The following is a 56,252-nucleotide window of genomic DNA, read 5'->3' as shown; positions in this document are numbered from 1 at the left end:
AACACGAGGGTAAATCACAATGATAGCTGCTGTTCTTCTGATCGTGCTCGTCGGCGCGCTGGCTTACCACCGCGCGCCGGTGCTGGCATGGACTGTCGTTCTGGCTGCATGGCTTGCCGGCCTGCAGTTTGGTCTGGGTTGCGTCGTTCCCGTGGCGGTATGGGCGGTGTTCGCGGCGCTGGCGCTGGTGTTGAATGTGCCTGTTCTGCGCCGCGGGGTTTTCACCGGTCCGGTCTTCACCATTTTCAAACGCATTACGCCCGCCATGTCGCAAACAGAGCAGGAAGCCATCAATGCCGGCACTGTCTGGTGGGATCGCGATCTGTTTTCCGGCAAGCCTGACTGGAATCGCCTGCTGTCCTTCCCCGACCCCAAGCTGTCGGCTGAAGAGCAGGCTTTCCTGGATGGTCCCACCGAGCAGCTTTGCTCGATGATCGACGACTGGAAGATCACGCACGAACTGAAAGACCTGCCGCCGGAAGTGTGGCAGTTCATCAAGGACAACGGCTTCCTTGGCATGATCGTCAAAAAGAAGTACGGCGGTCTGGAGTTCTCCAACTACGCGCACGCCAAGGTGGTCACCAAGATCGCCACCCGCGGCGGCTCCGCTGCGGTCTCCGTGATGGTGCCGAACTCGCTCGGTCCGGGCGAGTTGCTGCAGCACTACGGCACGGAAGCGCAAAAAGACTACTATCTGCCGCGCCTGGCCAAAGGCTTGGAAGTGCCGTGTTTTGCGTTGACCAGCCCGTACGCCGGCTCAGACGCTGGCAGCATCCCTGACTTCGGCGTGGTGTGCCGCGGTTCCTATACCGACCCGCGCACCGGCCAACACCATGAAAACGTGCTGGGTGTGCGCGTAAGCTGGGAAAAGCGCTGGATCACGCTGGCGCCTGTAGCCACCATTCTCGGTCTGGCCTTCAAGATGTACGACCCGGATCGCCTGCTGGGCGACAAGGAAGACATCGGGATCACTTGTGCGCTGGTACCGACCGAGCACGAAGGCGTCGCCATTGGTCGTCGCCACTTCCCGGGCGGCTCCGCTTTCATGAACGGCCCGACCTGGGGCTCGGAAGTCTTCATTCCGCTCGAATGGATCATCGGTGGTCGCGAGTATGCCGGCCAGGGCTGGCGCATGCTCGTAGAATGCTTGTCTGTGGGGCGTTGTATTTCGCTGCCGGCCATGTCCGTGGCCTGCGGCAAGGTGACCACCTGGACTACTGGCGCTTATGCGCGCATTCGCGACCAGTTCGGTCTGCCTATCGGCAAGTTCGAGGGTGTGGACGAGGCCATGGCGCGCATCGGTGGTTACACCTACCAGATGGAAGCCTCGCAGGATCTGGCATTGACCGGTTTGGACATGGGCGAAAAACCGTCGGTGCTGTCTGCCGTGCTGAAGTATCACAACACCGAGCGCATGCGTAAAACCATCAATGACGCCATGGACATTCACGGCGGCAAGGCCGTGGTGCTTGGCCCGCGCAATTATCTGGCGCGCGCTTATCAGTCCATCCCGATCGGTATTACGGTTGAAGGCGCCAATATCCTGACGCGCTCCATGATCATCTATGGTCAGGGCGCCATCCGTTGTCATCCTTTCGTGCTGCGCGAAATGAAGGCCGCCATGGCCAATGATGGTGCTGAGTTCGATCAGGCCATCACCGGTCACATCAACTTCGTCGTCAGCAATGTATTCCGCGCCCTGTGGCTGGGTTTGACCGGTGCAGCCTTTGCCGGCGCCCCGCGTGGTGGCGAGACCGCTCGCTATTACAAGCAGCTGACCCGTTTCTCCAGTGCTTTCGCCTTGCTGTCCGATATGGCGATGTTCAGCCTGGGGGGCTCGTTGAAGTTCCGCGAAAAACTGTCTGCCCGTCTGGGCGACATGTTGTCCAACCTTTACATCGCCTCGGCCAGCCTCAAGCGTTTCGAGCGTGACGGCGCACCCAAGGAGGATGTGGCTGTGATGCGCTGGGCGGTGGAAGATGCCCTCTATCACCTGCAGCACGCCATGGATGGTTTCTTGGCCAACCTGCCCAGCCGCGGCCTGGCTTGGGTGCTGCGCAAAGTGATCTTCCCGTGGGGTTTGACGCTGAAGCCGGCGTCCGACCGCATCGGCACTAAGGTAGCGCGCGCCATGATGGAGCCGGGCGGCATGCGTGACCGCTTGACGCGCGGCATGTATGTGCCGCAAGACGAGCGCGATGCGGTTGGCGTGCTGGGGCACGCGCTGGATGCGATTTTGGCCACCGAAGGCGTGGAGCAGAAGCTGCGCAAACTGGCGCGAGATGGTCAGTTCGCTGCCATCACCGCGCGCGACAGGTTGGCCGAAGCGCTGTCCAAGGGCTTGATTACCCAGGCGGAATTTGACGCAGTCACCCGCGCCCGCAAGCTGAAGCGCGATGTGATCATGGTGGACGACTTCGACATGAAGCTGGAAAAGCATGATGAGGGTCTGCTGGAACGCTTGATCTTCTAAGATCAATGCGATGAATGTCCGGGTGCCGTTCAGGCATCCGGCGTTCAGACAAGCGGCTTGTGATGAGGCTTTTTGTCTGAACGCATGTTCGAGAGGAGTGCGCACATGAATGCTGGTGAACACAGAATGCCCACCTTGCGAGTGCGGGCCTTGCCTACGGCGACCAATGCTTATGGTCGCGTGCAGGCCGGCTGGTTGATGGGGCAGATCGATCTGGCTGGAAGCCTGGATGCGGAGCGATTGTCGCGCGGACAGGTAACCACCGTGGCGGTCAATGCGTTTCAGTTTGCCGCACCGATCCTGCTGGGCGACGTGGTCAATTTGTATGTGGAAAGACTGCGAGTGGGCCAGAAATCCGTGACGCTGAAGATCGTTGTCGAGGCGGAAAGACTGGCGGGAGAGGTGGTTTTCATCACGGAAGTCATTGCCACTTTTGTGGCTATTGATGATGATGGAAGATCGCGTATTTTAGGCGAAAATTGAAGAATTTCAGATGGTTGTTGCGAAAATGAAGTGTGAAACAACCGTTTGGAACAAGTGCTCGGATTTTAGTGGACAAGCTCTAATTCTCTGGTAGTATCCAAAATGAACCGTATCCGATACGGGTCATATAAAAGCGACTAGGACTACATACAGATATACGCAGAGAGGGATAACATGAAACTCAAGCACCTGAGCTTGTCCGTGATGATCATGGGGAGCGCCGCCGGCCTGTACGCTACCGGCGCGATGGCTTCCGGCTACCACTTCGGTTCCCAGAGCGTTTCCGCGCAGGGCACCGCCTTCGCCAATGGCGCTGAAGCCAATGACGCCAGCACCATCTTCTATAACCCGGCCGGTATGAGCCGCCTGCAAGGCAACAACTTCTCCGGCGGCCTGACCGTGGTGATTCCGGATTCGGAGTACACCGACAAGGGTTCCAAGCATGTCACCGGCGCTGCCACTGGCGGCAATAATGGCGGCAGTTTCGCGCCCTCCAGCGTGGTGGCACCCTCTCTGTATGCTACTCATCAGGTAAACGATAAGGTTACCGTGGGCTTGGGTATTTTCGTACCGTTCGGTGCCAAACTGGACTACGACTCCACCTGGGCCGGCCGCTACGCGCTGCAAAGCATCTCCTTGGAAACGCTGAACTTCAATCCTTCCGTCGCCTTCAAGCTGGATGAGCGGAACTCGGTTGGCGTGGGTGTTTCTGCTCAGTACATGAAAGCCAAACTGTCCAAAGCCGTTGATACGGCGGGTGGTCTGGGCCTGCTGCAGTCCGCAGCTGCTCATGGCAGCGTTGCTGCACAGCAGCAGTTGGCCGCCATGCAGCGTCAATTGCTCGCGCTGGGCATGACGCCGACCCAGATCCAGAACGCCCTGGCTGCGGTGCAAGATGGCAAGGCTTCGCTGGAGGCTGATGGTTGGGGTTACGGTTTCAACTTGGGCTATATGTTCCAGCTGGATGAAAACACCCGCTTCGGCTTGGCGTATCGCTCGAATATCCATCACAAGCTGACCGGCAGTGCTACCTGGGACTTCTCCGGTTCCAGCTATGATCCGCGCGTCGCTGCTCTGGTCGGCGCCGCTTCCGGTCATAAAAATTCTGATGGTTCCGTCACTGTGGATACGCCGGAATCCATTTCGGCCAACGCTTTCCACAAGCTCAACGACAAGATCGACCTGATGGCGGACCTGACCTGGACCCGTCACTCCCGCATGGACAGTATCGACATCAAGTTCGATGGTACGACCGAGGGCGATCTGGTTATCAAGCAGAAATGGCGCGATACCTACAAGCTGTCCCTGGGCATGAACTACCACTACAACGATGCCTTGACACTGCGTACCGGTGTGGCTTACGACCAGTCTCCGGTGGATAACGATAATCTGCGTCATCCGGCTCTGCCTGATAGCGACCGCTACTGGCTGTCCTTTGGCGCCAACTACAAGCTGAACAAGCAGTCCTCCATCGATTTTGCGTACTCCTACGTGTTCTTCAAGAACGCCGATATCAAGTACACCGATGGTTGCAACCCGCTGGCCACCACTTGCACCGGCAATGGTGAAACTACGGTGGGCAGCTACAAGACCAACCTGCAGTTTGTTGGTCTGCAGTACAACTACAGCTTCTAATCCGGTCTGACTGGGCAAGAGGCGTGGTGAAGCCAGCGGCGGCCTAGAGCCGCCGCTGGACTGAAGCAAGACGGGCGAGAGGGGTCCGTCTCATGATTGGTGAGTTTCAACATAACGAGGAAACCATGTCTCAAACCAAGTTCATCGTACGCAAGGTGGCCGTGCTCGGCGCCGGCGTGATGGGTGCCCAGATCGCTGCGCATCTGGTCAACGCCAAGGTGCCGACCGTGCTGTTCGACCTGCCGGCCAAAGAAGGCGACAAGAACGGCATCGTACTGAAAGCCGTTGAAGGCCTGAAAAAACTCAAGCCGTCCCCGTTGTCCAACAAGGACGCCGTCAATTACATCCAGCCCGCCAACTATGAAGATCACCTGCATCTGCTGAAAGATTGCGATCTGGTGATCGAGGCCATTGCCGAGCGCATGGACTGGAAGGCAGACTTGTACCACAAAGTGGCGCCCCATCTGGGCGAACACACCATTTTCGCCACCAACACCTCCGGCCTGTCGATCAACAAGTTGGCCGAAAGCTGCCCGGATAGCGTCCGTCCGCGTTTCTGCGGTGTGCACTTCTTCAATCCGCCGCGCTACATGCATCTGGTGGAAATCATCCCGTGTCTGACTTCCGATGCCGGCATTCTGGATAATCTGGAACGTTTCTTGGTAACCACGCTTGGCAAGGGTGTAGTGCGGGCCAAGGACACCCCCAACTTTGTGGCGAACCGCATTGGCGTTTTCTCCATGCTGGCTACCATCGCCAATGCCGAGAAGTTTGGCATTCGCTTTGATATCGTTGATGACCTGACCGGCCCCCGTCTGGGGCGTCCGAAATCCGCCACCTTCCGCACCGCCGACGTGGTAGGCCTCGACACCTTCGCCCATGTGGTCAAAACCATGGACGACACGCTGCCTGCGGACCCGTGGCACGGCTTGTTCAAGTCGCCGGAGTGGCTGCAGAAGCTGATCGCAGCCGGCGCACTGGGCGCCAAGACCAAGGTGGGTATTTACAAAAAAGAAGGCAAGCAGATGTTTGTCTTCGACCCGGCCAAGGGCGAATACGTAGGGGGCGGTCAGAAGGGCGACGACGGCGTCAAGGAAATCCTCAAGATCGCCAATCCAGCTGAAAAATTCAAAAAACTGCGCGAGAGCGAGCATCCGCAGGCACAGTTCCTCTGGGCTTGCTTCCGCGATGTTTTCCATTACATCGGCTATCACCTTGCCGATATCGCCAACTGCGCTCGTGACGTCGATTTCGCCATTCGCTGGGGCTTCGGCTGGTCGGTAGGACCTTTTGAAACCTGGCAGGCTGCCGGCTGGCAGCAAGTCGCCAAGTGGATCGAGGAAGACATCGAGTCTGGCAAGTCCTTGTCCTCCGCCGAATTGCCGGCGTGGGCGCTGGCTGCTGATCGCGCAGGCGTGCATTTCGCCGAAGGCTCTTACAGCGCCGCCGAGCAGACGCTGATAGGCCGTTCCACTCTGGATGTGTACCAGCGTCAGCTGGCGCCGGCGCGCGTGCTGGGTGAAGCCGCCCAACAGTTGGGTGAAACCGTATTCGAAAATGAAGGCGTACGCGCCTTTACCACCGGCGACGACGTACTGGTGGTGTCCTTCAAGTCCAAGGCGCATGCCATTGGTCCTGATGTGCTGGATGGCGTGAACAAGGCGATTGATATCGCTGAAGATCGCTTCAAGGGCCTGGTGATCTGGCAGACGGAAGAGCCGTTCTCGGTGGGGGCTGATCTGCAGTCTATGCTGCCGGCTTTCATGGCGGGTGACATGGCCTCCATCGATGCCATGGTTCGCCGTTTCCAGGATACCTCCATGCGCCTGCGCTACAGCCAGGTGCCTACCGTTGCCGCTACGCAAGGCTACGTGTTCGGCGGTGGTTGCGAATTTGCCATGCATTGCGACAAGACGGTTGCCGCGCTGGAATCTTACGTTGGCTTGGTGGAAGTGGGCGTGGGCCTGCTGCCGGGCGGCGGTGGCTGCAAGGAGTTTGCGCTGCGCGCCGCTCAGGAGGCTCGCGGCGATGTGCTGGCCGCGCTGAAGGATTACTTCATGGCTATTGCTACCGCCAAGGTGGCCACCAGCGGTCATGAGGCGCAGGAAATCGGCTTCTTCCGCAAGGGTGATCCGGTCGTGTTCAATGCTTACGAACTACTGTACGTCGCCAAGCAGCAAGCTCTGGCGCTGGCCGAGTCGGGCTATCGTCCGCCGCTGCGCATTAAGGGCTTCCCGGTGGCGGGTCGCGCTGGCGCGGCCTCCATCAAGGGCCAGTTGGTGAATATGCTGGAAGGCAATTTCATCTCCAAGCATGACTTCTTCATCGCTTCGCAAATCGCAGACGTGATGACCGGCGGCGATATCGAAGCCGGGACGCTGGTGAATGAGCAGTGGATTCTCGATCTGGAACGCAAGGCCTTCATGACCTTGTTGCAAAACTCCAAGACTCAGGATCGCATCGTCAATATGCTGACGACCGGCAAGCCGCTGCGCAACTAACCCGACAGAATGCAAGACGGGGCGGCGAGGGCTGTGCCCCCGCCCTGGCAAGGAGATTGAAAAATGGTCAAGCAAGTACAAGAAGCCTACATCGTTGCGGTTACCCGCACGCCGGTTGGCAAAGCGCCGCGCGGCATGATGCGCAATGTGCGTCCGGACGACATGCTGGCGCATGTGATCACTGGCGCACTGGCGCAGGTGCCCACTCTCGATCCCAATCTGATTTCCGATTGCGTGGTCGGTTGTGCATTTCCTGAGGCTGAGCAGGGCCTGAACATGGCGCGTATCGGTGTGTTGCTGGCGGGTTTGCCGAACACCGTTGGCGGCATCACCATCAACCGTTACTGCTCTTCGGGCATCAATGCCGTGCAGATGGCCGCCGACCGCATTCGCCTCGGCGAGGCTGATGTCGTCATCGCCGCCGGCGCCGAGTCCATGTCCATGGTGCCGATGATGGGCAATAAGGTTTCCCTCAATCCGGAAATCTTCGCCAAGGATGAGAACTATGCCATCGCTTACGGCATGGGTCTGACGGCTGAAAAAGTGGCCCAGCAGTGGGGCGTTTCCCGCGAAGATCAGGATGCTTTCGCCGTTGAGTCGCATCGCCGCGCTTTTGCCGCTATCGAGTCCGGCGCTTTCAAGAGCGAAATCTCGCCGCTGGAAGTGACCTACCGTACGCCGAATCTGGAAACCGGTGAAGTGATCAGCAAGGTGCGCGTACTGGACACGGATGAAGGTCCGCGTCGCGACACGACGCTGGAAGGTCTGGCCAAACTGAAGACGGTGTTTGACGCCAAGGGTTCGGTAACCGCCGGCAACTCTTCGCAAATGTCCGATGGCGCTGGCGCTGTGATTCTGGTGTCCGAGAAGATCCTGAAGCAGTTCAATCTGGTGCCGCTGGCGCGTTACGTTACCTTCTCCGTGAAGGGTGTGCCGCCGGAAATCATGGGTATTGGTCCGAAAGAAGCCATTCCCGCAGCTTGCCAGCAAGCCGGTATCGCTCAGGGCGACCTCAAGTGGATCGAGTTGAATGAAGCTTTTGCCGCGCAGGCGCTGGCGGTGATTCGCGATCTGGATCTGGATACCAGCAAGATCAACCCGCATGGCGGCGCAATTGCCTTGGGCCACCCGCTGGGCGCAACCGGTGCTATCCGTACTGCAACCCTGGTGCATGGCATGCGCAACAAGGGTGAAAAAGGCTACGGCATGGTGACCATGTGTATCGGTACAGGCATGGGTGCCGCCGGCATTCTGGAAGTGCTGTAATCCGGATTGCCCGTCAGGCATGAAGAAACGCCCGCGAAAGCGGGCGTTTTATTTTCAGTTTGCTGCGCGTCGGCCGAGGGGCTGCTTGGATTGCCTCTGGTCCGGGTCAGTCGATTTTGGATAGCGTTTCGAAATCGCTGTGGCTGCAATCTTCAAACTCTTGCTGCGGGTTTTTCAGACGGATCATGTAGGACTTGCCCTGTGCGGTGAGGATCAGTTCACGTTCCGGGGCGACCAGATCTTTGGCCATCAGGAACCAGCGTTGCGCCTTGCGCGAATTGGGCTGGGTGATGTAAATGGCGGTCTTCGGGCTGTCGTTGCCGTCGCCGGGTTGCGTCAACGACACGCCAACCGGGCTTTGTCCGAGAATTTCGATGCCGACCTTGGTGCCGTTTTGCTGCCGCACCAGGCGACGAACTACGCCGAGCAACAATGGATGGTTTTCGGTTTTGATCAGGATGAGCCGACCAATGGCCAGTTGTTCAACATTCTTGCCGAAATAGGTCATGCCCATGCCGGAGCTGCTGATGTCGTTGACCTTCCACTCTTCGGCGTTTTCGTCGGTAGGTGTGACCTCTTGCACCTTGATGGCAAAAGCGGCGCGTTCAAAGCCGACATGCACGCCGGCAGTGGAGCTGTGCAGCGATCGCTCGGATTTGCGCAAGGACTTGCCGCCGTCGTCAGACCAGCGGATGGCCAGCTTCTCGCAAAGCGCCAACCACTCAGTGCGCTCAAGCTGCGCATCAAGGGCGCGCAGCGAAGCGGGGATGTTGCGATCCAGATCAAACATCAGGTCAGCCAGCCGGCTGGTGATTTCGCTGGTGGACCAGTAACGCATGGTGCGGCCGGCCATGCCGCGCAGCATTGGTTGCGGATGCTCCGGCATGGCCAGGTTGAGCACAAAAACCGGCTCGATGGCAGGCGGCATCTTTTCAAGGCGCACACCCTGACAGAGCAACATCAGCAGCTGGTCCACGGCTACGATTTCACGGTGCAGCATATTGTCCGTCTGTGCCAGGAAAAGCATGCAGCCTTGCAGCAGCAATTGTTCACAGCTTACTTCCACCGTGGAATCCGGATAAAGCATCAGCGGCGTACGGGCAACGCCTGAGTCTTCGGCAAACGTATAAAAGCGATAGCCCTGCTGCCAGACGGATTCTTCTGGTTTGAGGTAACGGAGAGAGTTCCAGGCGATCAGGCGCATCTGGTGATGCAGGCCGCGCGTGGTTATCAGGCGGAGTTCGGTCTCAATGCCGCTGACAGGGGCGCTTTGGTGTAGACGCAGGCAGATCTGGTAGGCGTTGGCCAGCTCATGCCAGAACGCGAGAATGGTCGGCAAATAGCTTTTGCTTCCCGGCGCGGTGCGCAGGAAATCCTGGCACAGTTGCGCATGGATGTTGTGAGCCTTGTCATCGACATAAATCAATGTCTTGACGCGCTCTTTCAACGGAATATCCGTGTCTGCGTTGATCTTGGATACTGCCTTGATGATTTCAACCAGGGCGGTGAAATATTCCGACTGCGGCAGATCCCTCACAAGCATGGTTGCCGACTGGGCAATACCCGATGCTACGGAGTTTTTCGTCAGCAGAGAGCTAACCAGCGATTTGAAATCAAACATTGTGCCGTGCTTTGGGCTTTATCATTGTTGGATGTATGTCACTATATCTTACGTTACCAGCGTGGGTAACGTGAATAGAAAGTTACCGAATTTTACTGAAAATGCATGCCTCGTCGAAAAGATTGTTGAAATTCATTATAAACGCCCTGTTTTCAGCTTGTCTGGCTTCTCCGGTACATGCGGCCGCCATGCAAGCTGCCGCTGGTCTTGCCGATGACGAAGGGGTTGGCGTCGTGCTTGGCGGCGGCGGCGCGCGGGGGTTTGCGCATCTTGGCGTACTCAAGGAACTGGAGCGCCTGCATGTACCCATCCGCTGCATTGCGGGCACCAGCGCGGGGGCCCTGATTGGCGGAATGTATGCTAACGGCTTGCCGCTGGATGAAATGCAAAAAGACTTCCGCGAGGCTGATTGGGGCCAGCTATTGTCGGGTAGGTTGCCGCGCGAGGAGTTGCCTTACGACAAGAAACGGAACGATTACAAAAACTATCTCGACGTGACTTTCGGCCTGCAGGGCGGGCAGCTGCGAGTGCCGCGCAGCGCCATCAATTCGCAGGAAATCGAGATGTTCATTCGCAGGCTGACTCGGGACAGACAGCTGGACTCCTACGATCAGCTGCCGATTCCGTTTCGCGCGCTGGCAACGGATCTGGCCAGCGGCGACGCGGTGGTGTTCGACAAGGGCCCGCTGGCGGTGGCCTTGCGCGCCAGTATGGCCGTGCCTGGCCTGTTTGATCTGGTGGAAACCGATAATCGCCTGCTGGTGGATGGCGGCCTGGCGCGCAACCTCCCGATCCAGGATGTGAGATCCTGCGCCAAGAACCTGATTGTAGTGGACGTGGGATCGCCGCCTTTGAAGAAAGAGGAGATCAATAGTCTGTTCGATGTCGTGGCTCAAACCAGCAACCTGATGGTAAGCCGCAATGTGGCCGAACAGATGCGTCTGATGCACAAGGGCGATGTGCTGATCAAGCCGGATCTGAACGGTTACACCGCTGCCGATTTTGCCGACAATCAGGCCATTATCGCGCGTGGCGAGGCGGCGGCCGTGGCGCAGTCCAGGGAACTGGCCCGTTTTTCCGTATCGCTGGAGCGTTACGCCTCCTGGCAGGCCAGGCTGGTGCCGCCCTCGAGCCCGGTGGTGGATGAGGTGAAGGTGGCGGACGGCGTTGGCGCGGCGGCTTCGGCCAACGTGCAGGGGGCTGTCAAGGATCTGGATGGTCCGGTGTCCATCGGCAAGGTGCGACAACGTTTGCGCGACATCTTTGCCAGCGGCGATTACGACCGCATTGCCTACGAGGTGGATGAGAAAAGCGGGCGCAACGTGATGACGGTAATGCCGGTGGAGCGCAGCATTGGGTCTTCCACCCTACATATGGGGTTGACCCTGCAGAGCACCACACCGGGTGATTCCAGTTTCGGTTTCCTACTGTCCCACGAGCAGAGTCAGCTGAACCGTGCCGGCGCCTCATGGCGCAATGAGGCGCTGATCGGCAACAACAAACTCTACAAAACCGAACTCTATCAGCCGTTTTCCTTTGGCAGCCCTTTCTTTGCGGCCGCATCGCTGAGCTATCAGGAAAACCCGTTTCCGCTCTACAGCAATCACATCAAGTTTGCCGAAGTCACTAATGAAATCACCATGACCAATGTGGACTTGGGAACCATTCTCGGGCGGTATGGCGAATTCCGGCTGGGCTTGTACGATGCGCGAGTGCACAGTTATCTCAGCATGGGCGATGCTTCGTTGTTGCCGGGTGGCGAGACGGTTAACTATCGCGGTTTGCGCGCGAGACTGGTGATTGACCAGTTCGACAATCCGCGCTGGCCGCGTTCCGGTTATTTCCTTAATACGGAATTCACTGGCAGTCTGCCCTGGATGGGCAGCCACACCGGCAGCACGGATTACAGTGCGGTACTGGAAGGGGCACATACGTTCGGTGATATCACCGTGCGGGCTACCGGTAAGTTGAGCGGCAATCTGGGTCGGGATGTGCAGGATTTCAGACTGGAATCGTTGGGTGGCTTCCTTAATCTCACGGGCTATCAACACGGCGAGTTGCTGGGATCGCGCGCTGCGTTGGGACGCGTGATGGTGTACTGGAGAGCGGCCTCTCTGCCCTCCATTCTCGGTAGTGGCCTGTATGCTGGCGGCTCGGTCGAAATGGGCAAGGTGTGGAGCAATCCTTTCACCGGCGCCAATAGCGCCTGGATACCGGCGGGGTCCTTGTTTGTGGCGGCCGATACGATATTGGGGCCGTTCTTCATTGGCGTTGGCGATGGCAAAAACGGCAAGCTGAGCGGCTATCTGTACTTGGGAACGGACTACTGACAGTCTGCGTCTTGCCTCTGTGCGCGGGCAAAGACAGCGACCAGTCGGGGCGGGTGGCGGGTTGAACCCGCCTTGCGCGGAGGGGGAGCATGAAAAACAAAGACAAATTCTCTGTGCTGATGGTGTGCATGGGCAATATTTGCCGTTCGCCCACGGCCGAGGCGGTCATGCGAAGCCAGTTGCAGGCGGCTGGTCTGTGTGATCGGGTAGAGGTGGATTCTGCCGGCACGCATGCCTACCACGTGGGCGAGGCGCCTGATCCGCGCAGCTGCGCAGCAGCCCGGGCGCGAGGGTACGACCTGTCGGCCTTGCGCGCGCGACAGGTGGTGGCGGCGGACTTTTCCCGGTTTGATCTGTTGTTGGCGGCGGATCGCGACAATATGGCGCAATTGAGAGGCATCTGTCCGGAAAACCAGTCGCACAAGCTGGATTACATCCTGTCTCCGCTCAAGGATCCTTCCAGGCTGGAGGTGCCCGATCCTTACTACGGCGGGGTGGCGGGTTTCGATCGTGTGCTGGACCTGATCGAGCTGGCTTGCGACGGTTGGATTGCCAGCATCAAAGACCGCTTGGCCTGAATTCCGGCAGAGAGGTTGGCCGAAGGCGGTCGCGACCTGTTAAGCTTGCCGGAAATCGCCCGGAACCCATGCAAGGAAGAAAATGGGACAGACACCCCGCCCGCCGTTGCCGCCCATGAATGTGCTGCCCAGTCTCAGTGCGGACGTCATTTTGCCAAAGCAGCAAGGGCGCACGCCGCTTATTCGTCAGACCGTGATTGTGGTGGGCTCTTCCACCGGGGGCACGGAGGCGCTGCGCACCTTGCTAACGGCGCTGCCTCGCACCATGCCGCCTATTCTGGTGGCGCAGCATATGCCGGAGCTGTTCACCAAATCATTTGCGGCCCGGCTGGATTCGCTGTGCCAACTGACTGTGAAAGAGGCGGAGGACAATGAGAAATTGCTGCCCGGGACAGTGTACATCGCGCCTGGGCATTCCCATCTGCTGCTCAAGGGCCTGCCGTCGACAGGCTATGCCGTCAGCCTGAACGGCGGTCAGCCGGTCAATCGCCACAAACCTTCCGTCGATGTGCTGTTCCGGTCAGCGGCTAATCTTGCCGGGCGCAACTGTATCGGCGTCATCCTCACCGGCATGGGGCGGGACGGCGCTTACGGCATGCTGGAATTGAAAGAGGCCGGCGCTTACAACATCGCCCAGGATGAAGCCAGTTGCGTGGTGTTCGGGATGCCCAAGGAAGCCATTGCCTTGGGTGCCGCGCATGAGGTTTTGCCCTTGACCGGCATTGCCCCTCGTTTGATCACCTTGGCGCAGCAGCGCCAGCCCACAGTATGACATCCGCCATGAAGTTACCTGTTCTGGTTGTTGAAGACGACGCCGATTTGCGAGAGGCCATTGTCGACACGCTGTCGCTGGCCGGTTACCCCACCGTTGAAGCCGGCGATGGCTCTGCCGCGCTGCAGCAGCTGAAAAAAGCCCCGGTAGGGCTGATCATCTCGGATGCGCAAATGGCGCCGATGGATGGCTATACGCTATTCGAGGAAGTCAAAATCCGCTATCCGGGTGTGCCTTTCATCCTGATGACCGCCTACGGCATCATCGAGCGCGCCATCGAGTTGTTGCGCGCCGGCGCCACTCACTATCTACTGAAGCCTTTCGAGCCAGGCAGTCTGATTGCCGAAGTGGAGAAGCACATCCTGCGCGTGCCGGAGAGCGACAAAGGCGAAGTGGTGGCGGAGTCCGCCGCAATGCGTCACTTGCTTGCGCTGGCGGGCAGGGTGGCGCAAAGCGATGCCAGCGTGCTGGTGATCGGACCCAGCGGGGCGGGCAAGGAAGTGCTGGCGCGATATATCCACCAGCACTCGCGGCGCGCCGACGGGCCATTTGTTGCCGTCAACTGTGCGGCGATTCCGGATAATCTGCTGGAGTCCACCTTGTTCGGCCATGAAAAAGGCGCTTTCACCGGCGCCGCGCAGGCCTTGCCGGGCAAGTTCGAGCAGGCGCAGGGCGGCACCATCTTGCTGGATGAAGTCACTGAAATGCCCATGCCCTTGCAGGCAAAGTTGTTGCGTGTGTTGCAGGAACGCGAGGTGGAGCGCGTGGGTGGTACGCGTACGATCAAGCTGGATATCCGCGTGCTGGCGACTTCCAATCGGGATGTCCAGACCGAAGTGGAAGCAGGCAGGTTTCGTGAGGACCTGTACTTCCGCTTGAATGTTTTCCCCTTGCGGTTGCCATCGCTGGCTGAGCGCAGGGAAGATATTCTCCCCTTGGCACGGCATGTGCTTAAGAAGTACGCTGAGGCCGCTGCAAGACCTGCGCTTTCCTTGTCGGAAGAGGCGGAGCGTCAATTGACGGCCTATAGTTGGGAAGGTAACATCCGCGAATTGGAAAACGTCATGCAGCGAGCGGTGATTCTTGCCGCCGGGCCGGCAATTCTTGCCGCCGATTTGATGCTGGACGGCGTTTCCAGTCTGGCACAGGTTACCCGAACAGAAACCATGACCCAGACATTCATGCCGGCGGAATCCGACATGAAAACCCTGGAAAAACGTCATATTCTGGAAACACTGGCGGCGGTGGGCAATGTCAAAAAGCTCGCGGCCGAGAAGCTGGGCATCAGCGAACGCACCTTGCGCTACAAATTGCAGCGCTACCGCGAAGAAGATGGCCTGGAAGGGGATCCGGATGGACTTTGACGTACGCAGTACGGAGTAGCCATGTCAGTAAACAATGTTGATCAGATTCTTGGCGAGCTGCGCGCCGCCTCCGCCCTTGCGGCGGGGAAGACGTCCGCGCAGGCTCAGGAAACGCCTCAGGTTGACTTTGCCGATGTTCTCAAGTCCACTATCGAGCAAGTCAATTCTGCGCAGCAGACATCGCGGGAGATGCAGCAGCAGTTCGAGCTGGGCGACGAAGGCGTTAATCTGCAGGACGTGATGGTGTCCTTGCAGAAAGCCAGTTTGTCGTTCCAGACCATGGTCCAGGCGCGAAACAAGCTGGTGACCGCCTATCAGGAAATCATGAATACCCAGGTGTAGACGTGTCGTGAGCAATTGCGCCGACAGCGGTTTTCGCCTGAAACCAAAACCACTGTATGGCAGATCTGGCAGAACAAAACGCTACACCCGCATGGCGAGACCGTCTCAACGAAGCCACTGATCGCTTCAAGACCCTCCCAAACAACCGCAAGATCATCTTCTTGGTCGCGCTGGCCGCCCTTTTCGCCGTTCTTGTCGGCACCGTGGTGCTCAATCGCCAGCCCAATTACAAAATCCTCTTCGCCAATGTGGCCGATCGCGACGGCGGTCAGATCACGGCTTCCCTCCAGCAAATGAACGTGCCCTATCAACTGGGCGACGGCGGTACCATTTCGGTCCCCGCCGACAAGGTGTATGACGTGCGTTTGCGTCTGGCCGCGCAAGGTTTGCCGAAGGCGGGCGGGGTGGGTTTCGAACTGATGGACAACCAGAAGTTCGGCATCAGTCAGTTTGCAGAACAGGTGAATTACCAGCGGGCGATCGAGGGCGAGCTGGCTCGCACCATTGAGGCCATCAGTTCGGTGGAGTCCGCCCGTCTGCATGTGGCCATTCCCAAGCAAAGCGTCTTTGTGCGAGATCAGCAACAGCCAACCGCATCGGTGATGCTGAACCTCATGCGCGGCCGCAACCTGGATCAGGCTCAGGTGGCCGGTATCGTGCACCTTGTATCCAGCGCCATTCCCAATTTGCCCGCGAAGAACGTCACCGTGGTGGATCAGGACGGCAACATGCTGTCCAAAATGTCCGATCAGAACGCCGGGCTGGATCAAACCCAGTTGGGTTATGTGCGCCAGGTGGAAGATGGCTATGTCAAACGCATCGAGGCGATTCTAGAGCCCATCTTCGGGCAGGGAAACATTCGCGCGCAGGTGACTGCGAATCTGGACTTCTCCGAGACCGAGCAGACCTCGGAAAGCTACAAGCCCAACTCCAGCCCGAATCCTTCCGCCACGCGCAGCCAGCAAATTGTCGAGAAGCTGGGCGGCGGGGCGAATCAGGCTACCGGCGTGCCCGGCGCGCTGTCCAACCAACCGCCTTCGGCGGCATCGGCCCCCATCACTTTGCCGCCCGGCGCGGCGCCGGGCACTGCGACGCTGTCTGGGCAGTCGCTTGGCCCCAATGGCGCCACCGAGCGCGACATTACTACCAATTACGAGGTAGACAAGACCATTCAGCACACCAAGTTGCCGCAGGGTGTGGTCAAGCGCCTCTCCGCAGCCGTGGTGGTGAACTATCGTCGCTTGCCGGACAAGAACGGCGAGATGAAGCCCACGCCGCTCACGCCGCAGGAAATTCAGCAGATCAACAGTCTGGTGAAGGAGGCGATGGGCTATAACACGCAGCGAGGAGACTCGCTCAATGTGGTCAATGCCGCCTTTGCCGACAATGCCGTGCCGGTCACCATGCAGGAGCGCGTCACCGATTACGTTACCAGCAACGCATCCAGTCTGATCAAGTATGTGCTGCTGACCATTGCCGTGCTGTATCTGCTGTTTGGCGTGGTGCGCCCGATCGTGCGCGATCTGGTCAAGCCGCAAGAAGGCGGCAGGGGGGCGGACGGCAAGCCCGTTACCGATGCCAGCGGGCGTTTGCTGGCTGTCGCTGGCGACGAGGAGGGCGAGACTATCGGTCCGGACGGCAAGCCGGTGCCTGGCAAACGCACTGCCGCCAGCAATGAGCCTGAGGATCCGAAGGAAGCCCAGATGCGTCAGTACAACCAGAATCTGGAAATCGCTCGCGAGCTTGTGAAGTCCGATCCGCGCATGGCGGCCCAGATCATCAAGGAATGGATCAGTTCCGATGAGTGACAACGGCGTCCGCCGCAGCGCGGTGCTTCTGTTCAGTCTTGGTCAGGCCGAGGCGGTGGAAGTGTTCAAATACCTTGGCCCCAAGGAAGTGCAGAAGATTTCCCTGGAAATGGCTGCCATCAACAATCTGAGCTATGGCGAGATCGACGACATCGTCGGCAAGTTCCGCGAAGAGTGTGCGGCGCGCGCCAGCATCGGCGCTTCCGACGAATACCTGCGCAATGTGTTGATCGAGGCATTGGGCCCGGACAAAGCCGCCAACCTGCTGGACAAGATCATGCAGGGCAACGACCACAGCGGCATCGAGAGCCTCAAGTGGATGGACCCATCTTCGGCGGCCGATCTGATCCGTCACGAGCATCCGCAGATCATCGCCACCATTCTGGTGCATCTGGAACCCGATCTTTCCAGTTCCATCCTGTCTTTCTTCCCCGAGCGTTTGCGCAACGAAGTGCTGATTCGTACCGCCACGCTGGAAGGGGTGCAGCCGCAGGCGCTGCGCGAACTCAATGATGTGCTCACGCAGCTGTTGTCGGGCTCCGATCGCATCAAGAAGAGCGCGTCCGGCGGTGTGGGCATGACGGCGGAAATCCTCAACTTCATGGGCTCCAACGTCGAGGCGTCCGCGCTCAACTACATCCGCGAATACGATCCGGAACTGGCGCAACGCATCCAGGACAAGATGTTTGTCTTCGAGAACATACTGGATATCGACGACCGTTCTATTCAGACCATTCTGCGCGAAGTGCAGTCCGATTCGCTGGTGGTGGCCCTCAAGGGCACCAGCGCGGAGCTCAAGGACAAGATCTTCCGCAATATGTCCCAGCGCGCCGCGGAAATGCTGCGCGACGATCTGGAATCCAAGGGGCCGGTCAAGCTGTCCGAAGTGGAGGCCGAGCAGAAGGAAATCCTCAAGGTCGTGCGCAAACTGGCCGACGACGGTCAGATCGTGCTAGGCAGCAAGGGTGGTGACGAAGGCCTTGTCGACTAATCCCATTATTCCCGGCGAGGAGCTGCAGGGCTGGAGCAGTTGGCAGCCCGGCGAGCTGGGCGGTGACAGCGAAGGCGAAGGGTTCACCGCCACGCAGATTGCCGGCCTGGAAGCCTTGCGCCAGCACTTGGAGAAGGGCGCGCAGCCTGCTGCCACCATGCCGGTCGGCGAGGCTGACCCTGCGGGCGAGCAGCACACAGCCGTCGACGAAACGGCGGTTGGCGAGTCTGTCGGTTACCCCACCGCTGCCGAGCTGGAAGCCATCCACCAAGAGGCCTGGCAAACCGGTTACGACGAAGGCTATCAGGCTGGGTTGGCCGAAGGGGCGTCGACAGGCGCGCAGCAGGCGCGAGACGAAGCACTGGCGCGCTTCACCGAGATCTGGGCACCCTTGCAGGCCTTGTCGGGCGGTTTTGCTCAAGAGCTGGCTCATCTGGAAGAGCAACTATCGGGCGCGGTCCTCAAGCTGGCGCTCAATCTGGCGGAAAAGCTCACGCTTTCGCATATCGACGCCAGTGAACAGGCGTTGACGGCTGTGTTGCAGAAAGTGCTGGGGGATTTGCCTTCGCATCTGTCGCAGGCTCGCCTGCGGGTCAACCCGGCGGATCTGGCGGCCGCGCGCGAGTTTCTCGCGCAGGAAACGCCCGAGACGCAATGGCAGTGGATCGAAGACCCTGCCATTCAGCGCGGCGGCTGCATCATCGATACCGCCTCCCTCAAGCTGGACCTCACGCTGCAGTCCCGCCTGAACGCGCTTTACGAGGCCCTGGGCGCCGCCGACAAGCATGAACCGGATCATTGAGCGGCAACTGGCCTACTTGGCTGCATGCGAGCGTACCGCAGCGGAAACCGCACTCTGGCAGCCGTCCGGGCGCTTGGTGCGGGTAACGGGCATGGTGATGGAAGCTACTGGCATCAAACTGCCCGTGGGCAGCGCCTGCCAGGTGGAACTGCCCGACCAGCATGTGGTGGAGGCGGAAGTCGTGGGCTTTTCCGGCGATCGCGTCTATCTGATGCCGCTGGCCAATGTGCACGGCCTGGTGCCGGGCACACCGGTGCGCCCGCTGGCGGCCATTCATCCGCCCGCCTACGGCAAGACGGGCGTGGTGCCCAAGGTCAACGGCCCTGCGGGCCGGCAGGTGCCGGTGGGCGAAAGCCTGCTGGGCCGCATTCTCGATTCGCTGGGCCGGCCGCTGGACGGCAAGGGCCCGATTCACCCCGAAGCGTATTTCCCGCTTTACAGTCAGCCGATGAACCCGCTGGATCGCTCTCCGGTCAAGGATGTGCTGGATGTGGGCGTGCGCGCAATCAATGGCCTGCTTACCGTGGGGCGGGGGCAGCGCCTGGGCCTGTTTGCCGGCTCTGGCGTCGGCAAATCGGTGCTGCTGGGCATGATGGCGCGTTTTACGCGGGCTGATGTGGTGGTGGTGGGACTGATCGGCGAGCGGGGGCGCGAGGTCAAGGACTTCATCGAAAACATTCTGGGCGATGAGGGCATTGCCCGGTCCGTGGTGGTGGCGGCGCCTGCCGATGTGCCGCCGCTGATGCGTTTGCACGGCGCAGCCTATGCCACGGCGCTGGCTGAATACTTCCGGGCCCAGGGCAAGGATGTGTTGCTGCTGATGGATTCGGTCACCCGCTACGCGATGGCGCAGCGTGAAATCGCCTTGGCCATTGGCGAGCCTCCGGTCACCAAGGGTTACCCGCCTTCCGTGTTTGCGCGCCTGCCGCAACTGATCGAGCGGGCCGGCAATGCGGCGCAGGGTGGCGGTTCCATTACGGGTTTCTACACCGTGCTGTCCGAGGGCGATGACCAGCAGGATCCTATTGCCGATTCGGCGCGGGCCATTCTGGATGGCCACTTTGTGCTGTCGCGCGATTTGGCCGAAGCCGGGCACTACCCCGCCATCGATATCGAGCAGTCCATCAGCCGGGTGATGGTGGATGTGGTGACGCCCGCGCAAATGGACAGGGCGCGCTACTTCAAGCAGTTGTACTCCCGCTACCAGCGCAACCGCGATCTGATCAGCGTTGGCGCTTATGTGCCGGGTTCGGACCCGATCCTGGACGAAGCCATTCGTCGTCAGCTGCCCATGACCAGCTTTCTGACCCAGCCCATGCACGAGTCGCACGACTTTGCCTCCTGCCTGCAACAGCTGGATAGCGTACTGGCCTAAAGGATTAAGCGATGGCGCAAAGCAAGTACGCGCTTCTGATCAGGTTGGCCGAAGAGAAGGAAGAGGCCGCCGCCGAGCGCATGCGACAGGCTCAGGGTGCGCTGGTCAAAGCCATGGGTCGGCAGGAGCAGCTCGACAACTTTCGCGGCGAGTACCGGCAGCGGCTGACCAGCGGCGGCATGCGCGGTATGAGCATCGCTCAGTGGCAGGATTTTCAGAAATTTCTCGCCCGTCTGGACGAGGCGGTAAAAACGCAGGACGGCGAGGTGGAGTTCGCCAAGCAAAGCTTCATTATGGCGCGGCAAGCCTGGCGCGAGGAGCACAAAAAACTCAAGGCCTACCAGAAGCTGATGGAGCGGGAAAACGAGCGGCTGCAGCTGCAGGAATCCCGCCGCCAGCAAAAAATGACCGATGAGTTTGCCACCCGGCGTTTTTGGGACAAAAGCCACGGCGAGGACTAGGCGTTCAGGCAGCACCGGCATGGCGGCATGAAGCAGACAAGGCCCGCGCGATATCGCATCGCGCGGGCCTTGTCTTTGCTATCCGCAGGTGAATGGCGTTCAGCCGGCCAGGGCGTGGGCCGAGCCGCAGACCTCCACCGCCACGCGGCTGCCTACGCGCGGAGCGGTCAGGCTGGGGCTGCGTACCTGCAGGGTGACGCCGGGGTGCTGTCCGGCCGGGCTGTCCGGCAACTGGATGGTGATCAGACAGTCCTGGCCGCCAAAATCGCTGTCCAGCACCAGCCCGCTGGCGGGATGCCCGTCGCCGGCTGCGCTCAGGCGCAACTGGTCGGGGCGCAGCATGATGCTGGTCGGCCCATCTTCGCGGCGCTGATGCAAGGAGAGCTCGCCGAGGCGACAGCTGGCCTTGCCCTGGCGCACGGTGGCTGGCAGCAATACCGCTTCGCCCAGAAACAGCGCGGTATCGGCATCCACCGGATGGCGGTAAAGCTGTTCCGGACTGCCGGCCTGCACCAGACGACCTTGTCGCATCACGGCCAGCTGGGTGGCGAATGACAGCGCTTCGGCCTGATCGTGCGTTACCAGAATGCTGGCGATGCCCGCCTCGCGCAGCACCTCGGCTACGGCCTTGCGCAAGGAGGCTCGCAGGCCGGTATCCAGCGCGGAGAAAGGTTCGTCCAGCAGCATCAGGCGCGGCTGTTGCGCCATGGCGCGCGCCAGCGCAACGCGTTGTTGCTGTCCGCCGGATAGTTCATGCGGCCAGCGCTTCAGCATGGCTGGCTCCAGCGACACCATCGCCAGCAGTTCGTCGATGCGGCGTTGGCGTTCGCGGCGTTCACCGCTGAGGCCAAAACCGATGTTGTCAGCCACGCTCAGGTGCGGAAACAGTGCGCCGTCTTGCGGTACGTAACCGATGCGGCGCAAATGGGCGGGCACGGCTTTGCCGCCTTCTGCTAACGTGGTGCCGTCCAGGCGGATGCTGCCGCTGTCCGGCGTTTCAAAGCCGGCGATCATGCGCAGCAGCGTGGTTTTGCCGGAGCCGGAGGGGCCGACGATCGCGGCGCGGCCACCGGCGGCCAACTCCAGGTCGACAGCGTCAACGGCGCGCACAGCGCCCCAGGATTTGCTCAGGGATTGGATGTGCAAACAAGTCATCTTCCAGCGCTCCGGCGGGATTGTGCGTGCAGCAGCGCGGTCAGCGGCAGCGACAGCAGGATCATGATCAGGGCAAAGGGGGCGGCGGCGGCATAGTCGATCTCGCTGGTCAGCGCCCAGAAGCCGGTGGCCAGCGTGCGGGTGCCGGTGGGCGCCAGCAGCAGGGTGGCGGTCAGCTCGTTGCCGATGGCGAGAAACACCATGGCGTAGCCGGCGGCGGCGGCCGGGGCGCTTAAGCGCAGCGTGGTGCGCCACAGAGCGCGGGCAGGTGGGCAGCCCAGGCTCTGCGCGGCGTTTTCCAGCTCCACCGGCGCTTGCGCGATGCCGGCGCGCAGGCTTACCAGTGCGCGCGGCAGGAACATCATCAAATAGGCCAGCAGAATAGTAGCCAGCGTCTGATACAAAGGCCTTGCCCACTGAATGGCGATGCTGACCAGCGCCAAGGCCACCACGATGCCGGGCAGCGCGCTGGCAACGTAGTTGCCGCTTTCCAGCAGGCGTTGCCATTTGCCCGGGCGGCGCACCGACAGCCAGGCGGCGGGCAGTGCGGCCGCCACGGTAATTAGCGCGCCGGCCCCGGCCAGCAGCAAGGTTTGCCGAAGCGCCGGCCACAGCCACTCATTGCGCCACACCTCAACGCCGCCAGCCAGCAGCCACTTGCCCAGTGTCCACAAGGGAACGCCCAGGCTAAGCGCGGCGGCGACGAGGCATACGCTCAGTCCGCAGAGTGCGCCCACCGGCCCCAGTTGGGTTCGGCTTTGCGCGCGCGCGCTGCCCGCGCCCAGTCGGGCATAGCGCGCCTTGCCGCGCAGGGCGGATTCGCCCAGCAACAGCAACAGGCAGCACAATACCAGCACGCCAGCCAGCATATTGGCCGCAGCGCCGCTGAAACTGGACTGGAACTGATCGAAAATCGCCGTGGTGAAGGTGTCGAAACGGATCATGGCAAACAGCCCGTATTCCGCCAGTAAATGCAGCCCCACCAGCAGCGAGCCGCCGAGAATGGCCAGCTTTAGCTGGGGCAGCACCACCTTGACGAAAACCGCCAGCGGGCGATGGCCCAGCGAAGCGGCTACATCTTCCAGTGCCGGGTCCATGCGGCGCAGCGCGGCGGCTGTCGGCAAGTAAAGGAAGGGCGAGTAGGCGATGACGGACAGCAGCACCGCAGCCCAAAGCCCGTGCAATGATGGTGCGGCGGAAATCCAGGCGTAACTGTGTACGAAGGCTGGAATCGCCAGCGGGGCGACGGCCAGCATGGCCCACCAGCGCCGGCCCGGCAGGTTGCTGCGCTCGGTCAGCCAGGCCGTGCCTACGCCCAGCAGGATGCATAGCGGAAGAGAAATGACCATCAGCTGCATGGTGTTGACCAGCAGCTCCGCCACACGCGGGCGGAAAACCAGCTCCACGATGCTGTCCTTGCCGGCGGCCAGTGTCTCGGCGGCGATGAAGCCCAGCGGCATCAGCGACAGCAGGGAAACGACGGCGGCGAGCAGGCCGGCCCAGAAAACAAGCCCGCGGCTTCGGCCAACCCTGACCAGGGGCAGGGCGGCGGCGGGCTGGCCGGCCAGGCGGCCGGCGGTGCGGGTGGCGGAATCGCTCATCGGTTTACAGCAGGCCCGCCTTGATCATCAGCTCGGTCACCTTGCGGCTGTTCAGGCGTGACGGATCCACCTTGGGAGCATCCAGCTTTGCGATCGGCACCAGCTTGGGGTTCGAGGCGGCGCCTTTGCCAACGGCGTACTCGTACGAGGCACCGGTGCGCAATACGGTCTGGCCGCCCTTGCCGGTAATCCATTTGAGGAATGCCTGGCCTTCTTGCTGATGCTTGCTGGAAGCCAGCACGCCGCCGGCGGAAACGCTGAGGAAGGCGCCCGGGTCTTGTTTGCCGAAGTAATGCAGATTGGTGTTCTTGCTGTTTTCGCCGGTCTTGGCCTGATCTCCGAAGTAGTAATAGTGATAGATCACGCCGCCATCAATCTGGCCGGCGTTGACCGCTTTCATGACGGTGCTGTTGCCCTTGTAGGCCACCGAGTTGGTTTTCATGGCCTTCAGCCATTCCAGTGTCGCGGCTTCGCCCTTCAGCTCCAGCAAGGCGCTGACAATGGCTTGGAAGTCAGCGCCGCTCGGCGAAGCGCCCCAGCGGCCCTTCCATTCCGGCTTGGCCAGGTCGAGCAGGCTGGTCGGCAGTTCCTTGGGAGACAGGCGGCTCTTGCTGTAGACGAAAACGGTAGAGCGGGCGGCGATGCCTACCCATTTGCCGCTGCCCGGACGGAAGGGGCCTTCCACTTGATTCAGCGTGTCGGCCGCCACGGGGGCCAACAGGCCGGCGTTTTCCACCAGCGCCATGGCCGGAGAGTTTTCAGTCAGAAACACATCGGCCGGGGAGTTCTTGCCCTCTTGTACGATCTGGTTGCCCATCTCGCTGTCGCTGCCGTTGCGCAGCGTTACCTTGATGCCGGTTTCCTTGGTGAAGCCGTCTACCCATTCTTTGGCAAGGCTTTCATGCTGGGCGTTGTAGACGACGATATCGGCAAGGGCGGCGCCGCTGGCGGAGAGCAAGGCGGCGACAAGGGTGGCGTGGGCGAGGGAGGACAGTCGGAACGTCATGTTTCTTATTCTCCTGAAACGGAAAGAAATGAGGCGAGGAAAGCGCTGGCGCTTTCTGCTCTGTGCAGGAGGCTCATCTTAACGCAAAGGAGAATGATTCGCATTAATTTTATATGCATGAGTCGTCGATTTTCACTGGCACGGCTATTGCTTTTAAGGTCGGGACTTTCCACGCAGGAACGTGATCATGACAATCACAGTGACACCGGCAGCCGTCGTTAAAACGGCTGCGACGACACAGACCGACGCTACGCAAAACGGCGGCGGCGATCTGTTCGCCAGCTTGCTGGGCATGCAGATCGGCAATCTGGTCAATCTGACGCAGGGCAATGGCGGCAATGCCGGTCAGAACGCTTCGCAAGGCCAGCAGGACAAGGCTGCCAGCAAAGACGATACGACTCCCGCCGCGCCGGTGGATGCCATGGCCGCGCTCTTGCTGCAGTCCTTGCCGGCCACGCCGGTGGCGCCAGTTGCCGTCAAGCCGGCCGGACTTGATACGGCTCAGCAAGTCCAGGCTTCCGTCGATACAGTGAAAAATACCGAATTGGACAGCCTGCTTGCTGCTCAGGTTGATACCAAGAAGCTGGCACACGCCGGGCAAAATTTGCCGCAGGCCGGCGATGCCGCGCAATTCTTGCCGGTGCTGGATCAGGCTGCGGCAGCCAGCGCGCAGGCGGGCCAGACCCAGCAGGCCGCGCAAACCCAGACTGTGCCCACGCTGACCATTCAGCAGCCCGTCACGGATCCGGCCTGGTCCAAGTCGTTGGGCGACCAGATGATGTCCATGGTCAATCTCAAGATGGACAAGGCCACCATCCAGGTGAATCCGCCGCAATTGGGGCCGGTGGAAGTGACTCTGAAAATGAACGGCAATGACCAGGCGCAAGTGATTTTCACCGCCGCGGTGCCGGCAACGCGTGAAATTCTCGAAAACAATATGCCTAAATTGGCCAGCATGATGGCCGCAAACGGCATAGCCCTTGCCGATGCACAGGTTTCCAGCGGACAATCCGGTAATCGGCAACAACAGTTTGCCCAGAGCCAGAACGGCCGCCGCGCATCCGACTCTTCCTCGGAAGAAGATGATACGCTGGCGTCCATCAAGGCCGCGCGAGGGATACTCAGCATCTTTGCCTGATCAGGGTCAACGGGGGATCTATCCAGTTCGTGCGGAAATCTGGAAAATATAATAAAGAAATCGCTTAAGATTTCGGTATAACCCTAACGTACGGATTTTGACCCATGGCGGATGATAAGAAAGCGGACAAGGCAGAAAAGGGCGAAAAAAAGGCGGGCGGCGGCAACAAGCTGATGCTCGTCGTCATTATTCTGCTGGTCCTGGTGTTGGCGGCGGTAGGGGGGCTGGCGGCTTACATGTTCACCAATATGAACAAGCCGCACGGCGACGCCGCGCAAACCGAGCAAGCCAAAGAAAAGCCCAAGAAGAAAAAAGAGGGCCCGCCCATCTTCGAAAAGCTGGAAACCTTTGTAGTGAATCTGGCGGGCGGCGACGGCAGCCTGTTGCAGGTTGACATGCAGGCAGAGCTTTCTGATGAAGAAGCTAAGAAGAAATTCACTGACTACATGCCCAAGATCCGCAGCGCGCTGATCCTGTTGCTGTCGTCCAAGACTTCGGCCGAACTGGCCACGCCGGACGGCAAAGTCAAGCTCAAGGCTCAGGTCAAGCAGATCATCAACGAATCCATGGACGCTGGCGAAGAAGAGCCGGTTGAGAGCGTTCTCTTCACTTCCTTCATCATCCAGAAGTCGTAAGCGGCCATGGGCGACGATATCCTGTCCCAGGAAGAGGTTGACGCCCTACTCAGGGGCGTCACCGGCGAGGACGAAGACGACGACAGCGCGCAGGATGCGCAGGGCATACGCGGCTACGACATCGGCCGTCAGGAGCGCATCGTGCGCGGGCGCATGCCCACGCTCGAAATCATCAATGAGCGCTTCGCCCGCAACCTGCGCATCGGCCTGTTCAACTTCATTCGCCGCAACGCCGAGATTTCCGTCGGCCCGGTCAGGGTTCAGAAGTACAGCGAATTCATTCGCAATCTGGTGGTGCCCACCAACCTCAATCTGGTTCATGTCAAACCGCTGCGCGGCACGGGTCTGCTGATTTTCGATCCCGATCTCGTGTTCCTCATTGTCGACAATCTGTTCGGCAGCGACGGTCGCTACCATGTGCGGGTGGAGGGACGGGACTTCACTCCAACCGAGCAGCGAATCATCCATCGTCTGCTGGAGGTGGTGTTTTCCGAGTGCCAGAAGGCTTGGGAGCCGGTGCACCCGATCGAGTTTGTCTATCTGCGCTCGGAAATGAACACCCAGTTCGCCAATATCGCCACCCCCACCGAAGTGGTGGTGGCGGTGACTTTCCATATCGAACTGGGCGCGGGCGGCGGCGATTTTCACATGTGTTTGCCATACTCGATGGTGGAGCCTATCCGCGACGTGCTGTCCAGCACCATGCAGGCCGACCGCACCGAGGTGGACAACCGCTGGGTCAGCCTGATGACGCATCAGGTGCAGGCGGCGGAAGTGGAGCTGGTGGCCACCTTGGCCGAGACCAAGGTGACGCTGGGCCAGATTCTCAATTTGAAAAGCGGCGACGTGGTGATGCTGGAAATCCCCGAAGCCGTGGTGGCCGACGTGTCTGGCATTCCGGTGTTCGAATGCCATTACGGCACCGTGCAAGGGCGCTATGCGCTCAAAGTGGATAAAGTGCTGGCCGGCGCCAATGAGTTCGCCGAGCTACCCGCGGCAGGAGAGAAAAAACAATGAGCGATCAGCTGGAAGAAGGCCAAGCGGCAGGAGCTGCGGATGAGGAAGTGTCCATGGACGACTGGGCCGCAGCAATGGCGGAGCAAGAGGTCATGGAGGGCGCTCAGGGCGCTGAAGCGGACAGCGTTGCGGCGCAGCCGGCCTCCCATCTCTTTCAGGAGTTGGGCGGCTCCGCCGAGGCAGGCCTGGCGGTGCCCAGCAATCTGGACATGATTCTGGACATCCCGGTGCAGCTGACCGTGGAATTGGGTCGAACCAAGATCGCCATCCGCAACCTGCTGCAGTTGGCGCAAGGTTCGGTGGTGGAGCTTGATGGACTGGCGGGCGAGCCAATGGATGTGCTGGTCAATGGTTGCCTGATCGCCCAGGGCGAGGTGGTGGTGGTGAACGACAAATTTGGTATTCGTCTAACCGACATCATCACGCCGGCCGAGCGTATTCGCCGATTGCAGAAATGAGCGCGCGTTTCCTTCCGGGCAGCCGGGGGCCGACATCGCAGTCGGCGCTGGCTGCCTTGTCGTTTGTCGCATCGCCGCTGGCTATGGCCGCAGGCGCTGTTGATGCGCCCACGCCCTTCAGCAGTCTCTTGCAAGTGATTTTTGGCCTGGGCCTGGTGCTGGCCGCCATTGTCGGCGTGGCCTGGCTGTTTCGTCGTGTTCAGGGCGGCATGCTGGGCGTGGGCAGCCGCATCCGGGTGGTGAGCGGCGCCATGGTGGGGCAGCGCGAAAAGGTGGTGATTATTGAGGTGGAGGGGGAATGGCTGGTGCTGGGCGTGACCAACCATAACGTCAACCTGCTCAGTCGCATGCCGCGCCCCGCCGATGCCGATGCTCGGCCTACCCCGCCGCAGGAGCCGTTTTCCCACTGGCTCAAGCTGGCCATGGACAAGACCCGGCAAAAGAAAAACACCGAGTAGCGCCATCTCATGACATTTTTCCGCAGACAGATACTGCCTTTCATCCTGTTGCTGGGGCCAACGTTGGCCGAAGCGGCAGGCTTGCCCTTGATGACCAGCACGCCGGGCGCGGGCGGCGGCCAGAATTACTCGCTGTCGCTGCAGATGTTGCTATTCATGACGGCGCTCGGCTTCATCCCGGCCATGTTGCTGATGATGACCTCGTTCACCCGCATCGTGATCGTGCTGTCGCTGCTGCGACAGGCGCTGGGCGTTGCGCAGGCACCGCCCAACCAGGTGATTGTCGGTCTGTCGCTGTTTCTCACCCTGTTTGTGATGGGGCCCACCTTCGATCAGGTGTACAGCAAGGCCTGGGTGCCGTTTTCCGACGACAAGATTTCCATATCGCAGGCGATGGATGAGGGCAGTAAGCCGATGAAGGCTTTCATGCTGACGCAGACGCGCGAGAAGGATCTGGCCTTTTTCATCGAGATTTCGCGCTCGGAGAAGCCGGCCACCAAGGCCGACGTCAGCATGAAGACGCTCATCCCTGCCTATATCATCAGCGAGCTGAAAACGGCTTTCCAGATTGGTTTCATGGTCTTCATTCCCTTCATGATCATTGACCTGGTGGTGGCCAGTATCCTGATGGCGATGGGCATGATGATGGTGTCGCCCGTCACCATTTCCTTGCCGTTCAAACTGATGCTGTTTGTGCTGGTGGACGGCTGGACCTTGCTGATGGGGTCGCTGGTGCAAAGTTTTTACACAGGCTGAGTATGGAGTATCGCGAGCTTGAGCCGGGCATGCTGCCGGCTTGTCATGCGCTGTTGGCCGATAGCGTGGCCGCGCTGCCGGATGAATGTTACCCCCTGTCGGCGCGACTGGCCTGGGCTGGTGTGTGGGACGACGAGTCTCAACGCGCGTGGGAGGCTCGTCTGGCGCAGAGCTGGAGCAGGGCGGCGATGGCGGGCGACGAGTTGCTGGGTTTTGCCTGGCTGACGCGCGATGGCGAACTGGACATGCTTTATGTCGCGCCGCACGCACAGGGCGCAGGCATTGGCCGAGCGCTGATCCAGGCGCTGGAAGTCGAGGCGGCTGGCGCTGGCGTTGCCGGCTTGCATGCCTGGGCCAGTCATGCGGCAAGGCCGGTGCTGGAGCGTCTGGGCTATAGCGTTTTGCGGCCTAATGCCGTGCTGCGCGACGGCGTCACGATAGAGAACTGGCTGATGGCCAAGGGCGGCTGGCAAGAGCCGCCAACGGGAAGGAGCGAAGCATGAGTCCGGAACTCGTCATCAATCTGGTGCAGCAAGCCTTGTACGTGCTGATCATTGTGGCCGCGCCGGTGTTGCTGGTGTCGCTGGTAGTGGGTTTGCTGGTCAGCGTGCTGCAGGCCGCAACCCAGATCAATGAAATGACGTTGACCTTCATCCCCAAGCTGTTGGCCATGTTTCTGGTACTGGTGCTGGCCGGGCCGTGGATGCTGAGCACGCTGATCGATTACACCACCCGCTTGTTCAAGAGCATTCCCGGCATGATTGGTTGAGGCGCGGATGATCAATCTGTCCGACGCCCAGATCAACACTTTCGTCGCGATGTTCGTCTGGCCGTTCGCCCGCATCATCGGCTTGTTCCTGGCTGAGCCCATTTACGCCTATCGCGGCGTGCCGCGCCGGTTCAAAGCGGGTTTCGCGCTGATGCTGACCATGTTGCTGGCGCCCATTCTGCCGCCGCTGCCTTCGGCGCCGCTGGTGTCGGCCGTCGGCATCGCCATCCTGTTTCAGCAGGTGCTGATCGGCCTGGCGATGGGTTTTGTCATGCGCATCGCCATTACCGCGGTGGAAATGGCGGGCTTCATCATGGGTGCGCAGACCGGGCTTGGCTTCGCCATGTTTTTCGATCCGATGCACGCGGCGCAGGTGCCGGTGCTGTCGCAGATGCTCACTATCTTTGTCTTCCTGCTGTTTCTCACTTTCGATGGTCATCAGGTTGTACTCTCGGTGCTGGTGGAAAGCTTCACCACGCTGCCCATCGGCATGAGCATGCCGGCGGATTCCCTGCGCGCGCTGGTGCTGTGGGGCGGCCACATCATCAGCTGGGGCGTCTGGCTGGCCATGCCGGTGATCGCCGCCTTGCTGGTGACCAACCTCGCCATCGGCGTGATGACCCGCGCCGCGCCGCAGTTCAATATCTTCACCTTCGGTTTTCCGCTGACGATGATGATCGGCTTCATCACCATCTATCTGACCTTGCCGATGATGGTGCCGGTGATCGAGCAGATGTATCGCGAGTCGTTCGCCTTCATGTTGTCCATGCTGAAGCTGAAGTAGCTTTCTGCTAGAATCTTCCCAAATTTTTGCGCATACAACCGGCTCTTTTCGGGCCAAGACTGTTATCGAGGGATTTATGGCAGGTCATAGCAAATGGGCTAACATCCAGCATCGCAAGGGTCGCCAGGATGCCAAGCGCGGCAAGATCTTCACCCGTCTGATCAAGGAAATCACCGTTGCCGCCAAGATGGGCGGCGGCGACGTCAACATGAACCCGCGCCTGCGTCTGGCGGTGGACAAGGCCAAGGCCGAGTCCATGCCCAAGGACAATATCGAAAACGCCATCAAGCGCGGCACGGGCCAGCTAGAAGGCGTGGACTACGTGGAATGCCGCTACGAAGGCTACGGCATCGGCGGCGCGGCGGTGATGGTGGACTGCCTGACCGACAACAAAACCCGCACCGTGGCCGATGTGCGCCACGCCTTCTCCAAGTATGGCGGCAACATGGGTACCGACGGTTGCGTGGCCTTCCAGTTCACCCACTGTGGTTACCTGGTGTTTGCGCCGGGTCTGGACGAAGACGCGCTGATGGAAGCCGCGCTGGAATCCGGCGCGGAAGATGTGGTGAGCCATGATGACGGCTCGATGGAAGTGATTACCAGCCCCTACGAATTCACCGATGTGAAAGAAGCGCTGGAAGCCAAGGGTTTCAAGGCCGAGATGGGCGAAGTCACCATGAAGCCGCAGAACGAAACCGAATTGAGCGGCGACGATGCGGCGCGCATGCAAAAGCTGCTGGACGCGCTGGAAGATCTGGACGACGTGCAGGAGGTATACACCTCCGCCGTGATGGACGAGTAAAAGCGCCAAGCCGCTCGCGCTGCCTGTCTGGCGCGGGGTTGCCCGAAGCGAGGGCCTGCCATTGGCAGGCCCTTTTTGTTGCCGCATGTTGCCCGGGCATTGGGCGACGGCGAGGGGCGGTGTAAACTGTCGCCTGTTTTCCTTGGCCGTATCAAGAGCCGCCGACTCAACCTTGCAGATACCCGTTCCCGGGCCCGTCGATAGCACTGCCAGCCCGGCAGGCCGGGCCGTGCGGCGGGGCGGGGCTGTTGGCGGGTCAAAGGCGGCGGTCTTCTGAAAGAGCCTTTCATGCACCAGACTCACGCTGATCGTCGTACCCGCCTGATGGCGCAAATGGGCGAGGGTATCGCCGTGCTGGCCACCGCGCCCGAAGTCATTCGCAACGCGGACAGCCACTACCCCTATCGCCCGGACAGCCATTTTTTCTATCTGTCCGGCTTCACCGAACCCGAGGCCGTGCTGGTGCTGGACGCCGGCAGCGGCCGGTCCATCCTGTTCTGTCGCGCCAAACACCCCGACCGGGAAGTCTGGGATGGCTTCCGTTATGGCCCTGAGGGCGCGCGCGAGCGTTTCGGTTTTGACGAGGCTTGGCCCATCGACGAGCTGGATCAGCGCATGCCGGACATTCTGTCCGGGCAAAAGTCGCTGTGGTGGGGCGTGGGGCGCAACCCCGCGCTCGATCAACGCGCGCACGGCTGGCTGGAAGCTGTCCGCCAGCGCTATCGCACCGGCGAACAGCCGCCCGCTGTCTACCATGATCTGTTTGCTCTGGTGGACGAGATGCGCATGGTGAAGGACGAGAGCGAACGCGCCATCCTGCGCCGCGCGGGGCAGATTTCCGCCGAGGGTCATCTGGCCGCCATGCGCGCCACCCGCCCGGGAATGTATGAATATCAGGTGGAGGCGGAGATTCTGCACGTCTTCATCCGCAACGGCGCGCGCTACCCTTCTTACGAGAGCATCGTGGCCGGCGGCGGCAATGCCTGCACCCTGCATTACGCCGCCAACAACGCCCGGCTGAACAACGGCGATCTACTGCTGATCGACGCCGGTTGCGAGCTGAACGGCTACGCCGGCGACATCACCCGCACCTTTCCGGTAAACGGCAAGTTTTCCGCCGCCCAGCGCGATGTGTACGAGATTGTGCTGGCTGCGGAGTTGGCCGGTATCGACAAGGTACGCCCCGGCGCCCTGTGGAACGAACCGGGCGACGCCGCGCTGCGCGTGCTGGTGCAGGGCATGCTGGATCTCAAACTGTTGAACGGCAGCGTGGACGGCGTGATCGAGTCCGGCTCCTTCCGCCAGTTTTACATGCACGGCATCGGTCACATGATCGGCCTGGATGTGCACGATGTGGGCCAGCGCAAACTGCACGGTGCCTGGCGCGCCTATCAGCCCGGCATGTGCACCACCATCGAGCCGGGCCTGTATATCCGCCCGGCGGACAATGTGCCCGAGGCGCTGCACAACATCGGCATCCGTATCGAGGACGACGTGCTGGTGACCGATACCGGCCACGAGGTGTATACCGAGGCGGTGCCGAAGCGTATCGATGAAATTGAAATTCTGATGCAGGGTATCTGAGCGATGACAGCAAGCTCGAAGCAATCCCGGCGCGACGCCGTGTGCGGTGGCCACGCCGACATCGTGGTAGTGGGCGGCGGCCCGGTGGGCGCGCTGGCGGCCATTCGTTTCGCGCGCGAAGGCCGCAAGGTGCGGTTGGTGGAAGCGCGAGCCAAGGCGGCGCCGCTGAACGACGCGCGCGCGCTGGCCTTGTCCTGGTACAGCCGCGAAGCGCTGGCGGCGGCCGGCGCCTGGCCTGATGACTTGCCCTGCACGCCCATCGACACGGTGCACGTATCACAGCAAGGCGCGATGGGCCGCACCCGCCTCAATCGCGAAGACCTCAAACTGCCTCATCTTGGCGTGGTGGTAGATTATCCGGCGCTGACCCAGGCCATCAATGCCCAGCTGGAAACCGCCGGGGTGGAGGTGCTGTGGCAAACTCGCGTGACGGCAGTGATCAGCCTGTCCGGCTACGCCACGGTAAATGTCAGCGGCCCGGAAGGGGAAGCCGCGCTCACCAGCCGGCTGGTGGTGTTGGCCGAAGGCGGCGCGCTGGCGGACAGCCTGCCCGGCGTGCGTCGTCGCATCCATGACTACCATCAGTGCGCCGTGCTGGCCGAAGTGCGCACGGAAAAAGCGCCTGACGGCGTGGCCTACGAGCGCTTCTCCCGCCAGGGGCCGTTTGCACTCTTGCCGCACGGCGACGACTACATGCTGGTGTGGACTCGCAGCCATGAAGACGCCGACAGGCTGCGCGAGGCGGATGACGATAGCGTGATCAGCGAGCTGCAGGAGGCCTTCGGCCAACGTCAGGGACGCATTCTGTCGGTGGGGCCGCGCGCCACCTTCCCGCTGGCCTTGCGTCAGGTGAATCGCGTCAGCAGTGGAAGGGTGGTGCTGATCGGTAACGCCGCCCAGACCATGCACCCGGTTGCCGCGCAAGGCCTGAATCTTGGCTTGCGCGATGCCATCGGCCTGGCGGATGCCTTGCAGGGTCTGGATGATCCGGGCGATGCGTCCGGTCTGGCTGTGTACGCCGCCGGCCGCCGGCTGGACAGTCACGCGGTAGTGGGCTTTACCCATGGCCTGATCCAGTTGTTCGACGGGCATTCACCGGTGGTCAGCGCCCTGCGCGGCATGGGAATGAGCGTGCTGGACAGCGTGCCGCCGCTACGTCGCGCCTTCGCCCGGCATCTGGTGTTTGGAGTGTGACCGCCGCCATGACGCAACAGGATTTCGACATCATCATCATTGGCGGCGGCCTGGTGGGCGCCAGTCTGGCATTGGCGCTCTCCGACAGCGGCCATCGCATCGCCCTGATGGAGGGCGGAGAACCGGCCTTCGGCCAACTGGAGGAGGGCTGGGATGCGCGTATTTACGCCGTCAGCCCGCGCAATCGCGCATTTTTGCAGCAAATGGGCGCCTGGCCGGACGAGCGGCGCATTGGCGTGATCAGCGCGATGGATGTGGCCGGCGATGCCGGCGGGCGCATCCGCTTTGCCGCCAGCGACGCCGGCGCGGACGCGCTGGCCTATATTGCGGAAAATCGCTGGATGCTTGCCGGCTTGTGGGCCAGATTGGCTGACAGCCCGGTGCGCTGCCTGAGCGGCGTGCGGCCGGACAGCCTGAGCAGCAACGCCGAGCAGGCGCGGCTGGTGCTGGCCAATGGAGACGCGCTGACGGCGAAGCTGGTGGTGGGCGCGGATGGCGCCAACTCCTGGGCGCGGCGTCAGGCCGGTGTGGAGGCCAGCGTCAAAACCTATGACCAGAGCGGCGTGGTGGCCAATTTCGCCTGCGAATTGCCGCATGGCGGGGTGGCGCGCCAGTGGTTTACCGGCGACAGCATTCTTGCCTGGCTCCCCATGGCGGGGAACCGAGTGTCCATGGTGTGGTCAACTTCCGATCCGGACGCCTTGCTGGCGCTGAGCGCGGACGACCTGTGCCTGCGCGTGGCTGCTGCGGGCGGTCATCAATTGGGCGGTTTCGAACTGTTGACGCCGGCGGCGGCTTTTCCTCTGCGGCTGATCCAGCCTGAAAGCGTGGTCAGCCAGCGCCTGGCGCTGGTGGGCGACGCTGCCCATACCGTGCATCCGCTGGCCGGGCAGGGCGTCAATCTGGGCTTTCAGGATGCGGCCACGCTGGCGGCGCTGCTGCGCGAGGCGCGCGATCCGGGAGAATGGCTGCGTTTACGGCGTTACGAGCGACAACGGCGTGAAGCGGTCAAAACCATGCAGTACACTTGCGACAGCCTTTTCCGGTTGTTCCATGAAAAAAACCTGCCGGGCATCGGCTGGTTGCGTAATGCCGGACTGTCTCTCACCGACAGACTGACTCCGATCAAGCGGCAATTTGCCCGCCATGCCATCGGCTTTTAACAAGGATTTCCGATGAAAACCACCATCAAGACTCTGGCGCTGGCCGCCTCCATCCTGCTGGGCGCGGTTGCCTGCACCGCCAACGCTGGCACCTCCGCCACCGAAGAAGTCAAGCAGGCCTTTGCCGGCCGTTTCCCCAACCGCGAAGTGATGAGCGTCAGCGAAACCCCGCTCAAGGGCATCTTTGAGGTGGTGGTAAAGGGCAAGCAGGTGGTCTATGTCGACGAGAAGGTGAATTACATCTTTGTGGGCGACATGATCGATGCCGAGCGCAAGGTCAGTCTGACCGAAGAGAAAATGGCCGATCTCAACAAGGTGGATTTCAGCAAGCTGCCGTTCCAGTACGCCATCAAGGAAGTGCGCGGCAACGGCGCGCGCAAGATGGCGGTGTTTACCGATCCGGATTGCCCGTTCTGCAAGCGTCTTGAACAGGACAGCCTGAAGGGCGTGACCAACGTCACTATTTACACCTTCCTTTACCCGCTGGATGAGCTGCACCCGGACGCCTCCCGCAAGGCGCGCCAGATCTGGTGTTCCAAGGACCGCGCCGCCACCTGGACCGCTTTCATGCGCGATGGCAAGCCGCTCACCGGCAGCGACAAATGCGATACCCCGATTGCCAAGATCCAGGAAATCGGCAGCCAACTGGGCATTACCGGCACGCCGGGCCTGATCTTCGCCAATGGCCGCATGGTGCCGGGCGCTATCGATACTGCGCAGATCGAACAGCTGCTGAATGCCAAGTAAGCCAGACCGGGAGCGCTGATCCTGTCATGAAATGGCCGACAGGATGGACCTGGCTCCCCTCGGAGTGGAAATGGTCCGCGCTGACGGACGCGGACAGGCTGCTGCTGATGCTCAGCCTGTCCGTTCTTTTGCATGCGCCGTTATTCTTCCGGCTGGCGCTAGAGGGCAAACCGAGCGGTACCGGCCATAGCCTGACAGTGTCGCTGCAGAGCGCCGCGCCGGCAAAGCCTGACCGCGTTCAGCCCGACCAGACCAAACCCCTTGCGCCGAAGCAGCCCGAGCCGGTGGCATTGCCACCATCCTCCTTGCCCAAGGCGGCGGTCAACCCCCTGCCTTTGCCTGCTGCGCGAGAGGCGTCGTCTCCCGTCGCCGATGCGCCCAAGCCTGCCTCCGCGCCTTCGGCCAACCTGCCTCCCAGCACCGCTTCCATGCCGCTAAGCGAGCTGGCGGACGGAGAAGGGCCGGAGAACAGCGCCGGCATGCAGTTCGGGCTGGATTTCTATTACGCGGCCAGGCAGCTGGACGTGCTGGCGCTGGAGCAGGCGCCCATCCAGTTGCTCGAACCTTACGGACTCTCGCTGGACGACGTGGACATCACTTTGCGGGTGTACATCAACGAAACCGGCGGCGTGGACGCGGTACAGGTAGCCAGCGCCCGACCCGCAGGCGCCGAGCAGCCCTTGCTGCCCTTTTTCCAGCAGGCGCGTTTCTATCCCGCCATTCGCCAGGGGCGACCTGTGAAAAGCTACAAGGTGATTCATATCGGCCTTGAGCCGGACAGCGAGGCAGACCCGCTGCAGCCGGGACAAATCCCGGCTTCTGCTGGGAAATAGGCCGGATTTCATGCTACATTCAGCAAGCCGGCGCGTAGCTTAGCGCCGGGCCACGACACCGGGCGCGCAGCCCGGACCAAGCATGGCGGAACATACCGCCGATCTGATTACGAGGAAGAACCATGTCCGATCTCAATACCCTGTTCGCTCAGGCGCAGGCCGACGTTACCTCCCTGTCCGAGCGTCCGGACAATCAGTCCCTGCTGCAGCTGTATGCGCTGTACAAGCAAGCCACCGACGGCGATGTCGCCGGCGAACGCCCAGGCATGATGGATTTCATCAATCGCGCCAAATACGACGCTTGGGACAAGCTCAAGGGCATGAGCGGCGACGATGCCAAACAAGGCTATATCGACGTGGTGAAGAAGCTGCTGGAAGCCTGATTCCGCAGTTGCGGCAGGCATGAAAAACCGCTGTCACGGCTTGGCCGGCAGCGGTTTTTTCATGCCTGTGTTTCTTGGGCGCAAGGTCAGAACACAATGCTTCCTTGTCGCCATACCCGTTGCACCAACGGCGCCGACGGATGCGGCTTTACCCGTACCAGGTCGGCCAGCTGGCCTTCTGCGATGCAGCCGCGATCCAGCAAGCCCACCGCTTGGGCCGGATTGGTGCTGACCGTGGCTACGGCGCGCCACAAAGGCCAGCCGGCTTCGCGTTCCAGCAGATAGGCGGCATGCAGAAGACTGGCCGGCACGTAGTCCGATGACAGGATGTCCAGCAGGCCGGCGCGCGCCAGCTCCAGCGCGGCCACATTGCCGGAGTGCGAACCGCCGCGCACCACATTGGGCGCGCCCATCACCGTAGACAGGCCCAGCCGACGGGCTTCGCTTGCCGCTTCGCGCGTGGTGGGGAATTCAGACAACCGCACGCCATCCGCTTGCGCCTCTCGCACGTGCGCGGCGTCGGTATCGTCATGGCTGGCCAGCGCCAGGCCGCGCTCGCGTGCCATGGCCACTACCGCGGCCTTGTGGCCAGCCGCGTACTGCAGCTGGCGCGCCTTGCGCTCGGCCACGGCCTGCAAAAAGGTGTCTTCCGTCCAGCTGACCTTTTTCTTGGCATAGTACTTCTGGTACTGGGCGATGTCGCGATACTGGCGCTGGCCCGGTGTGTGGTCCATCACCGATACCAGCCGTACTGCCGGGTGGTCGATCAGCGGCGTCAACTCCTCCAGCAGGCGTGGAAACGCCAGCTCGCAGCGCAGATGGAACAGGTGATCGGCGCGCAGCGCGCCTTCGCGCATGCCTTGATCAATGGCGGCAAAGGCCGTGTGCAGCGTGTCCAGTCGTACGCTTTCTCCTTCCAGATCGCCCACCGCCAAGGCGTCGAACACCGTGGTGATGCCGGCGGCCACGCACTGCGCGTCATGGGTGACCACGGCCGGCAGTACCGGCCACAGCACGCCATTGCGCGGCATCAGGTGTTTTTCCAGGTTGTCGGTATGGATTTCCACCAGGCCAGGGATGAGGTCGTCGCCGTTGAGATCCACCGTTTCGCAAGCCGGTAGTTCATTTGGCGCGGGCGGCGCGGGAAAAACATGGGCAATGCGGCCTTGCGTGATCAGCAGCGCGCCGCGCTCGATGACGGCATCGGCAAGGATGAGCCGGGCGTTGGTCAGTAGCGTGCTCATGCGGCTTGCTCCGTTGCGCGCGCCAGCGGCACGTCGAAGACGCGGGTGGCGATGGCGTCGCGAGTGGCTTCGTCATGGAAAATGCCCACCAGCGCCGCACCGCGCTGCAGTGCCTCGCGCATCAGCGCCACCACTACGTCGCGATTGCCGGTATCCAGCGAGGCCGTGGGTTCGTCCAGCAGCAGGATGGGGCGCGGGGCGATCATGCCGCGCGCAATGTTGACCCGTTGTTGTTCGCCGCCGGAAAAGGTGGCGGGCGGCAAGCGCCACAGGCGGGGCGCGATATTGAGGCGCGCCAGCCAGGCGGCCGCCTCGTCGCGGGCTTCTGCTTGCGGGCAACCCCACTCCAGCAGTGGTTCGGCCACGATGTCCAGTGCCGGCACGCGCGGGATCACGCGCAGGAACTGGCTGACATAGCCCAGGGTGTGGCGGCGAACATCGGCCACTTCATGCGGCGGCGCGGCGGCCATGTCCACCCAACGGTCCCGATGGCGGATCAGAACGCGCCCGCGCCCGGTCAGGTAGTTGGCGTACAGGGCTTTGAGCAGGGTGCTTTTGCCGGCGCCCGAGGGGCCGGTCAGCGCGACGCATTCGCCTGCGTCCACCGTCAGCGAGACATCATCCAGTACCGGCAGCGCCAGCCCGTCCTGCTGGTGCAGCACGAAGGTTTTGCAAACAGATTGCGCGTCTATCAGTCGGGTCATGGTTCAGGCCTGCAGAATGGAAGACACCAGAAGCTGGGTGTAAGGGTGTTGCGGGTCGTCGAGAATCTGGTCGGTGAGACCGGCCTCCACAACGCGGCCGCCCTGCATCACCAGCGTGCGCTGCGCCAGCAAGCGCGCCACGCCCAGATCATGCGTCACCATGATGACGGCGATGCGATTGTCGTGCACCAGCCGGCGCGTGAGGTCGAGAAAGCGCGCCTGCACCGAGACATCCAGCCCGCCGGTGGGTTCGTCCATGAACACCAGTCGCGGCCGGGTCACCAGGTTGCGGGCGATTTGCAGCCTTTGCTGCATGCCGCCGGAAAAGGCGCAGGGTTTGTCGTCCAGACGGTCCGCGCCGATTTCCACTTTCTCCAGCCAGTCGGCGGCCGCGGCGCGCAGCCGGCCGTAGTGCCGCTCGCCCAGCGCCATCAGCCGCTCGCTGACATTGGCGCCGGCCGACACATTCATGCGCAGCCCGTCGCGGGCGTGCTGGGTGACGTAGCCCCATTCGCTGCGCGCCAGCCGCCTGCGTTCCGCTTCCGCCAGCCGGGTCAGCTCATGGGCGCGTTCGTTCTTGTCGCGGAACACCACGCTGCCGTCATCCGCCGCCAGTTTGCCGGCCAGCGTGGCCAGCAGGGTGGATTTGCCGGAGCCGGATTCGCCGACAATGCACAGCACCTCGCCGGCAAACAGCTCGAAATCGATGTCGAAGCAGCCCTGGCCGTTGCCATAGTCCTTGCGCAGGCCTTGTACGGAAAGGATGGGTGTCATTGCGCGGCCTCCCGCTGTTGCCGGCAGTGGTCCGTGTCCGAGCAGACAAACTGCCGCACGCCGGCGTCGTCGGCGATGATTTCGTCCAGATAGCTGTCGGAGCTGCCGCACAGTGCGCAGGCCTGCGACCAGTGCTGCGCTTCGAAGGGATGGTCCTCGAAGGCGAGGCTTTCCACCTCGGTATACGGCGGGATGGCGTAGAGGCGCTTCTCCCTGCCAGCGCCGAACAGCATCAGCGCCGGGCTGCGGTGCAGCTTGGGATTGTCGAATTTGGGAATGGGAGAAGGGGAGGCTAGATAGCGGCGGTTCACCATTACCGGATAGTCGTAGCTGGTGGCGATGTGGCCGTATCGGGCGATGTCCTCGTACAGCTTGACATGCATGAGTCCGTATTCCTGATGGGCGTGCAGTTTGCGGGTTTCCACCTCGCTGGCTTCCAGCGTGCGCAAAGGCTCGGGTTCCGGTACCTGGAACACCATGATCTGGCCTTCGGCCAACGGTGTTTCCGGGATGCGGTGACGGGTCTGTATCAGCGTGGCGTCGCGGGTGACGGTGGTGGTGGCCACGCCGGCGACGCGGGCGAAAAAGCGGCGGATGTTGACGGCGTTGGTGGTGTCGTCAGCGCCCTGGTCTATCACTTTGAGCACGTCTTCGTGGCCGATCACTGCCGCTGTCAGCTGGATGCCACCGGTGCCCCAGCCGTAAGGCAGCGGCATTTCCCGGCTGCCGAAGGGCACTTGATAGCCGGGCACGGCTACAGCCTTGAGCAGGGCGCGGCGCAGCATGCGTTTGGTGTTTTCGTCGAGAAAACCGAAGTTGTAGCGCCAGCGGTCGTCAAGGTTGGCCGAAGGCGGGGAGAAGGGTTCAGTCATGCGGGGCATCCTGTTGGCGGTCGTGTTCGGCGCGCAGTGTGCGGATCAGTGACAGCTCGGCCTGAAAGTCCACGTAATGCGGCAATTTGAGATGCTGGACGAAGCCGGAGGCTTCCACACTGTCGCTGTGGCAAAGGGCGAACTCGGCCTGCTGGGCCGGCGAGCCGGTGCTTTCGCCCAGCTCCTGCGCCCGCAGGCTGCGATCCACCAGCGCCATCGACATGGCCTTGCGCTCGGATTCGCCGAACACCAGGCCGTAACCCCGGGTGAATTGCGGCGGCGCGTGCGGGCCGCCGGCAAACTGGTTGATCATCTGGCATTCGGTAACCACGATGGCGCCGATGTCGATCTCGAAACCAAGCTCGTCGGGGAGCAGCATCACGCTGATCTCGCCCATGCGGATTTCACCGGCGAAAGGGTGATTCTCCGCGTAGCCGCGCTGGGTGGAGTAAGCCAGGCCCAGCAGCCAGCCTTCGTCGCCGCGCGCCAGATTCTGCAGGCGGGCGGGGCGGTCGGCGGGAAACAGCAGCGGCTCGCGGGTGAGGTCGGCCGGGGCGGGGTCGTCCGGCGGCGGCAGGTCGGCTTCCATCAGGCCTTCTGCCGCCAGCAAGTCCAGCACGCTGGGCAGGCACTCGGGCAGGGGCGCTTCTGCAAGTTCGCAGCGCGGCGTCGCAGCCGGCTCCGCCAGCGAGAAATCCAGCAGACGCTGGGTGTAATCGGCGGTGGGGCCGAGTATCTGCCCGCCGGGCACATCCTTGAAGGTGCCGGACACGCGCCGCGCCACGCGCATGGCGCTGGTGTCCAACGGCAGGCTGGTGGCCAGACGGGGCAGCGTGGTGCGGAAAGCCCGCAGCAGGAACACTGCTTCCATGGCGTCGCCCGCGGCCTGCTTCAGCGCCAGCGCCGCCAGCTCTTCGTCATAGAGCGAGCCTTCCTGCATCACGCGGTGCACGGCCAGCCGCAACTGCTGGCGGATCTGCGCCAGGCTCAGCTCGGGTACGGCCTCGTCGCCGCGCCGACGCGCGGCCAGCAGGTCCCAGGATCGGGCGATGGCGGTTTCTCCGCCTTTGACGGCTACATACATGTCATCCCTCCTTGACCGAGACGCTGCGCGGCAGGCCGGCAATCACGCCGTCCGCCACCAGCAGCGCGTCCACGCCCAGCGGGTAGCGGGCGTGATTGACCTGCCACTGCCGCCAGAAGTCCTTCGGCAAACCTTGTGCGCCAAAGCGCAGCGGCGCGGCGATGCCGGGGCCGGAGGCTTCGACATCGCACTGGTGAAAGGCGCCGGTTTCGATGATCAGCGTGGCGGCGCGGTCCGGGTACTCGGCTTCGCCCGCGGGCAAGGCGTCCAGCGCCGGCAGGGCGCGGCCGGTGGGAATCACGATGAAATCCGCCGCCAGCGGCGAGGCGGCCAGCGTCATGCCGGTGTGAAAGCGCAGCGTGGCCAGCGTGTCGGCCGGCAGGTCCGGCAGCCACACGGCCACGTCCTGATCCGCCAGCGTGTAGAGCAGGGCGACCGTGCCGGCGGCAAGGCCGGGCAAGGCCGGCGGCAGCGTCGGCAGCGCGCGCGGCTGCAAGGGGCGGGACAGCGCCTCCAGCAGCGCGCGGAAATTGCGCTGGGCGTCGTCGACGGGGTGCTTGAATCCGGTATGCAGCATCATTCACCCCGCACCATGGTGAAGAATTCCACTTTGCTGGCGGCGGCCTGACGCGAGGCCAGTTCGCGTCGGGCGCGCAAGGCATCGGCCAGCGGTTCAATGACGGCGGCCATCAGCGCCGGGTGCCGGTCGGGCGCTTGCAGCAGGGCGTCGGCCTGAGCGATGAGCGCGGCGTGCGCCGGGTCGGTGCCGCGCACCCAGCCGTGACCGGTCAGGTCTTGCCAGCGGCAGCTGGCGCGGGTGACGGCTACTTCGCCGAGATTGAAGCGCGCGCCGGCGCCGCCGGTGCGCCCCTCCACCATCACCAGGCCGGTTTGCGGCTGGCGCAGCCATTCCACGTGTTCCGGCGGTGGCAGATGAGGGCTCAGCAACGTCTGCAACGCAGCCGCTTCGCTGTTGGCCAGCACGCCTAGCCAGCGCTGTCTTGTCGGGATATCCATGCTTTGGGTTCGCTCGGTCTTGTTCAAGAAAAATTCATATAAACGTATAGACGACTGCATGATAATGGCCAGCGCAAACGTGAAAACAGCATGTTCCGGTGAAGATTCGATGACCGTTTCGTGTCGGTGATGGACCATTCGGCGGCCGGGAAGGCCGTCCTTGAAAAGGGTGCAGCGATGATAGAAAGAGGCTCAGGCGTGGCCGTGTGGCGGCAGATTGAAAACACGCTGGCGGAAGAGATCGCCGGCGGGCGCTTGCAGGCAGGGGAGAGGCTGCCCACCGAACTGCAGTTGGCCGAACGCTTTGGCGTCAACCGCCACACCATCCGCCGCGCGGTGTCCACGCTGGTGGAGCGCGGCTTGTTGCGGGTGGAGCAGGGGCGCGGCACTTTCGTGCAGGACAACGCCATCGATTACGCCATCAGCAAGCGCACGCGCTTCTCGCAGAACATGGCGCGGCAGAATCTCAGTTCCGATGTGGACATTCTCTCGGTAGACCTGTTGCCCGTCTCTGCCGAGCTGGCTGGCTTGCTGGCGCTGCAGCCGGGCGAGGAGGTGCACCGCATCCGCACCCTTAGCCGGGTAGAGTTGCGGGTAGTGGACTATGCCACCATGTTTTTTCCCGCTGCCCGCTTTCCCGGCCTGCCAGAGGTGTATTACCGCCATCGCTCCGTCACGCGCACGCTGCAGCATTTCGGGGTGCAGGATTACACCCGGCGCTTTACCCGCGTTACCGCCAGACTGCCGGACGCCGAGGTGGTGGATTATCTGGGCATTCCCAAGAACCGGCCGGTGCTGCACGTCAAATCGCTGAATGTCGACCCAGCCGGCGTACCGGTGCAATACGGTGTGACCCATTTCAACGGTGATCTAGTGCAACTGGTGATGGAGGATTGAGAGCATGCGCTACGCCATTTACCATGCGCCGCCGCCCGACAGCGCCTTCTGGCGCGCCGGCAGTGCCTGGCTGGGTCAGGATGCCCACAGCGGCGCACAGGTGGTGCAACCGCTGGTTCCCGGCTGGTCGGCCGAGGCATTCTCCGAGATCACCGCCGTTGCCGCCCGTTATGGCTGGCATGCCACCCTGAAAGCGCCGTTCGCCCTGCGCGACGGCGTGGATGAAAGCCGGTTGCTGACGGCGGTCAGTGCGCTGGCGTCGGGTTTTGCGCCTTTTGCCGTGGATTTGCAGCCCGCCTGGCTGGCAGGCTTCCCCGCGCTGAGAGCGCTGACGCCGCCGCCCGAGTTGGGCGAACTGGCTGCCGCCTGCGTGGTGGGGCTGTCGCCCTTGGCCGCTCCGGCCGACAGCGCGCGCGCCTGGCCGGGGCTGGACGCGCGGCGGCAGGCGCTAGCCCGTCGCTGGGGCTATCCGCATGTGTTCGAGCACTATCGCTTTCACTACACGCTGGCGGCTGGCATGGCGGCGGATCGCCCTGCGGCGCAGGCTTTGCTGGACGCTGCGCGCGCGTGCTTTGCCTCCCACGCCCGGCTGACGGTGGACCGCTTGGCGGTGTTTGCCGAAGATGCCCCCGGCCAACCTTTCCGTTATCTGGCGTCCTGCGCTTTCAGTGGCGAGGTGCAACGCCATGACTGAGCGCAGCGGAAGGCTGTGGCTGGTGATCGGCCCCTCCGGCGCTGGCAAGGACAGCCTCTTGGCATATGCGAGAGAGCGCATGTCGCATCAGGCCGGGCCGGTATTCGCCCACCGTTACATCACCCGGCCGGCGGATGCCGGCGGCGAAAATCACATTGCGCTGAGCGAGGCGGATTTTGCCCGGCGCGAACAGGCCGGTTGCTTTGTCTTGAGCTGGCGTCGCAATGGGCTGGCCTATGGTTTGGGCGCGGAGGTGGGCTTGTGGCTGGAGCGGGGGCTGGACGTGGTGGCCAACGGTTCCCGCGCGGTGTTGCCGCAAGCAGTGGCCTTGTTTCCGCAGCTGCGCCCCTTATGGATCACCGCCAGCCCCGAGGTGCTGGCGACCCGACTGGCGCGGCGCGGCCGGGAGGATGCCGAGGCAATCCGGCGCCGGCTGCTCCAGGCGCAGGCCTATGCGCCGCCGCCGGGCTGTCTGGTGCTGCGCAACGATGGTCCGCTTTCAGAGGCCGGCGATGCGCTGATTACCCTGTTGGCCGAAGGTTGTCTGCCGGCGGAGGCCAACGTTTGGTAACGTTTTGCCCATGTGCGCTTGCGACATTGTTGTGCTTTATTGAGCTTATGAGCCGCTGACAACAGGCCCGTCTGTTGCGCTGTTGCCGGCGACCCGAAAGACGGTGTTTGCGGATGCTGACAGGTGGAGGTCGGATCAAGACAAATCCCATCTGGACTAGTCCATAAACTCGACAGATCGGCAGCTGCTGCCGAGGCCCCGCGTGGCTTCTTCGCAGCTTGTGCCGCCAAGTCTGTTCAAGCCGGGCTGATAACCGGCCGAAAACATATCAGGACGCGTCAGGGGAGAACAATAATGGCTACCACCATCCTGCTGGATCTGATGGGCGGCGTCGCCTTGCTGCTGTGGGGCTTGCACATGGTTCACAGCGGCATCGTGCGCGCCTTTGGCGCTGGTCTGCGGCGCGCCATGAGCGCGGTGTTGCGTACCCGCGCGCATGCTTTTCTCGCTGGCCTCGGCGTCACCGCGCTATTGCAAAGCAGCACTGCCACCGCCCTGATGTTGTCGTCTTTTTCCGCCTCCGGGTTGGTGGATCTCACTCCCGCGCTGGCGGTGATGCTGGGCGCAAATGTCGGCACCACCTTGATTGTGCAGCTGCTGTCATTCGATTCCTCCGCCATTTCACCCTTGCTGCTGGTGGTGGGCGTGGTGGCCTTCAAGCGCAGCCGGCAGTCGCGCGGGCGCGATCTGGGGCGCGTCGCCATCGGCCTTGGCCTGATGCTGCTGTCGCTGCACCTGTTGCTTACCAGCCTGGCACCGGCGGAAAACGCGCCAGTGGTGCGCACCCTGCTGGGCGCGCTGACCGGCGACCCCTTGGTTACCCTGCTGATCGGCGCGCTGATTACCTGGCTGGCCCATTCCAGCGTGGCAACCGTGCTGCTGACAATGTCCTTGGCCGTGTCCGGCTTCATCACGCCGCTGGCGGCTTGTGCGCTGGTGCTAGGGGCCAATCTTGGCAGCGCGCTCAACCCCTTCATTGAAGGGCTGTCCAGCGACAACCCGGCGCATCGCCGTCTGCCGGCAGGCAATCTGCTTACCCGCGTGGTGGGCTGCGCACTGGCCTTGCCCTTGCTGTCGCCGCTGAGTCAGGCCTTGGCGCAGTGGGATGCCGACCCGGCGAGGCTGGCGGCGGATTTCCACACGCTGTTCAATGCGGCGGTGGCGCTGCTGTTCATCCTGCCGCTGCCCTGGGTGAGCCGTTTGTTGACCCGTTGGTTGCCGGAAAAACGCAGCAGCGAAGACCCGGCCGTGCCGCTGTACCTCGACGCCAGCGTAGTGAATACGCCCAGCGTGGCGCTGGCCTGCGCCGCACGTGAAACCCTGCACATGGGCGACATCGTGGAAACCATGATGCGCGAATCCATGCAGGCCATACTCACTAATGACCGCAAGCTGGTGGCCGAAGTGGCGCAGCGCGACAACGCGGTGGACAGCCTGCACGAAGCCATCAAGCTTTACGTGGTGCGACTGACGCGCGACAGCCTGGACGAAGCCGAAGGCCGGCGGGCGATGGAGATCATGGCGCTGGCGATCAACCTGGAACACATCGGCGACATCATCGACAAGAACCTGATGGAGCTGGCGGCCAAGAAGATCAAGCGCCAGCTGCAGTTCTCGCGCGAGGGCGCGCAGGAGCTGGAAGCCTTTCACCGGCTGATCATCGACAACCTCAAGCTGTCGTTCAGCGTGTTTCTGTCCGGCGATGTGAAATCGGCGCGGCAGTTGCTGGATGAGAAAACCCGGGTCCGGGAGCTGGAAATGCGCGCTGCCGAGCAACATTTGCAACGCCTGCGCGAAGGGAGGCTGGAAAGCATTGAAACCAGCTCGCTGCATCTGGACATCCTGCGCGATCTCAAGCGCATACACTCGCATCTTTGCGCGGCGGCTTACCCGGCGCTGGAGGCGGCCGGACAGTTGCAACCCAGCCGGCTGCGCCAGAGCGAAGAGCAAGGTTTGCCGAAAGGGCAAGGGGTGTCGCTGGACGATCCGGCCGCCGGTCATTGCTGACAGGGCGTCATCGTAAAATGAGCAAGGGCCGCTGTAGCGGCCCTTGCTCTTTGGCGACGCGTGCGATCAGGCGGCGCGCTGCGCGGTTTCGCTGTTGGCGAAGTCAGGCGAGGGAATGGCTTCGATGCGGCCCAGCAGGAAGACAAAGGCCGCCACGCCGATCAGCAGCATGATGCCGGCCACCAGAAAAGCGTTGGTGAAGGAGTGGGTGCTGCCGACGATGTAGCCGGTTACGATGGGAGCCACCGCGCCCATCATGTTGTTGGCGAAGTTCATGATGCCACCCACGGTGCCGGTACCGCCTTGCGGGGCAATCAGCGACGGCAAGGACCAGCCCACCGGCGCGGCGGCGGCTAGCCCGCTCAGCGCGATGGTGATCCATACAATCGCCACATAGGGGTCCTGCGTGGTGGTGGCGCCGAATACGGCCAGCCCCATCAGCATGCCCCCCAGCAATACGGCCTTGCGCACGCGGGTTTCATCGTGGCCGCGCGCAATCAGGTGGTCGATCAGCCAGCCGCCGACGATGAGGTCGGACAGCGTGGCGAAAATCCAGGGGATGGCGGCAAAGCCGGCGGATTTGAGAATGCTCATGTGCATGGCCTGCACCAGATAGCCGGGCAGCCAGGTGAGGAAAAGGTAGAACACATAGCCGTAGGCGGCGAAACCCAGCGACAGCCCCCACACTTTGCGCTGGCGCAGCAGGTAGCCCAGCATGCGCAGCGAGCCGCCTTGCGACTGGCCTTCCGGCGTGGCACCGCCATCCAGGATGTAGCGACGCTCTTCTTCGGTCAGTTTCGGGTCTTGGCTCGGGTCGCGGTAAAGCAGCCAGAAAGCGAAGAAGTAGGCAATGCTGAGGCAGGCGGTGACGGCAAAACCCCAGCGCCAGCCCAGATGCACTACCGCCAACGCCACCAGAGGCACGCCGATCACATTCGAGAACTTGGCGGCGGCGTCGAAAATGGCGGTGGCCATGGCGCGTTCGCGACGCGGAAACCAGTAACCGGTGGCCTTGGAGCTGGCCGGGAAACCGGGTGCTTCCGCCACGCCCAGCAGGGCGCGGGCGGCGAAGATGCCGCCGAAGCCGCCGGCAAAAGCGGTAAGCGTGGAGGCGATGCCCCACAGGAAAGCCCCCCAGCGTCCCACTCGCGTCACGCCGAAGCGATCCAGAATCATGCCGGTGGGAATCTGCAGCAAGGCGTAGGTCCAGAAGAAAGCGCTGAACAGCAGGCCGATGTCGCCGCTGCTCAGATGAAATTCCTGCTGCAACTGCGGCGCGGCCACGGACAGGCTGATGCGATCGAAGTAGTTCACCAGGATGCCGACGCCCAGCAAGGCGCCGATGCGCCAGCGACGGCCGGCGCGGGGTGTAGTCGTGGTCATTGGGATTCTCCTCTGTTCTTGCTTTGGCTCAGGATTGCGCAGGCTGGCGGGCAAGGTGGTCCAGCGCGGCGCGGGTCAGGTTTTCCGGGGTGTCCGCCACATCGAGTGCGAGCGCGTTTTCGTCCTCGCCCGGCGGTTCCAGATCGGCGAACTGGCTGTCCAGCAGGCTTTGCGGCATGAAGTGCGCGGTGCGTTCGCGCATGCGCGGGGCGATCAGCTCCGGCGTGCCGGTCAGGTGCACGAACAGCAGCTGCGGGTCGGCTGCGCGCAGGATGTCGCGATAGCGCCGCTTGAGGGCGGAACAGGCCAGTACGCGGCCGCGGCCGTCCGCCAGCCCTTCGGCCAACTGCCCGGCCAGGGTTTCCAGCCAGCCCTGCCGGTGCTGATCGTCCAGTGGAATGCCGGCCGACATCAGGGCGATGTTTTCCTGCGGGTGAAAGCGGTCGCCCTCGATGAAAGGCTGGCCGAGCGCTGCGGCGAGCGCTTGGCCGACGCTGCTTTTGCCGCAGCCGGCCACGCCCATGACGACGATGTTTCTGTTTTTCATGTTAGCGCTAACATTGTTGTGTGACAGTTTGACGAGCGTTGGCAAGTGCCAATGGCTGCAAATGTTAGCGCTAACAATTTTGAGAATGCAATGACGACGCGAGCCGGGCCGCAGTCAGCAGGAAAGGGACGGAATCAGGCGCTTTGACGATGTTGCAGCGCAAAACCCAGATCGATGCGAGATGGGCCGTGGGGTTTGCCATCCAGTCGCGCCAGCAATTGCTGCGCTGCAATACGGCCAATCTCGCGTCGCGGTGTGGCAATTGTGGTCAATGGCGGGCTGGTCCAGGCGGCCGGGGAGAGGTCGTTGAAGCCCGCCACGGCCAGTTGTGCGGGGACGGCGATGTCGCGTTGCTGGCAACGGGCCAGTACGCCGATGGCCAGGTCGTCGTTACAGCAGAACACCGCGTCGCAGTCCGGGTGGGCTGCCAGCAGGCTGTCCAGCATGTCCGCGCCCATCTGCATGGTGGAGGGGCGAGGGTCGAGGATTTCCAGCTCCGGCGCAGCCAGGCCAGCGGCGGCCAGCGTCTGCCGGTAACCGTCCAGCCGTTTCATCACGCGTTCGTCCAGCTGCGCCCCGAAGAAGGCGATGCGGCGCTTGCCGCGAGAGAGCAGATGCCCGGCAATGGCGCGGCCGGCGTCTTCCTGTGAAAAGCCGACACAGGCGCGGCCATCGTCGGCCAGGTCCATCATGTGCACCACTGGCAGGCGATGGCGCTCCACCAGCGCGCGGAAGTCGGCATGCTGGGTCAGCCCGGTGAGAAGCAGCCCGTCCGGGCTGTGCTCCAGATAGGCGCGCAACAGGCGCAGCTCCTGATCGGCATCGTAATGGGTGTTGCCGATCAGCATCTGGTAGCCCGCCGGCTGCAGCACTTCTTCGATGCCGGCCAGGGTGTCGATGAATACGGTATTGCTCAGAGAGGGGATCAGCACCAGCACGGTGTTGGAGCGGGCCGAGGCCAGGTGGCGCGCTGCCCGGTTGGGCACGTAACCCAGTCGGTCCACCGCCGCCAGTACCTTTTCCCGCAAGGCTTCCGACACCTTGTCCGGGGTGCGCAGCACGCGCGACACGGTGATGGCGCTGACGCCGACGGCGTCGCCGACATCATGCAGGGTGACGCCGTTGCCGGCGCGGACGCGGGGTTTTCTGGGCATGTCTGATCCGGATGGCGAAACAAGTCCCGATTGTAGCGCAGGCGGGTCTTCGGCAAACGTCTAGCGGCGACAAACAAGCTTCATGTGCGAGTCACTTGGCTGTAATGCCTCCGCCTTATCGTGACGCTGTCTTGCTATTCCGGCGCCTTGTTGCGTCGCTGAATTGGTCTATACGTCTAAACCTGATGGGGAAGCACTCATGAAAAAGCCGATTGCCGTCGCCGCCGGTCTGTTGCTGGCAGGTCTGTTCGCCTCCGTGGCCCAAGCCGCCACCACGCTGACCGTTTACACCGCGCTGGAAGCGGACCAGGTGAAGGAGTACAAGGAAGCCTTCGAAAAGGCCAATCCGGGCATCGAACTGCGCTTTGTGCGCGAATCCACCGGCGTGATCACCGCCAAGCTGCTGTCCGAGAAGAACAATCCGCAAGCCGACGTGGTGTGGGGTCTGGCCGCCACCAGTCTGATGATCCTCGATCAGCAAGGCATGCTGCAGGCTTACTCCCCGAAAGGCGTGGAAAAGCTGAGCCCGCAATTCGTCGACAAGGCCAAGCCGCCGAAGTGGACCGGCATGGACGTATGGGCCGCCACTATCTGTTTCAACACGGTGGAAGCCGCCAAGAAAAACCTGCCCAAGCCGGAAAGCTGGGCCGATTTGCTCAAGCCGGTTTACAAGGGCCAGATCGTGATGCCGCATCCGGCTTCTTCCGGCACCGGCTATCTGGACGTATCCGCCTGGCTGCAGATGATGGGCGAGAAAAAAGGCTGGGAGTACATGGACAAGCTGCACGACAACATGGCGCAGTATGTTCACTCCGGCTCCAAGCCCTGCAAGATGGCCGCCGCCGGCGAGTATCCGATCGGCATCTCGTTTGAATACCGCGGCGCCGAACTGAAGGGCAAAGGCGCGCCGATCGACCTGATCTATCCGAAGGAAGGCCTGGGTTGGGATCTGGAAGCCACCGCCATCATGAAGGGCAGCAAGAATCTGGAAGCCGCCAAGAAACTGGCTGATTTCTCGGTGAGTCTGCCGGCCATGCAGTTGTACGAGAAGAACTACGCCGTGCTGGCCATGCCGGGCGTAGCCAAGCAGAACGCCTTCATTCCCACGGACTACGCCAAGCGCTTGAGCCACAACAACTTCGCCTGGGCCGCCAAGAACCGCGAAGCCATCCTCAAGGAATGGTCGCGTCGCTTTGAAAGCAAGGCCGCGCCCAATAGCTGATGACGCAATGACCCAGGCCACCCGTCAACAGCGGGTGGCCTTTGCCTTTTTTTGCCTGACAGGGCCGTCGGTGCGCCGGCCGCCTGCAATGGAGTAATGCATGAAACCGGCCGACTATCTGCAACAGTTGTCCGAACACCTGAGCGTGAGCGATCTTTCCCGCCGTTTTGGCGATTTCATCGCGCTGGACCGGGTGTCCCTCAATGTCGCCAAGGGCGAGTTCGTTTGCCTGCTGGGCCCCTCCGGCTGCGGCAAAACCACGCTGCTGCGGCTGATCGCCGGTCTGGACATGCCGGACGGCGGCAGCATCAGCCTGCGCAAGGAAGATATCACCCACGCGCCGCCGGCCAAGCGCGATTACGGCATCGTGTTTCAGAGCTACGCCTTGTTTCCCAATCTCAACGTGCAGGACAACATCGCCTATGGGCTGACCCCGCGCCGCGACAAGGCGCGCCATCAGCAACGCGTGCGCGAGCTGCTGGACATGGTGGGTTTGCCCGGCGCGGAGCGGAAATATCCCTCGCAATTGTCTGGAGGTCAGCAGCAGCGGGTGGCGCTGGCGCGAGCACTGGCCACCTCGCCGGGCCTGCTGTTGCTGGATGAGCCGCTGTCGGCGCTGGACGCACGCGTGCGCGACAAACTGCGCGAAGAATTGAAGGGTCTGCAAAAGCGGCTGGGCGTCACCACGCTGATGGTGACGCATGATCAGGAGGAGGCGCTGGCCATCGCCGACCGCGTGGTGGTGATGAACGCCGGCCGCATCGAGCAAGTGGGTACGCCGGCGGAAATCTACCGCCGGCCGGCCAGCCGTTTCGTTGCAGAATTTGTTGGCGAAGCCAACTGGTTGCAGGCCGAAGTGACCGGCTCCAACACAGTCTGTGTGGGTAGTCACGCGCTAAGGCTGGAGCAGGCCGCGCCGGCGTCGGGCAGGGCCGCCCTGTTCTTGCGGCCGGAAGACATCATCGTCAAGCCGCGCTGGGAAAACGCACCCAACACCGTGCTGGCGCGGGTGGCTGACGTCAGCTTCGGCGGTGCCATGACGCGACTGCGCTTGCAGCCGGAAGGCATGCCGGGTGTCAGCCTGTTGGCCGAAGTATGCCCCTCCATGCTCAATCGCCAGCCGGTAGTACCCGGCGAGGTGGTGCCAGTGGAATTGCCGGCGGATCGCTTGCTGGCCTATCCGGAGGGCGCGGCATGCTGACGCAGGCGCTGAAGAACCGTTTGCCGGGTCGGCAGGTTGCGCACACCCGCGCTGATGCGGAAGGCCGAGTGGCCACTCTGCTGGTGTGGGGGCTGATTACCTTGCTGGCGCTGGCGCTGGGCCTGCCCTTGCTGTTCATCTTCGGCAAGGCGGTGATGAACATGGATGGCCACTGGGTAGGGCTGGCCAACGTGGCTGAGGTGCTGGATTCGCCCGGCCTGATGCGCGCGGCCAGAAACAGTCTGACCCTGTCGCTGACTGTCACCGGACTGGTGGTGCCCCTGGCTTTCGCCTTTGCCTGGGGGCTGACGCGCAGCCGGGTATGGGGGCGGGAGCTGTTTCGCCAGATCGCTTTGTCGCCTTTGCTGGCGCCTTCGCTGATGCCGGCCATTTCGCTGGTATACCTGTTCGGCAATCAGGGGCTGCTCAAGTCCTGGCTGGCGGGCGGCAATGTCTACGGCTTTTGGGGCATGGTGCTGGGCGAGCTGTTCTACACTTTCCCGCATGCCTTGCTCATCATCATTACCGCTTTGTCGGCATCCGACGCCCGCTTGTACGAAGCCGGCCGGGTATTGGGCGCGGGGGCCTTGCGCCGTTTCTTCACCATTACCTTGCCGGGCGTGCGCTACGGGCTGGTGTCGGCGGGTCTGGTGGTGTTTACGCTGGTCATCACTGACTTCGGCGTGCCCAAAGTGGTGGGCGGCGACGTCAATGTGCTGGCGGTGGAAGCTTTCAAGCAGGTGGTGGGGCAGCAGAATTTTCCTCGCGGCGCGGTAGTAGGGTTGATGCTGCTGCTGCCGGCGGTGTTGTCCTTCTTTGTGGAGCGCCGCATGGCCAGGCGTCAGCAGGCGGCGCTGACGGCGCGCGCGGTGCCGTTTGCGCCGGCGCGGTCCTTCGGGCGCGACCTGGCCGTGTTGGCCATGCTGCTGTTGATTTCCGCCTTGTTGCTGCTGCTGCTGGGCGTAGGCGTGGGAGCGTCTTTCATCAAATACTGGCCTTATGATTTGTCCTTCACGCTGTCGCATTACCAGTTTGACAATGTGGACGGCGGCGGCTGGTCGGCCTATTTCAACAGTCTGAAAATGTCGGCTGCGGCCGCGCTGTGCGGCACCATGCTGGTGTTTGTCGGGGCATATTCCTGTGAAAAGCTCAAGGTGGCACCGGTGGGGCGCGCGCTGTTGCGCTTCTTCGCCATGCTGCCGATGGCGGTGCCTGGCTTGGTGCTGGGCTTGGGTTATGTGTTCTTTTTCAATCACCCGGCCAATCCGCTCAACTTCCTCTACGGTAGCCTGACGTTGATGACGGTGTGCACCATCGCCCACTTTTACACCACCGCCCATCTCACGGCCGCGACGGCGCTGAAGCAGCTGGATGGCGAATTCGAGGCGGTGGCCGCTTCCTTGAAAGTGCCGTTCTGGATCACCATGCGGCGAGTAACGCTGCCGGTGTGCTTGCCGGCCTTGCTGGACGTGGCGCGCTTCCTGTTTGTCTCCGCCATGACCACGCTGTCGGCGCTGATCTTCATCATGAGCCCGGAAAACAGCCTGGCCGCCGTGTCCATCATCACCATGGACGACGCCGGCGATACGGCCGCCGCCGCCGCCATGGCCACGCTGATCGTACTGACTTCAGGCGGGGTGTCGCTGCTGGTGTTGGGGCTGGAAAAGCTGCTGGGCCGGCAGAGCCAGCGCTGGCGCGCGCCGCGCTGATGCAACAAGGCCCGGCATGGCCGGGCCTTGTTCATGGCAAGAAACCGTGTCCTTGCTAGTGTGGCGGCGCGGTTTTTTCTTCTTCGTTCGCAGCCGGTTCGGCGCGGGGAGGGAAGAAAAACTGCAGCGGATTGCTGAAAAAGCGGTTCAGCAGCAAGAAGAACAGCGGCAGGATCTGGCCGCCGCCCAGCTTGCGCGACCTCAGCGCCACCCATAGCGCCAGGGTGAAGCTGACCGCCAGGTTGGTCATGCCGATCAGCGCCACGCCGCAGGCGTAGTACAGCAGCTCGCGGCCGGGAATCTGGAAATCCAGCGCCACCGAACCGAAGGCCAGATTGGCCGCCGAGAAGGTAATGTGGCGGATGTCCAGCGGCAGCCCCAGGATGATGCCGATGGTGCCGGTGAGACCCAGGAACAGGCCAAAGTAGAAGTTGCCCGCCAGCGCGCCCAGATTGTGTTCCACGTAATGGCCCAGTTTCCAGGCGAGGCGCTTGCCGATGAGATGACCCAGCAGGCGGTGTTCGGCCAACCTCTCCGGGATGCGGCGGTAAATGGCCTTGTTGTCGTAATAGCCGGCGATGAGGCCGGACAGGAACAGATACACCCCGGCAATGGCGGCGTGGAACAGCGCCAGGCTGCCCAGCGGGTCCAGATCATGCAGCAAGTGTCGCGCCTTGTCGGCGTTGACCACGGGTTGGCCGAAGGCCGCCTGCCAGCCCCAGGCAATCAACCCGGCGGTGGGGATGGCCAGCAGCACATTGCCCAGAATGGCCACAAACTGAGTGCGCATCACTTTCACCACCAGGTCGGCCAGCTCTTCCAGCTGCACCTTGCGGCCTTGGCTGTGCAGGGCGGCGGCGATGCGCGCCGCCGTCATGGCCGGTTGCTTGGTGGCGATTGTGAAGTGCAGCAACTGCACGATGATGAAGCCGATGGCGTAATTGAGGCCAAAAGCCAGACCTTCCCACAGCAAGGGCAGGTGCGCCTGCGCCAGCATCAGCTTGATCAGCGCCATGAAGCCGACGATCAGCCCCGCGCCCATGGCGGCGCGCGCCATGCCGCCCCACTCGCGGCGGCTTTCCGCGATGTAGTGCTCGCCATGACGGCCGGCGTGTTCGGTTACTTGCAGGGCCAGCAGTTCGGTATTGGACTTGAGCACATCGCTGACGCTGTACTTGCGGTTTTCCGAACGGACAAAATCCACCAGCAGCTCGAACAAGGCAGGGTTGTCCGTGGGGTCATGCTCGGGCTCAAGCAGGGTCAGCAGGGCTTGCATGCGATCGATGTTTTGCGAAAGACGCAACGCCTGATAGGTGAGATCGACTGAAATGCCGTTGCGCGAAGCGTTTTTGCGGATGCGGCCGAGGATGTCTTCGCATTGCTCCAGCAGCACCAGCACATGTTTGTCGTCGTGGGTGGGGGCGGTTTCGTCCACCACGGCCCGACGCTGGCTTTCCGCCCAGGCCAGCACCTCCGCATTCAGATGCAGGAAGGGCGACTCGAAACGTTCGATTTCCGGATAGACGCGTACCAGCTCAGGTTCTAGGCCGATGGCGGTGACGCGGGCGCTGAGTATCTGTACCGCCTCCACTATCTGCAGCCGGGTCTGCCGCCAGCCGTCGCGGGCGGTTTCCTCTTGCCAGGCCATGGCGCGCCACAACTCCTGCCATACCTCGTACGGCACGCTTTCCAGCCACTGGTGATCATCCTTGCGGCGGAACAGCCGGCCAAAGCGATCCTGCAAGGAGTTTTCCCGATAGGGCATGGGCAGCAGCCGCTCGCCCAGGCGGCGCGACAGCGTGGAGAAAAAACCGGTGTTGGCCAGAATGCCGGACTCGGTATACAGCGGAATTTGTCGCGTGCCGGTCAGCAAGGTCAGCACGGCGC

At 62.2% G+C, this 56,252-nt stretch carries 53 protein-coding genes (1 of these 53 running past the window's edge); 38 read left to right on the top strand and 15 right to left on the bottom strand.

All coding sequences use genetic code 11. The features are described 5' to 3' along the window. Positions 1 to 19: 19 nt before the first annotated feature. From Q0P52_RS07505 to Q0P52_RS07485, 5 genes are all read left to right on the top strand, one after another. Positions 20 to 2,473 (top strand): acyl-CoA dehydrogenase, encoded by a 2,454-nt coding sequence (locus Q0P52_RS07505; protein WP_293761918.1) that lies wholly within the window; start codon positions 20 to 22, stop codon positions 2,471 to 2,473. 105 nt (positions 2,474 to 2,578) lie between these two features. Beyond that, on the top strand, positions 2,579 to 2,956 hold the full coding sequence (locus Q0P52_RS07500; RefSeq protein ID WP_293761916.1) for an acyl-CoA thioesterase: 378 nt from the start codon (positions 2,579 to 2,581) through the stop codon (positions 2,954 to 2,956). 174 nt (positions 2,957 to 3,130) lie between these two features. Beyond that, positions 3,131 to 4,591, top strand: coding sequence for an OmpP1/FadL family transporter (locus tag Q0P52_RS07495; protein ID WP_293761914.1), 1,461 nt, complete (start codon positions 3,131 to 3,133; stop codon positions 4,589 to 4,591). 125 nt (positions 4,592 to 4,716) lie between these two features. Beyond that, on the top strand, positions 4,717 to 7,092 hold the full coding sequence (locus Q0P52_RS07490) for a 3-hydroxyacyl-CoA dehydrogenase/enoyl-CoA hydratase family protein (RefSeq protein ID WP_293761912.1): 2,376 nt from the start codon (positions 4,717 to 4,719) through the stop codon (positions 7,090 to 7,092). A 63-nt stretch (positions 7,093 to 7,155) separates the two neighbouring features. Next, a complete protein-coding gene (locus Q0P52_RS07485; protein ID WP_293761910.1) occupies positions 7,156 to 8,358 on the top strand; it encodes an acetyl-CoA C-acyltransferase in 1,203 nt (400 codons plus the stop codon). Positions 8,359 to 8,464: 106 nt separating this feature from the next. On the opposite strand, the gene Q0P52_RS07480 is transcribed toward Q0P52_RS07485, so the two are convergent. Then, the gene (locus tag Q0P52_RS07480) at positions 8,465 to 9,979 is read right to left on the bottom strand and encodes a PilZ domain-containing protein (RefSeq protein ID WP_293813693.1); all 1,515 of its coding nucleotides are present in this window, start codon (positions 9,977 to 9,979) and stop codon (positions 8,465 to 8,467) included. Between the two features lie 188 nt (positions 9,980 to 10,167). Here Q0P52_RS07480 and Q0P52_RS07475 point away from each other — a divergent pair, with 188 nt between their 5' ends. The 10 genes from Q0P52_RS07475 (at position 10,168) to fliJ (ending at position 20,802) form a co-directional block, all read left to right on the top strand. Beyond that, a complete protein-coding gene (locus Q0P52_RS07475) occupies positions 10,168 to 12,309 on the top strand; it encodes a patatin-like phospholipase family protein (protein WP_293761908.1) in 2,142 nt (713 codons plus the stop codon). Positions 12,310 to 12,398: 89 nt separating this feature from the next. Beyond that, on the top strand, positions 12,399 to 12,887 hold the full coding sequence (locus Q0P52_RS07470) for a low molecular weight protein-tyrosine-phosphatase (RefSeq protein ID WP_293761906.1): 489 nt from the start codon (positions 12,399 to 12,401) through the stop codon (positions 12,885 to 12,887). A gap of 82 nt (positions 12,888 to 12,969) precedes the next feature. After that, entirely contained in the window at positions 12,970 to 13,659 is a 690-nt protein-coding gene (locus Q0P52_RS07465) for a chemotaxis protein CheB (RefSeq protein ID WP_293761903.1), read from the top strand. Between the two features lie 8 nt (positions 13,660 to 13,667). Beyond that, entirely contained in the window at positions 13,668 to 15,023 is a 1,356-nt protein-coding gene (locus Q0P52_RS07460; protein ID WP_293761901.1) for a sigma-54 dependent transcriptional regulator, read from the top strand. Between the two features lie 21 nt (positions 15,024 to 15,044). Then, the gene (gene fliE, locus Q0P52_RS07455) at positions 15,045 to 15,365 is read left to right on the top strand and encodes a flagellar hook-basal body complex protein FliE (protein ID WP_293761899.1); all 321 of its coding nucleotides are present in this window, start codon (positions 15,045 to 15,047) and stop codon (positions 15,363 to 15,365) included. A gap of 56 nt (positions 15,366 to 15,421) precedes the next feature. Next, positions 15,422 to 17,173, top strand: coding sequence for a flagellar basal-body MS-ring/collar protein FliF (gene fliF, locus Q0P52_RS07450; protein WP_293761897.1), 1,752 nt, complete (start codon positions 15,422 to 15,424; stop codon positions 17,171 to 17,173). Further along, on the top strand, positions 17,166 to 18,164 hold the full coding sequence (gene fliG / locus Q0P52_RS07445) for a flagellar motor switch protein FliG (protein ID WP_293761895.1): 999 nt from the start codon (positions 17,166 to 17,168) through the stop codon (positions 18,162 to 18,164). Before fliF ends, fliG begins: the two co-directional genes overlap by 8 nt. Then, positions 18,154 to 18,966: a FliH/SctL family protein gene (locus Q0P52_RS07440; protein ID WP_293761893.1), complete on the top strand. Its 813-nt coding sequence runs from the start codon at positions 18,154 to 18,156 to the stop codon at positions 18,964 to 18,966. The genes fliG and Q0P52_RS07440 overlap by 11 nt, the downstream gene beginning before the upstream one ends. Then, positions 18,950 to 20,341, top strand: a complete 1,392-nt coding sequence (gene fliI / locus Q0P52_RS07435) for a flagellar protein export ATPase FliI (protein ID WP_293761891.1) — start codon at positions 18,950 to 18,952, stop codon at positions 20,339 to 20,341. Before Q0P52_RS07440 ends, fliI begins: the two co-directional genes overlap by 17 nt. 11 nt (positions 20,342 to 20,352) lie before the next feature. Next, on the top strand, positions 20,353 to 20,802 hold the full coding sequence (gene fliJ, locus Q0P52_RS07430; protein ID WP_293761889.1) for a flagellar export protein FliJ: 450 nt from the start codon (positions 20,353 to 20,355) through the stop codon (positions 20,800 to 20,802). Positions 20,803 to 20,901: 99 nt separating this feature from the next. On the opposite strand, the gene Q0P52_RS07425 is transcribed toward fliJ, so the two are convergent. Genes Q0P52_RS07425 through Q0P52_RS07415 form a run of 3 tightly spaced genes read right to left on the bottom strand, consistent with a single transcriptional unit; the run spans position 20,902 to position 24,564 of the window. Next, a complete protein-coding gene (locus Q0P52_RS07425) occupies positions 20,902 to 21,957 on the bottom strand; it encodes an ABC transporter ATP-binding protein (protein WP_293761887.1) in 1,056 nt (351 codons plus the stop codon). Continuing rightward, complete coding sequence (locus Q0P52_RS07420; RefSeq protein ID WP_293761885.1) at positions 21,954 to 23,558, bottom strand: iron ABC transporter permease; 1,605 nt, start codon at positions 23,556 to 23,558, stop codon at positions 21,954 to 21,956. The genes Q0P52_RS07425 and Q0P52_RS07420 overlap by 4 nt, the downstream gene beginning before the upstream one ends. Before the next feature lie 4 nt (positions 23,559 to 23,562). Then, complete coding sequence (locus tag Q0P52_RS07415; RefSeq protein WP_293761883.1) at positions 23,563 to 24,564, bottom strand: iron ABC transporter substrate-binding protein; 1,002 nt, start codon at positions 24,562 to 24,564, stop codon at positions 23,563 to 23,565. Between the two features lie 187 nt (positions 24,565 to 24,751). Between Q0P52_RS07415 and Q0P52_RS07410 the strand changes: the two genes are divergently transcribed. The 16 genes from Q0P52_RS07410 to Q0P52_RS07335 all read left to right on the top strand — a co-directional run bounded on the left by Q0P52_RS07410 (position 24,752) and on the right by Q0P52_RS07335 (position 37,285). Then, positions 24,752 to 25,702, top strand: coding sequence for a flagellar hook-length control protein FliK (locus Q0P52_RS07410; RefSeq protein WP_293761881.1), 951 nt, complete (start codon positions 24,752 to 24,754; stop codon positions 25,700 to 25,702). Positions 25,703 to 25,806: 104 nt separating this feature from the next. Further along, positions 25,807 to 26,337, top strand: coding sequence for a flagellar basal body-associated protein FliL (gene fliL, locus Q0P52_RS07405; RefSeq protein ID WP_293761879.1), 531 nt, complete (start codon positions 25,807 to 25,809; stop codon positions 26,335 to 26,337). Between the two features lie 6 nt (positions 26,338 to 26,343). Continuing rightward, positions 26,344 to 27,354: a flagellar motor switch protein FliM gene (fliM, locus tag Q0P52_RS07400; RefSeq protein ID WP_293761877.1), complete on the top strand. Its 1,011-nt coding sequence runs from the start codon at positions 26,344 to 26,346 to the stop codon at positions 27,352 to 27,354. Next, entirely contained in the window at positions 27,351 to 27,812 is a 462-nt protein-coding gene (gene fliN / locus Q0P52_RS07395; protein ID WP_366061996.1) for a flagellar motor switch protein FliN, read from the top strand. The genes fliM and fliN overlap by 4 nt, the downstream gene beginning before the upstream one ends. After that, the gene (fliO, locus tag Q0P52_RS07390; RefSeq protein WP_293761875.1) at positions 27,809 to 28,270 is read left to right on the top strand and encodes a flagellar biosynthetic protein FliO; all 462 of its coding nucleotides are present in this window, start codon (positions 27,809 to 27,811) and stop codon (positions 28,268 to 28,270) included. Before fliN ends, fliO begins: the two co-directional genes overlap by 4 nt. Before the next feature lie 9 nt (positions 28,271 to 28,279). Continuing rightward, on the top strand, positions 28,280 to 29,026 hold the full coding sequence (gene fliP / locus Q0P52_RS07385) for a flagellar type III secretion system pore protein FliP (protein WP_293761873.1): 747 nt from the start codon (positions 28,280 to 28,282) through the stop codon (positions 29,024 to 29,026). Between the two features lie 2 nt (positions 29,027 to 29,028). Then, positions 29,029 to 29,529 (top strand): GNAT family N-acetyltransferase, encoded by a 501-nt coding sequence (locus Q0P52_RS07380; protein WP_293761871.1) that lies wholly within the window; start codon positions 29,029 to 29,031, stop codon positions 29,527 to 29,529. Beyond that, a complete protein-coding gene (gene fliQ, locus Q0P52_RS07375) occupies positions 29,526 to 29,795 on the top strand; it encodes a flagellar biosynthesis protein FliQ (RefSeq protein WP_293761869.1) in 270 nt (89 codons plus the stop codon). Before Q0P52_RS07380 ends, fliQ begins: the two co-directional genes overlap by 4 nt. Positions 29,796 to 29,802: 7 nt before the next feature. Continuing rightward, positions 29,803 to 30,579 carry a flagellar biosynthetic protein FliR gene (fliR, locus tag Q0P52_RS07370; protein ID WP_293761867.1) on the top strand — a complete coding sequence of 259 codons (777 nt, stop codon included), beginning with the start codon at positions 29,803 to 29,805 and terminating at the stop codon, positions 30,577 to 30,579. Between the two features lie 76 nt (positions 30,580 to 30,655). After that, positions 30,656 to 31,381, top strand: a complete 726-nt coding sequence (locus Q0P52_RS07365) for a YebC/PmpR family DNA-binding transcriptional regulator (protein WP_293761865.1) — start codon at positions 30,656 to 30,658, stop codon at positions 31,379 to 31,381. Between the two features lie 288 nt (positions 31,382 to 31,669). Continuing rightward, positions 31,670 to 32,965 carry an aminopeptidase P N-terminal domain-containing protein gene (locus tag Q0P52_RS07360; RefSeq protein WP_293761863.1) on the top strand — a complete coding sequence of 432 codons (1,296 nt, stop codon included), beginning with the start codon at positions 31,670 to 31,672 and terminating at the stop codon, positions 32,963 to 32,965. 3 nt (positions 32,966 to 32,968) lie between these two features. Next, on the top strand, positions 32,969 to 34,159 hold the full coding sequence (locus tag Q0P52_RS07355) for an FAD-dependent oxidoreductase (RefSeq protein WP_293761861.1): 1,191 nt from the start codon (positions 32,969 to 32,971) through the stop codon (positions 34,157 to 34,159). Positions 34,160 to 34,167: 8 nt separating this feature from the next. Beyond that, a complete protein-coding gene (locus tag Q0P52_RS07350) occupies positions 34,168 to 35,322 on the top strand; it encodes a UbiH/UbiF family hydroxylase (protein ID WP_293761859.1) in 1,155 nt (384 codons plus the stop codon). Positions 35,323 to 35,334: 12 nt separating this feature from the next. Continuing rightward, positions 35,335 to 36,069: a DsbC family protein gene (locus Q0P52_RS07345; protein ID WP_293761857.1), complete on the top strand. Its 735-nt coding sequence runs from the start codon at positions 35,335 to 35,337 to the stop codon at positions 36,067 to 36,069. A 26-nt stretch (positions 36,070 to 36,095) separates the two neighbouring features. After that, the gene (locus Q0P52_RS07340) at positions 36,096 to 36,902 is read left to right on the top strand and encodes a hypothetical protein (RefSeq protein ID WP_293761855.1); all 807 of its coding nucleotides are present in this window, start codon (positions 36,096 to 36,098) and stop codon (positions 36,900 to 36,902) included. A 122-nt stretch (positions 36,903 to 37,024) separates the two neighbouring features. Continuing rightward, entirely contained in the window at positions 37,025 to 37,285 is a 261-nt protein-coding gene (locus Q0P52_RS07335) for an acyl-CoA-binding protein (RefSeq protein ID WP_293761853.1), read from the top strand. 86 nt (positions 37,286 to 37,371) lie between these two features. On the opposite strand, the gene Q0P52_RS07330 is transcribed toward Q0P52_RS07335, so the two are convergent. The 7 genes from Q0P52_RS07330 to phnG are packed head-to-tail and all read right to left on the bottom strand — an operon-like array spanning position 37,372 to position 43,007. Beyond that, positions 37,372 to 38,529, bottom strand: coding sequence for an alpha-D-ribose 1-methylphosphonate 5-triphosphate diphosphatase (locus tag Q0P52_RS07330; RefSeq protein WP_293761851.1), 1,158 nt, complete (start codon positions 38,527 to 38,529; stop codon positions 37,372 to 37,374). Further along, positions 38,526 to 39,233, bottom strand: a complete 708-nt coding sequence (gene phnL / locus Q0P52_RS07325; RefSeq protein ID WP_293761849.1) for a phosphonate C-P lyase system protein PhnL — start codon at positions 39,231 to 39,233, stop codon at positions 38,526 to 38,528. The genes Q0P52_RS07330 and phnL overlap by 4 nt, the downstream gene beginning before the upstream one ends. Before the next feature lie 3 nt (positions 39,234 to 39,236). Beyond that, positions 39,237 to 40,007 carry a phosphonate C-P lyase system protein PhnK gene (phnK, locus tag Q0P52_RS07320; protein WP_293761847.1) on the bottom strand — a complete coding sequence of 257 codons (771 nt, stop codon included), beginning with the start codon at positions 40,005 to 40,007 and terminating at the stop codon, positions 39,237 to 39,239. Next, the gene (locus Q0P52_RS07315; RefSeq protein WP_293761845.1) at positions 40,004 to 40,879 is read right to left on the bottom strand and encodes an alpha-D-ribose 1-methylphosphonate 5-phosphate C-P-lyase PhnJ; all 876 of its coding nucleotides are present in this window, start codon (positions 40,877 to 40,879) and stop codon (positions 40,004 to 40,006) included. The genes phnK and Q0P52_RS07315 overlap by 4 nt, the downstream gene beginning before the upstream one ends. Beyond that, the gene (locus tag Q0P52_RS07310; RefSeq protein ID WP_293761843.1) at positions 40,872 to 41,963 is read right to left on the bottom strand and encodes a carbon-phosphorus lyase complex subunit PhnI; all 1,092 of its coding nucleotides are present in this window, start codon (positions 41,961 to 41,963) and stop codon (positions 40,872 to 40,874) included. Before Q0P52_RS07310 ends, Q0P52_RS07315 begins: the two co-directional genes overlap by 8 nt. A 1-nt stretch (position 41,964) precedes the next feature. Further along, positions 41,965 to 42,543: a phosphonate C-P lyase system protein PhnH gene (gene phnH, locus Q0P52_RS07305; protein ID WP_293761841.1), complete on the bottom strand. Its 579-nt coding sequence runs from the start codon at positions 42,541 to 42,543 to the stop codon at positions 41,965 to 41,967. Then, positions 42,540 to 43,007, bottom strand: coding sequence for a phosphonate C-P lyase system protein PhnG (gene phnG, locus Q0P52_RS07300; RefSeq protein WP_293813692.1), 468 nt, complete (start codon positions 43,005 to 43,007; stop codon positions 42,540 to 42,542). The genes phnH and phnG overlap by 4 nt, the downstream gene beginning before the upstream one ends. Before the next feature lie 150 nt (positions 43,008 to 43,157). Here phnG and phnF point away from each other — a divergent pair, with 150 nt between their 5' ends. From phnF to Q0P52_RS07280, 4 genes are all read left to right on the top strand, one after another. After that, positions 43,158 to 43,877: a phosphonate metabolism transcriptional regulator PhnF gene (phnF, locus tag Q0P52_RS07295; protein ID WP_293813691.1), complete on the top strand. Its 720-nt coding sequence runs from the start codon at positions 43,158 to 43,160 to the stop codon at positions 43,875 to 43,877. 4 nt (positions 43,878 to 43,881) lie between these two features. Next, complete coding sequence (locus Q0P52_RS07290) at positions 43,882 to 44,571, top strand: DUF1045 domain-containing protein (RefSeq protein WP_293765472.1); 690 nt, start codon at positions 43,882 to 43,884, stop codon at positions 44,569 to 44,571. Then, on the top strand, positions 44,564 to 45,142 hold the full coding sequence (phnN, locus tag Q0P52_RS07285; RefSeq protein ID WP_293765470.1) for a phosphonate metabolism protein/1,5-bisphosphokinase (PRPP-forming) PhnN: 579 nt from the start codon (positions 44,564 to 44,566) through the stop codon (positions 45,140 to 45,142). The genes Q0P52_RS07290 and phnN overlap by 8 nt, the downstream gene beginning before the upstream one ends. A 294-nt stretch (positions 45,143 to 45,436) precedes the next feature. Next, positions 45,437 to 47,149 (top strand): Na/Pi cotransporter family protein, encoded by a 1,713-nt coding sequence (locus Q0P52_RS07280; RefSeq protein ID WP_293765468.1) that lies wholly within the window; start codon positions 45,437 to 45,439, stop codon positions 47,147 to 47,149. 66 nt (positions 47,150 to 47,215) lie between these two features. Here Q0P52_RS07280 and Q0P52_RS07275 read toward each other — a convergent pair whose 3' ends face one another. The 3 genes from Q0P52_RS07275 to Q0P52_RS07265 form a co-directional block, all read right to left on the bottom strand. Then, a complete protein-coding gene (locus tag Q0P52_RS07275; protein ID WP_293765467.1) occupies positions 47,216 to 48,532 on the bottom strand; it encodes an MFS transporter in 1,317 nt (438 codons plus the stop codon). A 28-nt stretch (positions 48,533 to 48,560) separates the two neighbouring features. Continuing rightward, on the bottom strand, positions 48,561 to 49,079 hold the full coding sequence (locus Q0P52_RS07270; RefSeq protein WP_293765465.1) for a gluconokinase: 519 nt from the start codon (positions 49,077 to 49,079) through the stop codon (positions 48,561 to 48,563). A 134-nt stretch (positions 49,080 to 49,213) separates the two neighbouring features. After that, positions 49,214 to 50,233, bottom strand: coding sequence for a LacI family DNA-binding transcriptional regulator (locus Q0P52_RS07265; RefSeq protein WP_293765463.1), 1,020 nt, complete (start codon positions 50,231 to 50,233; stop codon positions 49,214 to 49,216). Between the two features lie 199 nt (positions 50,234 to 50,432). On the opposite strand from Q0P52_RS07265, the gene Q0P52_RS07260 reads away from it, so the two are divergent. The 3 genes from Q0P52_RS07260 (at position 50,433) to Q0P52_RS07250 (ending at position 54,365) form a co-directional block, all read left to right on the top strand. Further along, positions 50,433 to 51,455, top strand: a complete 1,023-nt coding sequence (locus Q0P52_RS07260; RefSeq protein WP_293765461.1) for a putative 2-aminoethylphosphonate ABC transporter substrate-binding protein — start codon at positions 50,433 to 50,435, stop codon at positions 51,453 to 51,455. A 100-nt stretch (positions 51,456 to 51,555) separates the two neighbouring features. After that, entirely contained in the window at positions 51,556 to 52,656 is a 1,101-nt protein-coding gene (locus tag Q0P52_RS07255) for a putative 2-aminoethylphosphonate ABC transporter ATP-binding protein (protein WP_293765459.1), read from the top strand. Continuing rightward, entirely contained in the window at positions 52,650 to 54,365 is a 1,716-nt protein-coding gene (locus Q0P52_RS07250; protein WP_293765457.1) for a putative 2-aminoethylphosphonate ABC transporter permease subunit, read from the top strand. The genes Q0P52_RS07255 and Q0P52_RS07250 overlap by 7 nt, the downstream gene beginning before the upstream one ends. 55 nt (positions 54,366 to 54,420) lie before the next feature. Here the strand turns inward: Q0P52_RS07250 and Q0P52_RS07245 are convergent, their stop codons facing one another. After that, a protein-coding gene (locus Q0P52_RS07245; RefSeq protein ID WP_293765455.1) for a site-specific recombinase crosses the window boundary here: on the bottom strand, positions 54,421 to 56,252 show its 3' portion. The gene runs 202 nt beyond the window's last position; 1,832 of the gene's 2,034 nt are visible here — the last part of the coding sequence; its start codon lies off the right edge, out of view; its stop codon occupies positions 54,421 to 54,423.

The sequence above is a fragment of the uncultured Aquitalea sp. genome, assembly GCF_945957525.1.
Lineage (GTDB): Bacteria > Pseudomonadota > Gammaproteobacteria > Burkholderiales > Chromobacteriaceae > Aquitalea.
This window is presented reverse-complemented; position numbering and strand designations above follow the sequence as displayed.

Coding starts and splice junctions, on each gene's coding strand:
- Q0P52_RS07505 (WP_293761918.1), top strand. CDS start 20: ATGATAGCTGCTGTTCTTCTGATCGTGCTCGTCGGCGCGCTGGCTTAC.
- Q0P52_RS07500 (WP_293761916.1), top strand. CDS start 2,579: ATGAATGCTGGTGAACACAGAATGCCCACCTTGCGAGTGCGGGCCTTG.
- Q0P52_RS07495 (WP_293761914.1), top strand. CDS start 3,131: ATGAAACTCAAGCACCTGAGCTTGTCCGTGATGATCATGGGGAGCGCC.
- Q0P52_RS07490 (WP_293761912.1), top strand. CDS start 4,717: ATGTCTCAAACCAAGTTCATCGTACGCAAGGTGGCCGTGCTCGGCGCC.
- Q0P52_RS07485 (WP_293761910.1), top strand. CDS start 7,156: ATGGTCAAGCAAGTACAAGAAGCCTACATCGTTGCGGTTACCCGCACG.
- Q0P52_RS07480 (WP_293813693.1), bottom strand. CDS start 9,979: ATGTTTGATTTCAAATCGCTGGTTAGCTCTCTGCTGACGAAAAACTCC.
- Q0P52_RS07475 (WP_293761908.1), top strand. CDS start 10,168: ATGCAAGCTGCCGCTGGTCTTGCCGATGACGAAGGGGTTGGCGTCGTG.
- Q0P52_RS07470 (WP_293761906.1), top strand. CDS start 12,399: ATGAAAAACAAAGACAAATTCTCTGTGCTGATGGTGTGCATGGGCAAT.
- Q0P52_RS07465 (WP_293761903.1), top strand. CDS start 12,970: ATGGGACAGACACCCCGCCCGCCGTTGCCGCCCATGAATGTGCTGCCC.
- Q0P52_RS07460 (WP_293761901.1), top strand. CDS start 13,668: ATGAAGTTACCTGTTCTGGTTGTTGAAGACGACGCCGATTTGCGAGAG.
- fliE (WP_293761899.1), top strand. CDS start 15,045: ATGTCAGTAAACAATGTTGATCAGATTCTTGGCGAGCTGCGCGCCGCC.
- fliF (WP_293761897.1), top strand. CDS start 15,422: ATGGCAGATCTGGCAGAACAAAACGCTACACCCGCATGGCGAGACCGT.
- fliG (WP_293761895.1), top strand. CDS start 17,166: ATGAGTGACAACGGCGTCCGCCGCAGCGCGGTGCTTCTGTTCAGTCTT.
- fliI (WP_293761891.1), top strand. CDS start 18,950: ATGAACCGGATCATTGAGCGGCAACTGGCCTACTTGGCTGCATGCGAG.
- fliJ (WP_293761889.1), top strand. CDS start 20,353: ATGGCGCAAAGCAAGTACGCGCTTCTGATCAGGTTGGCCGAAGAGAAG.
- Q0P52_RS07425 (WP_293761887.1), bottom strand. CDS start 21,957: ATGACTTGTTTGCACATCCAATCCCTGAGCAAATCCTGGGGCGCTGTG.
- Q0P52_RS07420 (WP_293761885.1), bottom strand. CDS start 23,558: ATGAGCGATTCCGCCACCCGCACCGCCGGCCGCCTGGCCGGCCAGCCC.
- Q0P52_RS07415 (WP_293761883.1), bottom strand. CDS start 24,564: ATGACGTTCCGACTGTCCTCCCTCGCCCACGCCACCCTTGTCGCCGCC.
- Q0P52_RS07410 (WP_293761881.1), top strand. CDS start 24,752: ATGACAATCACAGTGACACCGGCAGCCGTCGTTAAAACGGCTGCGACG.
- fliL (WP_293761879.1), top strand. CDS start 25,807: ATGGCGGATGATAAGAAAGCGGACAAGGCAGAAAAGGGCGAAAAAAAG.
- fliM (WP_293761877.1), top strand. CDS start 26,344: ATGGGCGACGATATCCTGTCCCAGGAAGAGGTTGACGCCCTACTCAGG.
- fliN (WP_366061996.1), top strand. CDS start 27,351: ATGAGCGATCAGCTGGAAGAAGGCCAAGCGGCAGGAGCTGCGGATGAG.
- fliO (WP_293761875.1), top strand. CDS start 27,809: ATGAGCGCGCGTTTCCTTCCGGGCAGCCGGGGGCCGACATCGCAGTCG.
- fliP (WP_293761873.1), top strand. CDS start 28,280: ATGACATTTTTCCGCAGACAGATACTGCCTTTCATCCTGTTGCTGGGG.
- Q0P52_RS07380 (WP_293761871.1), top strand. CDS start 29,029: ATGGAGTATCGCGAGCTTGAGCCGGGCATGCTGCCGGCTTGTCATGCG.
- fliQ (WP_293761869.1), top strand. CDS start 29,526: ATGAGTCCGGAACTCGTCATCAATCTGGTGCAGCAAGCCTTGTACGTG.
- fliR (WP_293761867.1), top strand. CDS start 29,803: ATGATCAATCTGTCCGACGCCCAGATCAACACTTTCGTCGCGATGTTC.
- Q0P52_RS07365 (WP_293761865.1), top strand. CDS start 30,656: ATGGCAGGTCATAGCAAATGGGCTAACATCCAGCATCGCAAGGGTCGC.
- Q0P52_RS07360 (WP_293761863.1), top strand. CDS start 31,670: ATGCACCAGACTCACGCTGATCGTCGTACCCGCCTGATGGCGCAAATG.
- Q0P52_RS07355 (WP_293761861.1), top strand. CDS start 32,969: ATGACAGCAAGCTCGAAGCAATCCCGGCGCGACGCCGTGTGCGGTGGC.
- Q0P52_RS07350 (WP_293761859.1), top strand. CDS start 34,168: ATGACGCAACAGGATTTCGACATCATCATCATTGGCGGCGGCCTGGTG.
- Q0P52_RS07345 (WP_293761857.1), top strand. CDS start 35,335: ATGAAAACCACCATCAAGACTCTGGCGCTGGCCGCCTCCATCCTGCTG.
- Q0P52_RS07340 (WP_293761855.1), top strand. CDS start 36,096: ATGAAATGGCCGACAGGATGGACCTGGCTCCCCTCGGAGTGGAAATGG.
- Q0P52_RS07335 (WP_293761853.1), top strand. CDS start 37,025: ATGTCCGATCTCAATACCCTGTTCGCTCAGGCGCAGGCCGACGTTACC.
- Q0P52_RS07330 (WP_293761851.1), bottom strand. CDS start 38,529: ATGAGCACGCTACTGACCAACGCCCGGCTCATCCTTGCCGATGCCGTC.
- phnL (WP_293761849.1), bottom strand. CDS start 39,233: ATGACCCGACTGATAGACGCGCAATCTGTTTGCAAAACCTTCGTGCTG.
- phnK (WP_293761847.1), bottom strand. CDS start 40,007: ATGACACCCATCCTTTCCGTACAAGGCCTGCGCAAGGACTATGGCAAC.
- Q0P52_RS07315 (WP_293761845.1), bottom strand. CDS start 40,879: ATGACTGAACCCTTCTCCCCGCCTTCGGCCAACCTTGACGACCGCTGG.
- Q0P52_RS07310 (WP_293761843.1), bottom strand. CDS start 41,963: ATGTATGTAGCCGTCAAAGGCGGAGAAACCGCCATCGCCCGATCCTGG.
- phnH (WP_293761841.1), bottom strand. CDS start 42,543: ATGATGCTGCATACCGGATTCAAGCACCCCGTCGACGACGCCCAGCGC.
- phnF (WP_293813691.1), top strand. CDS start 43,158: ATGATAGAAAGAGGCTCAGGCGTGGCCGTGTGGCGGCAGATTGAAAAC.
- Q0P52_RS07290 (WP_293765472.1), top strand. CDS start 43,882: ATGCGCTACGCCATTTACCATGCGCCGCCGCCCGACAGCGCCTTCTGG.
- phnN (WP_293765470.1), top strand. CDS start 44,564: ATGACTGAGCGCAGCGGAAGGCTGTGGCTGGTGATCGGCCCCTCCGGC.
- Q0P52_RS07280 (WP_293765468.1), top strand. CDS start 45,437: ATGGCTACCACCATCCTGCTGGATCTGATGGGCGGCGTCGCCTTGCTG.
- Q0P52_RS07275 (WP_293765467.1), bottom strand. CDS start 48,532: ATGACCACGACTACACCCCGCGCCGGCCGTCGCTGGCGCATCGGCGCC.
- Q0P52_RS07270 (WP_293765465.1), bottom strand. CDS start 49,079: ATGAAAAACAGAAACATCGTCGTCATGGGCGTGGCCGGCTGCGGCAAA.
- Q0P52_RS07265 (WP_293765463.1), bottom strand. CDS start 50,233: ATGCCCAGAAAACCCCGCGTCCGCGCCGGCAACGGCGTCACCCTGCAT.
- Q0P52_RS07260 (WP_293765461.1), top strand. CDS start 50,433: ATGAAAAAGCCGATTGCCGTCGCCGCCGGTCTGTTGCTGGCAGGTCTG.
- Q0P52_RS07255 (WP_293765459.1), top strand. CDS start 51,556: ATGAAACCGGCCGACTATCTGCAACAGTTGTCCGAACACCTGAGCGTG.
- Q0P52_RS07250 (WP_293765457.1), top strand. CDS start 52,650: ATGCTGACGCAGGCGCTGAAGAACCGTTTGCCGGGTCGGCAGGTTGCG.